49 protein-coding genes, 1 tRNA gene and 2 pseudogenes (1 of these 52 running past the window's edge) are annotated in these 57,671 nt (G+C 41.2%); 23 read left to right on the forward strand and 29 right to left on the reverse strand.

Annotated elements, in window-relative coordinates:
• Positions 1-133: 133 nt before the first annotated feature.
• Positions 134-1,111, reverse strand: coding sequence for an SDR family NAD(P)-dependent oxidoreductase (locus ABF638_RS10295; protein ID WP_435022524.1), 978 nt, complete (start codon positions 1,109-1,111; stop codon positions 134-136).
• A gap of 141 nt (positions 1,112-1,252) precedes the next feature.
• On the opposite strand from ABF638_RS10295, the gene ABF638_RS10300 reads away from it, so the two are divergent.
• Positions 1,253-1,873: a hypothetical protein gene (locus ABF638_RS10300; RefSeq protein ID WP_435022526.1), complete on the forward strand. Its 621-nt coding sequence runs from the start codon at positions 1,253-1,255 to the stop codon at positions 1,871-1,873.
• Between the two features lie 163 nt (positions 1,874-2,036).
• Positions 2,037-2,110 (forward strand) — tRNA-Val (locus ABF638_RS10305).
• A gap of 38 nt (positions 2,111-2,148) precedes the next feature.
• Here ABF638_RS10305 and ABF638_RS10310 read toward each other — a convergent pair.
• Positions 2,149-2,280 carry a hypothetical protein gene (locus tag ABF638_RS10310; protein ID WP_435022528.1) on the reverse strand — a complete coding sequence of 44 codons (132 nt, stop codon included), beginning with the start codon at positions 2,278-2,280 and terminating at the stop codon, positions 2,149-2,151.
• A gap of 682 nt (positions 2,281-2,962) precedes the next feature.
• On the opposite strand from ABF638_RS10310, the pseudogene ABF638_RS10315 reads away from it, so the two are divergent.
• From ABF638_RS10315 to ABF638_RS10340, 6 genes and pseudogenes are all read left to right on the forward strand, one after another.
• Positions 2,963-3,366, forward strand: a pseudogene (locus ABF638_RS10315) (fasciclin domain-containing protein).
• Positions 3,367-3,826: 460 nt separating this feature from the next.
• Positions 3,827-6,139, forward strand: a complete 2,313-nt coding sequence (locus ABF638_RS10320; protein ID WP_435022530.1) for an NACHT domain-containing protein — start codon at positions 3,827-3,829, stop codon at positions 6,137-6,139.
• Between the two features lie 505 nt (positions 6,140-6,644).
• The gene (locus tag ABF638_RS10325; RefSeq protein WP_435022531.1) at positions 6,645-7,100 is read left to right on the forward strand and encodes a response regulator; all 456 of its coding nucleotides are present in this window, start codon (positions 6,645-6,647) and stop codon (positions 7,098-7,100) included.
• Between the two features lie 129 nt (positions 7,101-7,229).
• On the forward strand, positions 7,230-7,871 hold the full coding sequence (locus ABF638_RS10330) for a Uma2 family endonuclease (RefSeq protein WP_435022532.1): 642 nt from the start codon (positions 7,230-7,232) through the stop codon (positions 7,869-7,871).
• Positions 7,872-8,227: 356 nt separating this feature from the next.
• Positions 8,228-9,697, forward strand: a complete 1,470-nt coding sequence (locus ABF638_RS10335) for an efflux RND transporter periplasmic adaptor subunit (protein ID WP_435022534.1) — start codon at positions 8,228-8,230, stop codon at positions 9,695-9,697.
• 18 nt (positions 9,698-9,715) lie between these two features.
• The gene (locus ABF638_RS10340) at positions 9,716-10,933 is read left to right on the forward strand and encodes an ABC transporter permease (protein WP_069074616.1); all 1,218 of its coding nucleotides are present in this window, start codon (positions 9,716-9,718) and stop codon (positions 10,931-10,933) included.
• Positions 10,934-11,143: 210 nt separating this feature from the next.
• Here ABF638_RS10340 and ABF638_RS10345 read toward each other — a convergent pair whose 3' ends face one another.
• From ABF638_RS10345 to ABF638_RS10450, 22 genes are all read right to left on the reverse strand, one after another.
• Entirely contained in the window at positions 11,144-12,277 is a 1,134-nt protein-coding gene (locus ABF638_RS10345) for a glycosyltransferase family 4 protein (RefSeq protein WP_435022537.1), read from the reverse strand.
• Positions 12,278-12,361: 84 nt separating this feature from the next.
• Complete coding sequence (locus tag ABF638_RS10350; RefSeq protein ID WP_435022539.1) at positions 12,362-13,804, reverse strand: O-antigen ligase domain-containing protein; 1,443 nt, start codon at positions 13,802-13,804, stop codon at positions 12,362-12,364.
• Between the two features lie 96 nt (positions 13,805-13,900).
• A complete protein-coding gene (locus tag ABF638_RS10355; protein WP_435022541.1) occupies positions 13,901-14,830 on the reverse strand; it encodes a glycosyltransferase family 2 protein in 930 nt (309 codons plus the stop codon).
• Entirely contained in the window at positions 14,748-15,950 is a 1,203-nt protein-coding gene (locus ABF638_RS10360) for a glycosyltransferase family 4 protein (RefSeq protein ID WP_435022543.1), read from the reverse strand. Before ABF638_RS10360 ends, ABF638_RS10355 begins: the two co-directional genes overlap by 83 nt.
• Before the next feature lie 222 nt (positions 15,951-16,172).
• Positions 16,173-17,165 (reverse strand): glycosyltransferase family 2 protein, encoded by a 993-nt coding sequence (locus ABF638_RS10365; protein WP_435022545.1) that lies wholly within the window; start codon positions 17,163-17,165, stop codon positions 16,173-16,175.
• A gap of 65 nt (positions 17,166-17,230) precedes the next feature.
• The gene (locus ABF638_RS10370; RefSeq protein ID WP_435022547.1) at positions 17,231-18,391 is read right to left on the reverse strand and encodes a glycosyltransferase family 4 protein; all 1,161 of its coding nucleotides are present in this window, start codon (positions 18,389-18,391) and stop codon (positions 17,231-17,233) included.
• 364 nt (positions 18,392-18,755) lie between these two features.
• Positions 18,756-20,606 carry a heterocyst formation ABC transporter subunit HepA gene (hepA, locus tag ABF638_RS10375; protein WP_435022549.1) on the reverse strand — a complete coding sequence of 617 codons (1,851 nt, stop codon included), beginning with the start codon at positions 20,604-20,606 and terminating at the stop codon, positions 18,756-18,758.
• Between the two features lie 114 nt (positions 20,607-20,720).
• Entirely contained in the window at positions 20,721-21,422 is a 702-nt protein-coding gene (hepC, locus tag ABF638_RS10380) for a heterocyst development glycosyltransferase HepC (protein ID WP_435022551.1), read from the reverse strand.
• 688 nt (positions 21,423-22,110) lie between these two features.
• Positions 22,111-24,339 carry a GumC family protein gene (locus tag ABF638_RS10385; protein ID WP_435022553.1) on the reverse strand — a complete coding sequence of 743 codons (2,229 nt, stop codon included), beginning with the start codon at positions 24,337-24,339 and terminating at the stop codon, positions 22,111-22,113.
• Positions 24,340-24,468: 129 nt separating this feature from the next.
• A complete protein-coding gene (locus ABF638_RS10390; RefSeq protein WP_435022555.1) occupies positions 24,469-25,569 on the reverse strand; it encodes a glycosyltransferase in 1,101 nt (366 codons plus the stop codon).
• A gap of 283 nt (positions 25,570-25,852) precedes the next feature.
• Entirely contained in the window at positions 25,853-27,166 is a 1,314-nt protein-coding gene (locus tag ABF638_RS10395; RefSeq protein WP_323201872.1) for an NAD(P)H-dependent oxidoreductase, read from the reverse strand.
• A 110-nt stretch (positions 27,167-27,276) separates the two neighbouring features.
• Positions 27,277-28,533 carry a glycosyltransferase gene (locus tag ABF638_RS10400; protein WP_435022557.1) on the reverse strand — a complete coding sequence of 419 codons (1,257 nt, stop codon included), beginning with the start codon at positions 28,531-28,533 and terminating at the stop codon, positions 27,277-27,279.
• A 56-nt stretch (positions 28,534-28,589) separates the two neighbouring features.
• Positions 28,590-29,138 (reverse strand): dTDP-4-dehydrorhamnose 3,5-epimerase, encoded by a 549-nt coding sequence (rfbC, locus tag ABF638_RS10405; RefSeq protein WP_435022559.1) that lies wholly within the window; start codon positions 29,136-29,138, stop codon positions 28,590-28,592.
• 76 nt (positions 29,139-29,214) lie between these two features.
• Positions 29,215-30,087, reverse strand: coding sequence for a phytanoyl-CoA dioxygenase (locus tag ABF638_RS10410; protein ID WP_435022561.1), 873 nt, complete (start codon positions 30,085-30,087; stop codon positions 29,215-29,217).
• A 50-nt stretch (positions 30,088-30,137) separates the two neighbouring features.
• Positions 30,138-31,145, reverse strand: coding sequence for a glycosyltransferase family 2 protein (locus ABF638_RS10415; protein ID WP_435022563.1), 1,008 nt, complete (start codon positions 31,143-31,145; stop codon positions 30,138-30,140).
• A gap of 175 nt (positions 31,146-31,320) precedes the next feature.
• Positions 31,321-32,595 carry a methyltransferase domain-containing protein gene (locus ABF638_RS10420; protein ID WP_435022565.1) on the reverse strand — a complete coding sequence of 425 codons (1,275 nt, stop codon included), beginning with the start codon at positions 32,593-32,595 and terminating at the stop codon, positions 31,321-31,323.
• 260 nt (positions 32,596-32,855) lie between these two features.
• Entirely contained in the window at positions 32,856-33,884 is a 1,029-nt protein-coding gene (locus ABF638_RS10425; protein ID WP_435022567.1) for an NAD-dependent epimerase/dehydratase family protein, read from the reverse strand.
• A 452-nt stretch (positions 33,885-34,336) separates the two neighbouring features.
• Complete coding sequence (gene lhgO, locus ABF638_RS10430; protein ID WP_435022569.1) at positions 34,337-35,551, reverse strand: L-2-hydroxyglutarate oxidase; 1,215 nt, start codon at positions 35,549-35,551, stop codon at positions 34,337-34,339.
• 110 nt (positions 35,552-35,661) lie between these two features.
• Positions 35,662-36,435 carry a glucose-1-phosphate cytidylyltransferase gene (rfbF, locus tag ABF638_RS10435; RefSeq protein WP_069071195.1) on the reverse strand — a complete coding sequence of 258 codons (774 nt, stop codon included), beginning with the start codon at positions 36,433-36,435 and terminating at the stop codon, positions 35,662-35,664.
• Between the two features lie 469 nt (positions 36,436-36,904).
• Positions 36,905-39,073, reverse strand: coding sequence for a tetratricopeptide repeat protein (locus tag ABF638_RS10440; protein ID WP_435022571.1), 2,169 nt, complete (start codon positions 39,071-39,073; stop codon positions 36,905-36,907).
• 57 nt (positions 39,074-39,130) lie between these two features.
• Positions 39,131-39,913, reverse strand: coding sequence for a PP2C family serine/threonine-protein phosphatase (locus ABF638_RS10445; RefSeq protein ID WP_435022573.1), 783 nt, complete (start codon positions 39,911-39,913; stop codon positions 39,131-39,133).
• 49 nt (positions 39,914-39,962) lie between these two features.
• Entirely contained in the window at positions 39,963-40,637 is a 675-nt protein-coding gene (locus tag ABF638_RS10450; RefSeq protein ID WP_069071187.1) for a vWA domain-containing protein, read from the reverse strand.
• 755 nt (positions 40,638-41,392) lie between these two features.
• Between ABF638_RS10450 and ABF638_RS10455 the strand changes: the two genes are divergently transcribed.
• From ABF638_RS10455 to ABF638_RS10465, 3 genes are all read left to right on the forward strand, one after another.
• Complete coding sequence (locus tag ABF638_RS10455; RefSeq protein WP_435022575.1) at positions 41,393-42,799, forward strand: response regulator; 1,407 nt, start codon at positions 41,393-41,395, stop codon at positions 42,797-42,799.
• Between the two features lie 55 nt (positions 42,800-42,854).
• Entirely contained in the window at positions 42,855-43,052 is a 198-nt protein-coding gene (locus ABF638_RS10460) for a type II toxin-antitoxin system VapB family antitoxin (RefSeq protein WP_435022577.1), read from the forward strand.
• Between the two features lie 116 nt (positions 43,053-43,168).
• A complete protein-coding gene (locus tag ABF638_RS10465) occupies positions 43,169-43,456 on the forward strand; it encodes a PIN domain nuclease (RefSeq protein WP_435022579.1) in 288 nt (95 codons plus the stop codon).
• Between the two features lie 49 nt (positions 43,457-43,505).
• Here ABF638_RS10465 and ABF638_RS10470 read toward each other — a convergent pair whose 3' ends face one another.
• Both ABF638_RS10470 and ABF638_RS10475 read right to left on the reverse strand, forming a co-directional pair.
• On the reverse strand, positions 43,506-43,688 hold the full coding sequence (locus ABF638_RS10470) for a DUF6887 family protein (RefSeq protein WP_181927574.1): 183 nt from the start codon (positions 43,686-43,688) through the stop codon (positions 43,506-43,508).
• Positions 43,685-43,861 (reverse strand): DUF6888 family protein, encoded by a 177-nt coding sequence (locus ABF638_RS10475; RefSeq protein WP_176727039.1) that lies wholly within the window; start codon positions 43,859-43,861, stop codon positions 43,685-43,687. Before ABF638_RS10475 ends, ABF638_RS10470 begins: the two co-directional genes overlap by 4 nt.
• A 223-nt stretch (positions 43,862-44,084) precedes the next feature.
• On the opposite strand from ABF638_RS10475, the gene pheT reads away from it, so the two are divergent.
• From pheT to ABF638_RS10505, 6 genes and pseudogenes are all read left to right on the forward strand, one after another.
• On the forward strand, positions 44,085-46,535 hold the full coding sequence (gene pheT / locus ABF638_RS10480) for a phenylalanine--tRNA ligase subunit beta (RefSeq protein WP_435022582.1): 2,451 nt from the start codon (positions 44,085-44,087) through the stop codon (positions 46,533-46,535).
• A gap of 72 nt (positions 46,536-46,607) precedes the next feature.
• On the forward strand, positions 46,608-46,907 hold the full coding sequence (locus ABF638_RS10485) for a hypothetical protein (protein WP_435022584.1): 300 nt from the start codon (positions 46,608-46,610) through the stop codon (positions 46,905-46,907).
• 364 nt (positions 46,908-47,271) lie between these two features.
• Positions 47,272-47,448, forward strand: coding sequence for a WD40 repeat domain-containing protein (locus ABF638_RS10490; RefSeq protein WP_435022615.1), 177 nt, complete (start codon positions 47,272-47,274; stop codon positions 47,446-47,448).
• Positions 47,436-47,597 (forward strand): annotated as a pseudogene (locus tag ABF638_RS10495) (WD40 repeat domain-containing protein); the annotation flags it as partial. The gene ABF638_RS10490 and the pseudogene ABF638_RS10495, both read left to right, overlap by 13 nt.
• A gap of 3 nt (positions 47,598-47,600) precedes the next feature.
• Complete coding sequence (locus ABF638_RS10500) at positions 47,601-48,752, forward strand: ATP-binding protein (RefSeq protein WP_435022586.1); 1,152 nt, start codon at positions 47,601-47,603, stop codon at positions 48,750-48,752.
• A 230-nt stretch (positions 48,753-48,982) separates the two neighbouring features.
• The gene (locus tag ABF638_RS10505; RefSeq protein ID WP_181927580.1) at positions 48,983-49,252 is read left to right on the forward strand and encodes a YciI family protein; all 270 of its coding nucleotides are present in this window, start codon (positions 48,983-48,985) and stop codon (positions 49,250-49,252) included.
• Positions 49,253-49,353: 101 nt separating this feature from the next.
• On the opposite strand, the gene ABF638_RS10510 is transcribed toward ABF638_RS10505, so the two are convergent.
• Positions 49,354-49,479, reverse strand: a complete 126-nt coding sequence (locus tag ABF638_RS10510) for a hypothetical protein (RefSeq protein WP_435022588.1) — start codon at positions 49,477-49,479, stop codon at positions 49,354-49,356.
• A 5-nt stretch (positions 49,480-49,484) separates the two neighbouring features.
• On the opposite strand from ABF638_RS10510, the gene ABF638_RS10515 reads away from it, so the two are divergent.
• The 4 genes from ABF638_RS10515 (at position 49,485) to ABF638_RS10530 (ending at position 53,687) form a co-directional block, all read left to right on the forward strand.
• Entirely contained in the window at positions 49,485-50,285 is an 801-nt protein-coding gene (locus ABF638_RS10515) for a Tab2/Atab2 family RNA-binding protein (protein WP_435022590.1), read from the forward strand.
• Between the two features lie 353 nt (positions 50,286-50,638).
• Positions 50,639-50,779 carry a hypothetical protein gene (locus ABF638_RS10520; protein ID WP_435022592.1) on the forward strand — a complete coding sequence of 47 codons (141 nt, stop codon included), beginning with the start codon at positions 50,639-50,641 and terminating at the stop codon, positions 50,777-50,779.
• 317 nt (positions 50,780-51,096) lie between these two features.
• Positions 51,097-52,905 carry an ABC transporter ATP-binding protein gene (locus tag ABF638_RS10525; protein ID WP_435022617.1) on the forward strand — a complete coding sequence of 603 codons (1,809 nt, stop codon included), beginning with the start codon at positions 51,097-51,099 and terminating at the stop codon, positions 52,903-52,905.
• Between the two features lie 164 nt (positions 52,906-53,069).
• A complete protein-coding gene (locus ABF638_RS10530; protein WP_435022594.1) occupies positions 53,070-53,687 on the forward strand; it encodes a Uma2 family endonuclease in 618 nt (205 codons plus the stop codon).
• Between the two features lie 28 nt (positions 53,688-53,715).
• On the opposite strand, the gene ABF638_RS10535 is transcribed toward ABF638_RS10530, so the two are convergent.
• Complete coding sequence (locus ABF638_RS10535; RefSeq protein ID WP_435022596.1) at positions 53,716-53,946, reverse strand: type II toxin-antitoxin system HicB family antitoxin; 231 nt, start codon at positions 53,944-53,946, stop codon at positions 53,716-53,718.
• Entirely contained in the window at positions 53,946-54,158 is a 213-nt protein-coding gene (locus tag ABF638_RS10540; RefSeq protein ID WP_435022598.1) for a type II toxin-antitoxin system HicA family toxin, read from the reverse strand. Before ABF638_RS10540 ends, ABF638_RS10535 begins: the two co-directional genes overlap by 1 nt.
• Positions 54,159-54,260: 102 nt before the next feature.
• On the opposite strand from ABF638_RS10540, the gene ABF638_RS10545 reads away from it, so the two are divergent.
• Positions 54,261-54,869 (forward strand): hypothetical protein, encoded by a 609-nt coding sequence (locus ABF638_RS10545; protein WP_435022600.1) that lies wholly within the window; start codon positions 54,261-54,263, stop codon positions 54,867-54,869.
• Positions 54,870-55,102: 233 nt separating this feature from the next.
• Positions 55,103-57,671 carry the 5' portion of a DUF3656 domain-containing U32 family peptidase gene (locus ABF638_RS10550; protein WP_435022602.1) on the forward strand. The gene runs 44 nt beyond the window's last position, so 2,569 of the gene's 2,613 nt are visible here — the first part of the coding sequence; it begins with the start codon at positions 55,103-55,105; the stop codon falls past the right edge of the window.

The raw sequence follows: 57,671 nt of genomic DNA on the forward strand, positions 1-57,671 counted from the left end.
CATTCACGAGGATTAAAGGTGGATGAATCCAGTTCAAAGACTCATTCACGAGGATCAAAGGTGGATTAATCCAGTTCAAAGACTCATTGTTGCATTATAAAATGTATGCCCAATGCCCCATGCTCAATACCAATTAAATTTTAGGCGAACCGAGAGCATTCAATAATAGCAGTGACCACGGCATTTTAATATCAGGTATGAGCCATGAGTATTGTCTTAGTACAGGCAATGCAGCTGGCAGTACAAAACGTAGAGAACGTAGCGATGCAGGCTGATCGCCATTCTCATCGACAATTCCATATTTCTTAGCTAGTTCAGCAACAATCTGCACACGTCCTGTACGGCTCATAACATTTGGCTCACAAGCAAGTGCAGCAATCACCCGTCCAGTTAATAAGGGAGTTTCCCAGTTATAGCGATCGCTAATTAATGAGTTTTTTGGGTCAGTAGCATTAGTTTGATTCATTTCCGAAGCAAAACGGGCAAAAAGCTCAGTACCAACAATACCTGGCCAAATTGAAACAGAAGCAACATTATAAGGCTTGAGTTCAACAGCCATATCAGCAGCTAGGCGATCGCAAGCGGCTTTACCAACACCATAAGCTGTATTAAAAATATAAGACATACTACCCCACGAGGAAATGGTGCAAATTAGTCCAGAATTACGCTTAGTCATCATTCGGGCTGCAAAAATACTCGCAACATAATGGCTACGAAGACCAACATTGTTACTAGCATCCCAAAGACTTGGTTCACAATCCCAAAAGGGCTGCCCATAAGCGTCTCTTAATGCTTGAACTCCTGAGTAAGCATTATTTACCAGTAGGTCGAGTTGTCCATCCTGCTCATCTTGAATGCGATCGAAAAGCAAACGTACCTGTTCATCGTCGCTGTGGTCTACTTGAACAGGAATGCATACACCACCGACTTCCTCAATAGCTAATTGAGTGTCACCAAGACTTCCTGAAACCGCATCACTGGAAGAGTTGTTGAGGCTGCGACCTGTAATGTATACAGTTGCACCTGCTTCACCAAGGCCAATCGCAATTCCCCTACCAATTCCCCGTGTAGCCCCTGTGACCAAAGCCACTTTACCTTCAAGGTGTTTCATGATTGCTCATTTGTCCCTAATCTTTTACAAGCTAGTGCGTAAGTCCTGTTTATAAAATACCTACAGATAGAAGGAAACAAAACAGATGAACGCTACAATCTATCAGGAAAGCAAAGAAATAGTTAAATCCAAAGTGCCTTCATGACGGCTAACTTGACATCTATAACGACATTTGACTTTGTGACTATGCTATCCCAGGCTGCGGCGGCCTATCGAGGAGAGAGAGGTACACGCCCTAGTGCTGAAATATTAGTAACTGCGTTGCTACAAGCAGAAAAAGCTGCCAAGCAGCAACGGTTGACTTATCCGTTTGAGTCTCTTGTCGGTAAATGGCAACTTTGCTTTGTTACTGGTACTAAAAAAGCGAGAAAGCGTGGGGGAATTTTATTAGGCAAGGGTTTGTATGTACCCAAGTTTATTGCAATCCATGTTTCCTTTGATGCCACTTTGCAACAGGATTCAAATCGAGGCGAAATTAGTAATCAGGTTGAATTTGGCCCAGTTTTATTGAAGCTCACGGGGCCAGTGCAATATTTAGGTAAGAAAAATTTATTGGCGTTTGACTTTAACCAGATGCTTATCAGTCTGTTTGGTCGTGTTGTTTACAACAGACCAATCCGTGCTGGTCAAATTCAAACAGAAGATTTCTACAACCAGCCCATAGCTAAATTACCCTTCTTTGGCTTCTTTTTAGTGACGGAAGATTTCATTGCAGCTCGTGGTCGTGGAGGAGGATTAGCATTTTGGATTCGAAAAGTTTAAAGACTTTTTCAGGAAATCAGGCAGTTTTACTGAAAGCGAGAGGGAAGAGGAGTTGACTTTTTTCTTTCATTCGTAGCGGGTGGTGCATGGAGTTCGCCTAATTTGGTCTTTTGTCTTGCCTTGTCAAAGAAGTATATGCTACTATTGATAATTGTGTGGTTAAGGACGTATAGCTCAGTTGGTTAGAGCGCTACGTTGACATCGTAGAGGTCACTGGTTCGAATCCAGTTACGTCCATTTTGTATTTGTACAGCTACAGATTAGTGTCGTTAGAACTAGTTGACTTGGCTGTTTGAGAATTTTATCCTTCGCTGAAGTTGGCGTTCGACGGCTTCTTTTGGGGTTTGGACTGAGATGTTGTAGTTGGTAAATTGTGCGATCGCATCATCGTATACTTTTTTTAGCAAGGTTAAGTCTCTCCAATCCTTGGCGTAGATAGGGTGTTTGCTTTCTCATTTCAGTAGATTCTGTAAGCAAAAAGCCATATTACTTTCTCAAAATGCTTGATTGCTTTCTCATTTCAGTAGATTCAGCAAGCAAAAAGCCATATTGCTTTCTCAAAATGCTTGATTGCTTTCTCATTTCGGTAGATTCAGCAAGCAAACTGGATTTTGCTTGCTCACTTCAGTAGATTCCGCAAGTAAACTGGAGTTTGCTTTCTCATTTCGCTAACAATATTTTTCCATTGACTCCATAACTTCTAAATTCTGTTGTATTTTAATCGAAACAGAATTCAGGAGTCAGGAACCAGAATTCAGTTGGGTATTTTGAACTTCATGGTGGATGAATCCAGGGCGTTTTTGCACTCTCACTAAATCTGCATTAGTGGTCAACAAGACAGTGGCGGGTCTGAATCCCTCACTGATAGCGTAGCGTTGAGTCCGCGTTCACTTTTAGCGTCTCGTAGAGAGCATCTTCATTCTGACTCCTGAATTCTGACTTCTGAATTCTTCTTCAATTAATTTTTTAATTTTTTTGCTCATATCATACAACTTATACGCTATTCAACCGTTTGCTCAAACATGATTTCTAACACTAAGATGTCATGCTAACAATAATTAACAAATTAAATAAAACCAAGTGAAATAAATGGCTAATACTGTTGATAATGCCGTTACCGCTGGTTCTTTTAGCAGCCTTGTCGATGCAATCAAGGCTGCTAATCTGATAGATACTCTCAAAGGTGTTGACTCGTTTATCGCCTCTGCATCCACAGATCAAGCTTTTGCAAAGCTTCCAGCAGATACTGTAGAAACATTGCTTAACAATATTAATAAGCTTCAGGAACTTCTGACCTATCATGTTGTTTCTGGCAAGATAATGCCCATAAAGCCGATTGGAGGTTCAAGTTTGAAAATTGATCCTTTCCATAATGTGAACGTAAATCATACCCCACAGTCTCAAAACCCAATGCTGTTGATGATAACGGTGTCATCCACATCATTGTTGATTCCTCAGGTAACAAATGTATAGATAACGAATCATGTGTGTGAGCTAGAAACTATTTATAGTAACTACTTCACAAGTGTCTAGATATATTTTAAGTAACTCAACCAAGTTAAATGTTATACCTCTCCCCAAACCTCTCTCCTAAGAGGAGAGAGGTTTGTTTTATATTTTGTCAGGTTGTTTCACTTAGTAAATACTTTAGACGGGGACATTATTTATCTTCAAATTTGCCCGATCAATAAAAACAACATCAGTTAAATTAATTTAACAATTTATGCTTTCAAAAAGAACCATTGTTTTAATTGAGGTATTGGCAACGCTTAAAGTGTATGAGATAAACGTATAACGTTTGAGTTTGTCACAAAAGTTTAAAAACTTGATAGTAACTCTGGAATTTTGTATAACTTTAAGCAAGTAAAATGTTATTATCACAACAACAGCTATAAAATTGCAGATATTTATAAAAGTTAAAGTTTATGATTTCAGGAGCAGGGTTTTTGTCCTATGGTCAAGCGATCGCTCCAAGCATCAATCATTGGAATCCAACAGGCTAAAAGAGCATTTACTCTCAAGGGGTGGACACAAGACAATCTAGCAGCAGAAGTCAACCTCAAGACTAGACAACCAATTTGGCGGTTTTTCAGTGGTCGTCCGGTTGAGCGTCATACCTTTATTGAGATTTGTTTGATTTTGGAACTGAATTGGCGGGAGATTGCTACCAATCCTCCGGCAGAATTCTTGGAACTAGAAGAATACGCCCAACCTCCTGTGCTAGATATTGATAGATTAGTGCAACAGGTGCGATCGCAACGCTTCGACAAAATTCAAGACCAGTGTGGTATTTTGCAGTTATTGGATATCAGCCGTCCTGTTGCGATCGATGACATATATATAGATGTGAATATTTTGGAGGAAATTGCCAGTCAACAGTGGTTAGAAATCACCGAACTGCAAAAACTTGATCCCAAAGAATTTGACCGTTTTGGCTTAGGTGAGATTGGCTTAAACCAGATACCTGGTAGACAGGCAGTTGAAACACACTCCAAGCTCAGGGTGCTAGGCAAACCAGGAGTAGGTAAAACCACCTTTTTGCAACATCTCGCCATTCAATGTAACCAAGGCGCATTTGCGGCAAATCATGTGCCGATATTTATCACACTGAGAAACTTTGCCCAAGAGTATAAGATTACCAACGACTTCAGCCTATTAAAGTACATCCGCCAGGAGTTTATCACATCCGGAATTTCAGATCCCTCAGTCATCGAAACCTTGTTTAGTGCAGGCAGAGTGTTATTGTTGCTTGATGGCATGGATGAAATTCTTAACCAACAAAGCAATGCTGTCTTAAGCGAAATTCGTAGATTTTCAGAGAAGTATCACAAAAATAAATTGGTAGCCACCTGTCGAACAGCATCTCAAAGACTTAGACTCCGAGGCTTTACCGATGTTGAAATTGCCCCATTTACCTCAGAACAAATCCAAGCCTTCGCTCAAAAATGGTTTGTTGCCTTTAGCAAGACCAATACTCAAGATGGTCAGGCACAGTCCAGTGAGTTTATTCAGAAGCTAGACTTAGCTGAAAACTGGCAATTTCGCCAACTCGTCGTCACACCCTTATTTCTGCATCTTGCCTGCTGGGTGTTTCACGGTCAAGAAAAATTTCCGACTAAGCGGACTGACTTTTATAAGCAAGGTTTAGACCTTCTATTGGGTAAATGGGATGAAGCTAAAGGCATTGAACGAGATAACATTTACCGAGGATTTTTGTTACCACAAAAGCTTAAATTATTGAGTCAGATTGCAGCCGCGACATTTGAGGAAGGTCAGTACTTTTTTGAGCAACGCATCGTTGAGCAATATATTGGTGACTATATTCAGAATTTGACCAACGTGCCAATGGATGCAGACGAACTGCAAATAGAAAGCGAAGCAGCCCTAAAAGCAATTGAGGCTCAACATGGGCTACTAGCAGAACGGGCGCGGGGAATTTTTTCTTTCTCCTATCTGGCCTTTCAAGAATACTTCACAGCCAGGAAAATCGTTGCCAGCCATAACCTAGAGGCATTTGGGCAAGCACTCGGAGGTCTGGTCAGTCATATCACCGACCCGCACTGGCGCGAAATCTTCTTATTAACCGCCACCATGCTTCGGAGTGCAGACTCTTTAGTACAGTTGATGAAGCAACAGATTGATGCACTAGTTGCCCAAGACGCTTATTTACAAGAGTTTTTAGCATGGGCTAGTCAAAAATCTCGCAGTATTCCCACCCAAGCAAAAGATGCGACAGTTCGAGCATTTTACCTGGCCTTAAGTCGGACTCCTCACGTAGCTCCTCACTTTGCTCTAGCTAGCAGCCTCGACCAAGGAATGTTTCTAGATGCCGCATTAGATGACCTGCTGCTGGAATGTGCAATTGATGGGAACCAGGACTTTGCCCACATTCACGCCTGTGGAGATGCTCTGTCAATCATTCTGGGCATTGTTCTGGATGTCGGACTCCATAAATCCCTGCAACAACTCTCTGACCAATTTCCAAATTCTCGTCAAAGTCAAGAACGGTTTCAGCTATGGTTGCAGACAAACTATTCAGCCTGGGCTGAACAGTTAAAAAAGACGATCATTAATTATCGCAACATTAACCACCAGTGGCAGTTTAGTACTGAACAACAGCAAGTGTTACAATATTACTACGATGCTAATCAGTTACTACTCGATTGCCTGCATAGCAATTGTGAAGTAACCGCCGCTATCAGGCAAGAAATTGAAGCCACCTTATTGTTGCCTCAGAAGGAACTTGAGGATAGGGAATGGCAATAGTTCCGTTGATTAACCCTTTAGAGAAAGTTAAATTACCCCCCTTAATCCCCCGATGCATTGGGGGAAAAAAGAAATCTAGTTCCCTCCCCTTTGCAAGGCTACGGTGTATACACATCTCTACACACGACTCAAAACGTCATGTGATCCTCCTAAATCCTCCTTAAAAAGGAGGACTTTGAGAGATTTTTGCCTGCCTTTTTAAGGGGGGTTGGGGGGGTCTAAAACGTTTTGCTACCGACTAGAGGACTTTTAAAACATCTTCTTACAGACAAAGCAGAGATTTTTGTAACTTGAAAAGTTTTCCTACGTTTTGTGTCGTAATTAATCAACTCATTTAGGAAATCAAACAACACTTGCTCATAGTATAAGAACATAACCTAGCAATTTTAAGCATTTAAGTGGTTTTCTGGTACTTTTTATTTGACCTATTCGGTTCTCTGCTCTCTTTAAGACTAAGGATTTTTCAGATCACTTTGCAATTAAAGCCTTAATCGCAGGTCTTATTATGAATTTCATCAATGACTATTGCTTGGCAGTTGGGATACTCAAAGGTGTACAAGTACTTGTTGTAGACAATGATCGCGATAGTAGAGATTTGTACGCATTTTTACTCAAAGACCTGAGCGCAAATGTGATTACCGCTGGTTCAGTAAAAGAAGCTTTAGAAACCCTGAGTTGGTTTACACCCAACATCCTTGTCTGTGAAATTAGGTTTTTAGGTGAAAGTATTTATACATTGCTCAATATATTGAGTGCTATGGAAGCAGACAATGGTAATCATATTCCAATCATTGTGACTTCGACATCTACCACAGGTACTCATGACCAAATTCCAGATGTAGAGTTTGAAGAATATTTACTTAAACCATTCGACCTGGACAAATTTATTTCCATAATTAGGAATCAAATACAGAAAAATATGGCGGAAAATATTCGCCACGATGTACTAGTTTTACAGTAGTAGATCAGTTTAAGCGTCTATGTTGCTTGCCCGCAGCATCATAAATTTCTGGACTGTATAGCTAAAGTCGTTTAGTGCTGGAAAATGAAACTTGTATGATCGTTGTTGAAGTTCCTCTTTCGCAATGTTATGAGCGAATTACAGACCCAACTAGCAACCGATACCTGGATAGCAGCAACTTGGGATGAATATATCCAAATAATTGAAAATCCTGCCTACCAAAAAGCCAAGGGCTACTACCACAATGGACACATGAGGATTGAAATGCCACCAGTCGGGAATGACCATGCCAGCGACCATACAATTATTCTCTTTGCTGTTAACTTGTTTGCCAGTATCAAAGGTATTGCTCTAAATGGTAAGGATAATTGTACATATCGGAAAGCAGGCTTTAAGGAAGCGCAACCTGATGTGTCTTACTATATTGGTGAAAATGCGGGTGTCATTCCTTATGGAACTTCAATCATTAATCTAGATATATATCCACCATCAGATTTAGTTATTGAAGTTGCGAATACTTCACTTGCTGATGATCAAGGTGAAAAACGGCTTTTGTACGAAGATTTAGGAGTGAAAGAATACTGGATTTTAAATGTCCAGAATGTCCAAGTTATGGCTTTTGCCATTGAGAACCAAGGTAGTAGGCGAATTACAGAATCTCAGGTATTACCAGGATTAGCAATTTCTTTATTAAACGATGCATTACGACAGACTCGCCAAATAAATCAAAGTCAAGTTGGTGCTTGGTTATTAACCCAATTTCAGCAATAAGTACAAACTGCCTTGGGGTAGGGAATGGGGAATGGGGAAAAAGATACAGAGCAACTAATGCCTGATTGCACCATAGCAATCCTATGAGATTTGTGAGAATTGCAAGTCATAGAATCTCACGAATGGTTCAGGATTGCACTAATACATTGTGGCTAAAGTCACCCATTCAGGTGAAGACATACAGAAATACTAATGCCTAGTATGAAGGAAGATTAAGCAACTATGAAGCACATTATGCGTCTAGTTGTTAATTGACTCATAAAAATTTAATCCTAAAGCTTTAACAACTCCGTATTTTCAACTTATCTCTAACTAAAAGCTACTCTTATATAGCAAGATTTACAGGCTTCTTTAATATGGCTACGCACATAGAAATTCCAGTTATTGGCAAAGTTAAGTATCCATTACGCTGGCTGATGGGGCTGATGGCAGGGGGTGCTTTGCTTGTGGGTACAGTTACAACCTACACCTTGGTAAAACAAGGGACAAACAAAGAAGATATTGCTCAATTAACTGTGCCAGTGGCAGCACAAAATGTGACATTGCGGATTACAGCTAGTGGGAAAGTCGTGCCAGTTCAGAGCGTCAATATTAGTCCGAAGAACCCCGGTGTGCTGTCGCAATTATACGTGGAACAAGGCGATCGCATTCAACAAGGGCAAATTCTCGCCCGGATGGATAGTGCCAGCATCGAAGCCCAAAGGAGCCAGTACCGTGCCAACTTAGCCCAAAGTCAAGCACAGCTAGCCCAAGCTGTTGCTGGTAGTCGTCCTCAAGAAATCGCTCAAGCTAGGGCGCGATTAGCACAAGCTCAAGCTCAACTAGCTGCGGCTAAGGCTGGTAATCGTCCTCAAGAGATTGCTCAATCTCAATCACAAGTGGATGCGGCTCAAGCAAGGGTGAATTACACCAGTGAACAGGTAAAGCGTTATCAATACTTATATAAAGAGGGAGCAGAGAGAAAACAATTACTCGATCAAGCCATCAGTGACGACAAAAGTGCTAGAGCTAGTTTAGAAGAAGCTAAAAAACGATTGTCGTTAGTCCAAAGTGGCACTCGGACTGAGGAAATCGACCAACGCCAAGCAGCTGTCAATGAAGCACGAGCAGCATTGGTACTCTTAGAAGATGGCACTCGTTCTGAAGAAATTGTCCAGCGTCAAGCAGCAGTTGCATCTGCTGAGGCTCAATTGAAGGGTGTGCAAGTGCAGTTAGATGAGACTATTATTCGCGCTCCTCTTTCGGGAATTGTTACTCAAAAGTATGCTGATCCAGGGGCGTTTGTTACACCCACAACTTCTGCTTCTGCTAGTGCGTCGGCAACTTCCAGTTCAATTGTGGCTGTAGCAAGGGGTTTAGAAGTATTAGCTCAAGTTCCCGAAGCCGATATTGGCAGAATTAAGCAGGGACAGCAAGTGGAAATTGTCGCCGACGCTTATCCCGATCAAGTTTTTAAAGGTAAAGTGCGCCTGATTGCTCCCGAAGCAGTGGTGGAACAAGGTGTAACATCCTTCCAGGTGCGGGTTGCTCTCGATACTGGGACAGATGAGCTGCGTTCTGGACTAAATGTGGATCTGACTTTCTTAGGCGATCGCGTTAATAATGCCTTAGTATTACCAACGGTGTCAATCGTCACCGAAAAGGGTCAAACTGGGGTACTCATACCAGATGCAAACAATAAACCCCAGTTCCGCGAAGTTACAATTGGGGCGCAAATCCAAAATCAAACTCAGATTTTAGGGGGAATTAAAGAAGGCGATCGCGTTTTTGTGAACCCACCTAAAGACTACAAAATTGAAAAAGCGAAAGAACAGAATAATTCGTAATTCGTAATTGTTTAAGATATGAATTTTTTAGAAAGTGTCCAAATGGCGGGGAAAACTCTGCTATCGAATAAGCTGCGTAGCGCCCTCACTATGTTGGGTATAGTTATTGGCAACGCCTCAGTGATTGCCATGATTGGGATTGGCGAAGGTGGGCAAAAGTTCGTTAATAAACAGCTGGAGTCACTAGGGCCAAATGTGCTATTTGTACTGCCAGGTAATCGAGAAACTCAGCGGATATCCTTTGAAGTGCCAAAAACTCTGGTGTTGCAAGATGCGGAAGCGATCGCTTCTCAAGTACCAACAGTAGTAGGAGTTGCGCCAGAGTTAAACAGAAGACAGGTAGTTACATACCGCAATAAAAACACCGATGTCAACATCATTGGCACAACTCCCAGCTTCCTATCAGTGCGGGATTTTGAAACTGCCAAAGGTAGGTTTTTCTCTGAGGTAGACATCAAGCGAAGTAACCAAGTTGTAGTGCTGGGTGGAGACTTGGCAGAAAAACTATTTGGCAGTAGTAACCCGATAGGACAGCAATTGCGAGTTGGAAATACCAGTTTTCAAGTGATTGGGACGCTAATAGCCAAAGGTTCCAGCGTGGGAGCAGATTATGATGATGCTGCTTTAATACCGATTACGACTTCAGCAAACCGACTTGTGGGAAAGAATTCTCCTTATGGTATTGCTTTAGATTATCTTGTTGCTGCCGCTAGTGATTCCGATAGCGTGGATGCAGCAGAATTTCAAATTACTAATTTGCTGCGTCTACGGCACAAAATTAATGGCGAAGATGACTTTACTATTCGCACCCAGAAAGATGCTTTGCAAACTGTCGGTCAAATTACAGGTGCATTGACAATTATGCTAGCTGCGATCGCAGGCATATCGTTATTTGTCGGCGGCATTGGCATCATGAATATTATGCTAGTTTCCGTTACCGAACGCACCCAAGAAATCGGATTGCGAAAAGCGATCGGGGCAACTGAGCAAGATATTTTGCTACAGTTCATCATTGAGGCAGTGATAGTTTCCGCAGCTGGCGGTTTAGTTGGGACTGCGGTTGGTATTAGTGGCATCCTATTAGTGGGAGCCTTGACACCTTTAGAAGCGAGTCTTTCTCCTGTAGCGATTACTATGGCAGTTGGTGTCTCTGGAGGTATTGGTTTATTTTTTGGCGTTGTTCCTGCACGTCGCGCCGCTAAACTCGACCCCATTGTGGCTTTGAGAAGTGCTTAGTAAGGAGTGCTGAGTAATGAGTGCTGAGTGCTGAGTAATAATACGCGATGTGCAACTTAATATTCTGACCTCTCTCCAAACCTCTCTCCTTTTAGGAGAGAGGCTTTGATTTTTGCTACCCAACGCTAGTAGGGAAGGGGTTGGGGGTTAGGTTTGAGATAAAGTCGCACATGGCGTTAATAATCGCACTCAGCACTGTTTACAAAAGGATTAAAACTTTTGCGATAGAGTGCTAGGCATTGCAGAACGAATTGCACTAATAAAATTTTGGGCATAATTCTGCGTTGAAAAATCGAGGGCGCGTTGTCTGGCGGCTACTCCCGCACTCCGGGCAAATTCTTGTTCGTCAAGATAGCGGAGAATTGCGATCGCTAATTTATCCGCATCGCCGTAAGGTGTTAATAGTCCATTCATCCCATCAGTAATAATCTCTGTCGGGCCGCCTGCATCTCCAGCAATCACAGGTTTACCCAACGCCATCGCCTCAATAATCACAATCCCAAACGGCTCTTTATCCGATGCATGAACGAATACATCCATCGCCTGTACCCACTCTGGGATATTACGCTGTAGCCCAGCCATAATTACTTGCTCTTTCAAGCCCAAAGTAGCGATTTCAGTTTTTAAGAAGTCCTCATAATCCGGCTCCAAATCATGCTTACCGCCAACCACAACACAATGGGCATCGGGATACTTCTGTAAAATTTTGGGCATTGCTTGCACCAGTACGTGCATTCCCTTCCATCGTTGCAATCGTCCAACAATTCCAATCAACGGCCCGTGTAAAGGTAAGCCCAGTTTCCGGCGTGCTTCTTCTGGAGTTGGTAAAGCATTAGGCTCAAATCGGTCTAATGCGACACCAGGATAAACCAAAGGTGTTGGTCTGTGGGGCCAAATCTCTGCCTGTGCTTGTTTACCATCTTGAGAAAGAGTGATAATTGCCCGCGCTGGGATTAAAGTAGCGAATCGCACTAACCAAGTCTTATCACTAGGTACTTCTAGTTGATACCATATAGCAGGTAAGCCCGCCAGCATTGCCGCCAAACCTCCAGATATATGCGTGATCCACATCCAATTGACAATTATATCTGCACGTTCGCGGCGTGCGATCGCAGCTATGCGAAAAACAGCGCCAACAAAACGGTGGATTTGGCGTAAACGTCCACTTTCCACAACTCGCGTATCAATACCAAGAGACTTTACTTGTTCGACCATCGGGCCGTCTTCTAAAAATATCACCAGCCACTCAACACCAGCATTACGTCCCTGCTGCACCAAATCCCAAAGCATCATTTCACCGCCACCTCGTTGTTCAGCTAGCGGCATTACAATAATTACTTTCATAATCTATATCATTCCTATTTAAGTTATAAGTTTCGTCTTTTAACAAAATCCAATGACTAATGACAAATGACCAATGACCAATGACTAATGACCACTTAACGAATTATTTTGATGTTGATAATATTTATGTCCCGCCATAGCCATAGCTAAAAATCCCCAAAGAATCATTCCTGCGACGCTTAACATGCCACTACCAATAACTAGCTGAGTAGCAGAACTAATACCAATGGCACGGGCAGCACTGATAAAACTATCAAAACGACCTTCACCATATTTGCTGACACTAATAATTAAAAAAATTAATCCACCCATATAAAAGATGGCTCCAAACCAACCAAGGGTGAAAAACATATCTAAAATACCGCTATCAATTACCACCACTTCAATTTGACCGGTTTTTTCGTTGACTTTCCAAATATTTCCTAACCCATTACCTAAACCATTAGAAAGGGCTAAACCAAGATTTTTGTCATAACTTCCCGATCTATCTTTAAAGCTGTTATCTTCTTCAAGATTGGAAAATGTTTCCAAACGCGCTGCAACAACGCCAGCAATTGGCTCGATAGTTGTCAATGGCACAACACAAATTGCCATCACCACAATTATGGTGATTAGGCGCATTTGAATCCGGGTTTTGACTGAACCCATAATCAAAATTATTCCTAATAACCAGCCCCCCCAATTAGTACGTGCTTGTGTCAGCAGAAAAGACAAGTAACCAACAGCTGAAGCAGGGAAAATTAAGTTTCCTGAACTGGTAAATAACAATAGCAATCCAGCTTGCATGACGGAACCAAAGGGGCCGACTGAGTGCAATGTACTCCAGACGCGCATCCCGAAAGGCACAGGGTTTCCAGAACTCATGAATAGTTTTGATTCTATGAGCCAATACCTGTCCCACTCTGGAGCTACAACGAATTGGTATACGCCATAAGCTCCTAAAATCAACACACACCATAGGAATGTTCGCTGAATGTTTTGGCGATAGCTGGGATAATCTCGCCAATTAGTAAATAAGTGAAAAGCGAAGATGATCGGACTGAGCCAATCTAGTAAACCGCGAGCTACAGGGATAGGTGGGTTATAAATCAGACCGATTAGAAACCCATAAAAGACTCCAATAAAAGCCAAAACAAAGGGTAATCCCCCTTGGCGAGAGGCGCGGGGAAAGTGTCGTAAAAAAGTTGCTATGGTGACAAACACCACCAAATAGGGTGCTATGAGCATTTGACGGCTAGCATCCCAGCCAACTCGATAGTCAACTAAGCGGGTAGCTAAGGGCGTAAGAAACCAGATCCACCAGGTAAAGCTAATGTAGAGAATGGGATGCCGCAAGTATAAAAACACGGCTACTACTAAAGCTGTCACTGGATAAATTAGGCGTAATGCAGCAGTAGCCCCAGCAAAATAGCAAACTACAGTCAGTAATAGAAAACCTGCGATCGCCATCCAACCCTGTAGCGATCGCTCTTGGGGAGAATAGTTTTCTTGTGAAAAACTATTAAAAAGTATCTGTCTAGAATTCATTCAATTTTATATTTTGGACTTACCAAAGGTTTGTAGTAAGCACTTTAGTGCTTAAAAAATAAGGACTAAAGTCCTTACTACGAACTTATTTTTTAATTACGAATTACGAATTACGAATTCTTTATATCCTTGCCAACGTCCACGCCAAGATGCTAGTAATTTTTTCCCCGCCAACTGCCCTTGGCTAGGTAAAAATCTCAACCATTGTACGAAGCCCAAGCTATCGCATGTACCCACGAATATTGCCCAGAATAAAAATACAATCCGGCGGATAAATGGCAAATGCTCTAATAAAACTAAGGTTTCATTATGGACTAAATTAATAAAGGCAACTTCATTAAAGTTATTGCGCTGATCTTCATCAAAACGTTGTGCTGGATAGTGATCTACAGCAACGTTAGGATCATAAATTATCTTCCAACCAGCCCGCTTTAATGCGAGAGTGAATGCCATTTCAAAGTGTACTTGCGCTCCAGTACCACGCATCCGCTCATCAAAGCGTAATTGTCCGATTGCCTCTTTACGAAAACTCATGTTTACGCCCTTGAGAATATCGACTTCGCGCGGTTCTCCCACTCCCAGATGATGGTTGCCAATCACTCGCCCAAACCACTGCAACTGTCCGACCACTGGACGGGATGCGTCTTCTAATTTGCTGCCGTGGTGTATCCAATCACGCCCTCCCAGACCGCCGAGGCGACTATCTGAGGTAAAGTAAGCGGCGATGCGCTCTAACCAATCTGGGTGAGGTGCGGCATCATCATCAGTAATGGAAACAATATCGCCTTCCACTGCTGCCAATCCGGCGTTAAGGGCTGCTACTACCCCCGGTTGTGTAACTTTCACAGTATGCAGTGGCAAGTTGGGCGCGTTTAATTGCGCCAGGAATTGCCAAGTTTCTGCATCCGTATCGCGGACAACCACTATCACCTGATCAACGGGTTTAATTTGCTCCTGTAGCGCCAAAAGGCAGCGTGAGAGGTCTTGTGGACGGCGATAAGTCGGTATCAGAACTGTGTTCCGCATTCTTGCTTAACTCCTCGAATAGATCCACATAAGTTTGTGCCATAGTAATCCAGCTATGTTGTTCTGCCACAGAACGAGCTACTTGACCCATTTGTTGCATCAATGGGACATCGCTCACCAAGGACATCAGCGCCACAGCTAAAGCATCAATATCATCTGAGTCGGGTAAGACGATGCCACATTCTGGTGTCACCAACTCTGCACCTCCGGTAGCTGTGGCAGTAATTACTGGTAGTCCTGAAGAAAGTGCTTCTAACAATACGAGGCTACAAGCTTCATATCGGGAAGGAAAAATAAATAAATCTACTGACCGCATAATTTCGGGGATATCACGACGATATCCGAGAAAATGCACGCGATCGCTTAACCCCAAGGAAGCTGCCAGTTGAGGGAAGGGACTACCTTCGATATGACCCACCACCGCCAAATGTAAATCGGGAACTTTCACCAAGGCGTGCAGTATGGTATCTAAGTTCTTTCTGGGTGTGCGGATGTCTCCAGCGAACAATGCTAGGGTGACATTTTCCGGTAAACCTAATTTTTGGCGATTGCTTTGTCCGGGGGCAAACTCTTCTAAATCAACGCCATTGACAATTACGCGAATCCGAGAACGAGGTACACCAATATTGACTAATTCATGACCGATTTTTTCCGATACAGCCACAACAACCTGCGCTTTTTGGAAAGCCTGTTTTTCCCAATGGGCATTAAAAGCCGTAAACAGCCATTGGTAGAAACCATATAAGTCTCGGCGGTTGCGGGAAATATGAACAGGCGATCGCAACCATGAACTGTGGACAAAATGTACAGCATTCACATCAGCCGCAGCCAGATTAATTGCTCCATTGACTTTAACTAAATCAATTTCAGAGCGATGTTGACGTAACCAATCTGCACTTTTTTGAGCAAATACAAAATTACGCAAAAATTCTGTGGGATAGCCTTTGACTGGAATTTTAATCCAATTAACTTGGCTATTATTTTCTAATTCTGGAGCAACTTCACTAGCTAATAATGTCAGGTGATGGCCACGACGAATTGCTTCATTAGCAACCTCATAGTTTACCCGCCCCTGACCATCACCTTTTTTGATTTTATGAGTAACAATACAAAGTTTCATACTCTATTTTCCTTAGTAATATCAACTCACACAAAGATACAAATATGTAAAAGAAGAGTTGAAAAGAATCTTCTTTTTATTCTCTCTTGCTCCTTTGCATCTCTGCGATAGCCTGTGGCAAGCAGGCTCTACATCTAAGTTAAAAACAACAACTTCTAAAGGTAAAATATGATTACTTTATGATTGCTGACTCCTGAATTCTGACTTCTGAATTCTTCTTCATTATTTTGGTATTTTCATTAACTTACTTGCCACAACTCGCGGCGTGAAACTAAGAGTAAGTGCCGCTATAGTTCGCACATCAAATTTTTGTTGATTCAGCACTTGCCAAAAATAAGGACGTGCTGCGGCTATTTGTTCACTTCGCAGCAAACCAATACCCAAAGTGGTATTAGCTTCTAACCATTTCCGTTGAAAATAAGTTTTAAAGTGCTGTAAGCGAGGGTCTTCCATAAAGACTTGATAACAAAACATTTCGCTTTTAGCTTTGCGAATTTTTGCCTGTACATCTCGACTACCACTGAGCATAGTATCAGTTTGCTCATGGGCGCGATATTGCGTCAATCTTTCGGGATAGTAATAAGCGCTACCACCAGATATACAGCAGAGATAAGTTAAATATAAATCCCACATTCCACCAACTTCTGAGGGAATAGTATCCCAATCAATAAAATTATTGCGAATTACACAAGATGCAGCAGTGGGTATGCTTTTATCTATCAATCCAATTTTATAAAAAGATTGATGAATTCCTTTTGCTAGTTTGTCCCGTTTGTAAGCGCGTGTATTTTCTTCAGTTCCAATTTTATTAATTTTCCCAGATGCATTTATAATATATTGGTCGCAAAAAGCGATAACTAACTCAGAATTTGCTTCAAGTAGTGGTATTAGCTTTGCTAAAAAATCTTCATTCCAGATATCATCATCATGGAGACTAGCAACATATTTACCTCGCGCCATCTTAAAGCCATGCTGCTGATTAGCAAGCATACCCACATTTTGCTGATGTCGCCAAAATCTGATGCGTGAATCACCAAAAGATTCGACAAGTGCTTGAGGATTTTCTGGGCTACAATTATCAGAAATAATAATTTCGATATTTTGATAAGTTTGATTTACAGCACTAGCGATCGCAAGCTTAAGATACTCTGAACGATTATAGGTGGGAATAATAACGCTAACTAAAGGTGCTTCGCATTCTTGCTGCAATGACATATTGTTCTCCCTTGATGTTTTCTAAGTAGAAGATTGCACTAATTGATATTTTTAGCAAACTCAGATTATTTAGCTTGAGGGATGCTATATAACTTTTTCGCCCTCGAAGGAAAGTTAGCTATTGTTTTTGCATAAATTGTTCGCAGATTATTTACATGAGCAGCCATTGTAAATTCTTTCATCAATAAAGCATGACCTTGTATGCCCATATATCGGCTTTTTGGATGATCAGTATACAATTCATGGATCGCATCAGCCAGTTTTTGAATATCATTACCTGGAACAAGAATACCTGTTTCTCCATCTCGTAAATGTTCTGGAATTCCTCCGACTGCACTACCAATTACAGGTCGATAACGAGAGTATGCTTCGAGAGTTACAAGACCAGCAGGTTCAGGCCAAACACTAGGAAAAACGACTGCAAAACACTGTTGATAAAGTTGATTTATTTTATCGCGATCGCACCAACCATGCCAAGTAATTCGGTTATTCAATCCGAGGGTCTTTGCTAACTTTTCTAAGCGGGGTCGTTCCCAGCCTTCACCCGCAATATCAAGTTGAATTTGTGGGTTTGTATGTATTAAGGTTTTGAGTAACCATTCCAGACCTTTATCAGAAACAATTCGTCCAGCAAACAAAATTCTATGATTTTGATGAACTTCTAAACTTAGGGGTGCAGTTTCTATTTTTGGTACAGATATACCACAGTGTAGCGTTACAGTTTGTTCAGGAGGTACACCATTTTGAATTAATTCTTGGCGCACATATTCGCTATTAGCAAGAAAAGTAATTTTTACCTTTTTTAATAAATCTAATAATTGATGAGTGTTTTGAAGTTCTCTAAGAGTTTTTAAGGGTCTACGGCTACCACATTTATCTATTAACTTACCCCAGGTACATCCTAAGTAAGAGAAATTGCGATCGCAGATTGTCCGCTGCTCCGCTAAATACTTTGTGCCACTAGGACAGTAGAATGAGTGATTATGAACGCTGAAAACTGCGGGACATTCGCCTGTAAGCTGCAATAGCAAATCTGGGCTGTGGATATGCAACAGTTTAAACTGGCTTTGATCTATATTCTTGAGCGATTTTATCACGCGATCGCTAACTTCGTGTGGTCGATGTTCAAATAGAGAAGCTAAATAAGTTTCAACTCCCCCGCCTTCACCTACATCAAAATTGGAGCATTGATAAATCAGGTTTGGGTCAATTATTTTCTGGTACATATTTTCTGATATTTTTTAGTATATTTAACCAAGTTTGATAGTTGCTAAAAACTTATTATCTTTGATAATAAGGCTTTAGAATAGTGGTTTTTGGCGATATAATTTCACCAAATTACTGATACAGATACATAGCTAAGTAGAGCGACATGAATAATTTAAGGTTTGTAGTGAGGGCTTCAGCCCTCATTTGAGGACTAAAGTCCTCTCTACGAGATGCTGCGCGAACACTACGAACTAATCTCAAGATTTTTACATTACTTAATCTATTTTGATTTATTCTCGACTACTTACTTAGGGGCATACGGCTGTAGAAATATACAGCCGATTTATAGGTTGTAAGTCTTTGGGTAATCGGATATTGCTTTTAATCCGATTGTCTTACTTCATACTGCATTTGATGATATTTCCAAAGCTTACCTTTGAGTTCCAAAAGTTCTTGATATTTACCTTGTTCTACTATCCGTCCCTGTTCTAAAACTACAACTTTATCTGCTTTAGAAATGGTAGAAAGACGGTGAGCGATCGCAATTACTGTTTTACCAACAGATAGCTTTTCTAATGAATCTTGAATTAAGCGCTCAGATAGCGAATCTAAAGCACTAGTTGCTTCATCCAAAATCAAAATTTCTGGGTTCCTTAGTAAAGCTCGTGCAATAGCAATTCGCTGTCTTTGTCCTCCAGATAATCTAACACCCCTATCTCCTAATTGAGTGTTAAAACCTTCGGGCATTTCTAAAATAAATTCTAGTGCATTCGCTAGTTTAGCCGCTTCTTGAATTTCCTCATTAGTCGCTTCTGGACTTCCGTAAGAAATATTCTCCCAAACATTAGTATTGAAGATAAAAGTATCTTGACTAACAACAGCTATTTTGCGACGTAGAGAGTTAATTTCAAACTGCTGGATATCAATTTCATCAATATACAGATATCCATCTGTAGCATTATAAAATCTTGGTATTAAATCCGCAAGAGTTGTTTTACCAGCACCAGATGCTCCGACTAATGCTGTCATTTTTCCCTTTTCTATAGTCAGGGTAATATTATGCAGCACTAGATTTTGATCATCATAACCAAAATCTACAGATACTAAATCTATTGATCTTTTTAAACCAGTAAACTGAACTTTGCCATTTTTAAAGTAATATTTTTCCTCCGTTGTCAACAGCTTTTTAACATTGTCTGCCGAACCATGTAAGGTACTGAGATATGCTCTCGTTCCATTGATATCTTGAACGAAGGGAATAAAGCGAAATAACACAAAGAAAAAGGTTAGCAAAGAAGCAACTTGTAGTGTTCCATTGGTAACAAGGCTAGTGAAAGCCAAAATAATCATTCCCACCAATACTGTAGTCGCTACCCCTTCGGCAATAGGCTTCACAAGTGTCCAAGTGAATACAACTTTTGTTGTAGAACTTATTACTTTGTCGCTAGCTTTGTAGTAACGTTGACGCTCAAATTCTTGAGTACCGCAGGTGTGAACAGTCCGAATACCATTAATAAATTCTATGGCTGTTGATGTAAAATTAGCATTAGCAGTTGTCATCCCAAAACTTGATTCTCTGACTCTAGCGTTCAGATTAGACAACCCCACACCTAAAAGTGTAAATAGTAATGCTGAAATTAGCGTCAGTTGCCATGATATCAAAAACATTGATATCAAGTAGACAATAGTTGTCAATCCTCTTGTTACTAAAAAAGCACCGCCACTGAAACCCTGTCTGATCTTTTCGATTTCTGTGGTAATTGTGTTAATTAGTTCACCAGAACGAGTTTTGGCAAAGTAACTCAGCGATAAAGATTGTAACTGTTCAAAAATTTGCTTACGTAAGCGGTCGGCAAGATGTAGTTGAGATAATTCAGTATAGACTTGAGAAAAATAATTGAAGGTGGCACGTAACCAAGTACTCAATAAAATCAGCAAAGATACGCGGTAGAGGCGATTAATTGCTGATGTCTTGGCTCCTAAAATCCAAATATCAAACCATTCTATTCCTGTTTGGACAGGTTGAGCATTAGGGCTGGTTAAACTTTGCAAAAATGAAAGTAAGAAACCAATACTCACACCTTCAAAAGTTGCCGCCAAAATCGAAAATATCAGAGCTAAAATTGCAATTTTGCGAAAATGTTTAAATTCTCGCAATATCAAATAGTTTTCTTGCCAAAAGCTGGTAGCTTTGAGCAGATTACGGAATTGTTGAGGAAGTTGGGAATGCATGAATTTTATAATAATAGTTTGGCAAAGTAGATAGACCGCTATAGATGCTACGCAACCAATTTTTGCTTTAGCCTCAGTGCGGTAGATGAAATCATCAATTACCGCACAGATAAATTACAGGGTTTGGCTATCCAGATGTAACAGGTGAGACTGTGCCTCTACTTCCCATGAAGTTGGTAGTTTATTTAGCTGTACTGCATCTTCTAAAGTCCAACAACGAGAGCCGGTTAAACTCATGTCACCCCGCAGCACGTTAAATAACTGTGGCAGATTATTGAGATTGTATTTGCCCATCCAACGCTCTAGTGGTGTGGTGTTGTACGTGCAAAAACTCATCGCTTGAAAGAGTTTACCCCGTTCTCCAACACGCCATTCATGACAAAAAAGTGATCCTGGTGAGTAAACCTGCATCAACACAATCAATCCCAGCATTACTGGACTCAGTAATAGCAGCAACCCTAAAGCAGCAATCCAATCAATTAGTCGCTGCAACTGTCTGAAGGGTAGTTTTTTGCCAGTGGGTATGCTGAGGAATATTGGCTTTTGAGCTTCTTCACATGCATCTGCCCAAAACCGGAGCGAAGCTTCACCCAGCTTTGGATCTATGCTTACCAAACTTACAGGAGAATGTTGTAAGCATTCTACTAGCGATCGCTTACTATCTAATGCAGGCAGATATGGTTGTTTAACTTTTCCAGGCACCTTCACCAACAGCTTCCCGCGCCGCCATTGGAGTGTGCAGTACCCACGATTATCTTGGTTTTCCTGGGTTACATCATATAAATTCTGTAGAGTTGGAATTATTGAAGTTGTCATAATGTCTTTGGGTTTATACAGGAGTGAATTACTGAGGCGTTATCAAAGGCTATCAATGCCAAAGACCCAAATCCGAATCTTGTTGTCAGTCCAAAAAGATTGAGGGCAAAAATATGCTATTGCTATTTGCCACTCAGCCAAGCACACATCATGCAGAATTCTGCTGGTGTAGAGGTGTACAAATCAACGTTACTATCAATATTCATGGGTAATTGGTATTTTTCCGGTAACTACTGAAAGTAGAAATGTGTAGAGGGAAATTACCCATAAATCTATATATACGTTTAATCGTACTGAGGTGTTTCTTGTGTCGATAGATTTACCAAAACCAGTCCACTCTTGTCTTCTAGCCTTTATGAAGGTGCTTTAATCTCTAGAATATAAGACTATGTAGAAATAGCGATCGCTCAAATAAATTCTTTATTTACTCTTTAAAGAGCCAGTGATTTCTCTGAAAACCCATAAAGATAGCATAAATATACTGAAATCTTCCTGATAGCAATAAAATTAAATTTTGGTCATAAAAATGTAGGGACAATTCATGAATTGCCCCTACCTAAATCAGTCTTTACCTCGTTCCCAGTCTCCGACTGGGAATGCCATCCTAGAGGCTCCGCCTCCCTTACTCGCGGCAGAGCCGCTTTTGAGCAGCATTTCCAGCCAGAGGCTAGAAACGAGAAATTACAAATTACTTTTCTACAGCTTGTCGCAGGGCTAATTGCTGTTGTTTAATATAAGGTACGTAATTACTGCTAGAGTTTGATACCCCATTAGCTACAACCCCAATCAGATTTAACTTACTCAGCATGGCTGTAGCTTGATTAAGCTGACTCCGCGTCACAATACCAATGCTTGCTACCATAACCACGCTACGACAAGATGAGGCGGTAAGCATAGCATCCACCAAGCCGAGAACTGGGGGAGCATCTATCAGTACCAAATCATAGTTTTCCTCAAATGCTGCCATTAGTTGCATCATCCGAGGGGAACTCAACAGATTAGCTGGGTCAGCAGGTTTGGGGCCGGCGGTCAAAATATCGATGTAGGCGGAACCTGAGTATTGCAGACTAATCTGGTTGGGTAGACTTGCATCACTCGCCAATAGAGTTGAAAGCCCCTGCTCATTAGGAAGATTCAGTTGGTGGTGTAGACTGGGATCGCGTAAATTGGCATCAATCAGTAACACCCTTTTGTGTAAACGGGCAGCACTCATCGCCAAACCCAACGCCAAAGCTGATTTACCCTCATCGGCTAAAGCCGAGGTGATCATCAAAGATTTTAAGCTAGTAACAGTATTTAAAAGTTCAATGTTTTTGTAAATCAGATCCAGCGATTCCCAACGCGGTGGAGATTGCAATACCTGAATCGTCCAGGGGGCAAGAACTTCTGGTTTGCCAAAAGGCAACTTGATCATTGATTCTCTGGGTTTGGCTGGCGGTAATTTGGGAGTTGTTCCCAACAACGGCATAGCCATTTGCTTCTCCAACTCAGCAGTGGTGTGAACTGCATCATCAGCCGATTCCCGAATAAAGGCAGCAATGCCTCCTAACATTAACCCAACCACAGCACCTAACAGCAAATTCTGCTGAAGATTGGGGCCTAATTGTGTTCCCTGTTGGGGATCTTCCACTACTTCCCAATTAAATCCACCCTTGGAAAGTTCTTGCCGCAATTGCTGTTCTGCCCTTAAAAGTTGTTCTAATCTTTCACGACTAAATTGCAACTGCGGTAGCATCCGATTGTAATAAGCCAACAGAGGCGGGAAACGTTTAATTTCCAAACGTAGTTCGTTTTCTTTCTGAACTAAAGTTTGATCGCGAGCAGTTAAGGCAACTATATTAGTCTGCGTTTCCACTAACTGACCGGCAAGGCTGAGATCAATTTCACCGAGTTGTCCTCGTTCGAGAAGAGAGTCTCCAGAAGTGAAAGCACCAGCAGACTTTCCGCCTAAAGTTCTTCCTACTTCTTGTTGTAATAATTCCTTCTGACCCTGAAGCTGTTCTTTGAGCTTTTGCACACTCGGAGTTTGATCTGTAAAACGTAAACGTTCCTGTGCTAGTGCTAGTTCAGTTTTTTGGATTTCGTTGAGTAAGCTTTGGTAGCGAGTAGACTGACTCAGACGAGAAGCAACTAGAGCATTTTGGGGAGAACGATTAAGTTGTTCTTCTAAAGATTTTTGGCGTGCTAAAGCTTCTCCATATTGGGCGCGAGTTGTCTGTCTTTCTTGGCCAATATTGTTCAAAGCTGTCTCAATAGCTTTCGCCTGTGACTCTGGATCAATTAAGTTCTGATTTCTACGAAACCTTTGTAAATTTGTTTCAGCCGCGTTTACTTCTTCACTCGCTTTACTTAACTGTTCCCTGATGATTTGCAAACCTTTTTGCAAACGCGAACTCTGTTGCTGTTTGTTATATTCCACATAAACTTGTCGAATAGCACCCAGAACTTTTTGTGTTTTTTCTGGATCTCCAGCGGTGTATTCAACTTGAAAGATTTTAGTAGCAATATTATCTTCTTTGCTTCTTAATTGAGTTAAGACCAAAGAAGCTTTAATCTCAGCTGCACTTATATCTGGATAGTCAGACTGAAGTTTATCAACTGCTTTTTGGATGAGTCCCGAACTCTGCATCAAGTTAAGCTGTGTAGCAGTATCTATGAACACATTTGAGTCAGTAAACTGGTTGTCTAAACCTGCACCTTCTTTCTTACCTTGATAGTTAGGTTCTACTAGCAATTGCATTGAGCTTTTATAAGTAGGTTTGGTTTTTAAAGTTACCATACTTGCAATAGCAATAGAAGCAATAAATACTGCTAAGAACCAAGGAAATCTCCGCATAAATACGGCAAACATTTGTCCGTAACTTGGTTCAGTTTCAGAAGCTGGACTTATTTGAGGATTTAGACTAGTTTGAACCACTTTTATTATCCTTGTCTTCAAGACTTACGCTAAGAGATTCTCCGAAGAATACCTATTTTTTTTAATAACCCGCAAAGGAGGAGAGAGAAAAATCAATAGGTAATCTTATAGTGGAAAGAGATTCAGAAATCAAATGAATATTTGATGCACACCACAAGCTTGGTTAATAATTTGCTCAACTTTACTAAAGAATGCATTCTCTGAAAAGTTTGCTACTGCATGATTACGGATGCGATCGTAATCCCAAGAAATGCCATTAGCTTCTAGTAATGCAATTTGTAGAGATTCGGGTGTTTGTCTTTTGAAAAAGACTCCTGTTTCACCTGGAATTTGAGTATCTAATACTCCACCTGCTCCATAAGCAATGACTGGCGTGCCGCTAGCATTAGCCTCTACTGGAACTAATCCATAATCTTCTAGGGCTGCGACAATAATAGACTTGGCTTTGGAAAACAAGTCTTTGCGGGTTCTATCACTTACGTGTCCTAAGAACACAATATTTTGTAATGCTTTGGATTTTAACCGTGCTTGTTCTGGGCCATCACCAGATATTAATAACCGCCACCCCAACCAATTAAAAGCTTCGACTATTATATCAAGTCGCTTATAACTGATCATCCGAGCGGAGGCCAGATAATATTCATCTTTTATATCTGAAAAAAGAAATTTACTAGTATCAATTGGATAGTTTACCATCATTGCCTTTTTGCCATAAATATTTTCAATACGGCGGGCAACAACACTAGAATTAGCAATGTAAAGATCAGGCTCCTGGGCATATTTCAGGTCTACCTTTCTCATTACTTGAAATACTTGTTCTATTAAAGGAGCAAAATATCTATAGTCTCCGTACTCTCTTAAATAAGTTGCTGTATCCCATAAGAAACGGGTGACGTTATGGCAAAAGCAAATGTGGCGGGCATTGGGATTTTTTCGCACGGCTTTGGCGAAGCTGGTGCTACTACTAATAATTAGATCGTAGTCTTGTAGATCCAAGGCACGAAAGGCAGGAAAATATAAAGGAGCCATCGACCTAAAATATTTTGCTGCACCAGGAATCTTTTGCAAGAAAGTTGTGTTGACTACGCGATCGCCTAGATCGATAGTTTTTTGTGGATCGTACAGAGATGTGAAAATATCTGCTTCAGGATAGCGCTTACAAAGCAGTTCAAACACACGCTCTGCCCCACCTCGCTGGGTTAAATAATCGTGGACTAGAGCAATTTTCATGAATTTAACCTAAAGTTTCGATCAGGTTTGTTTCAACGCTCCCCAGCAAATTATTATCAACAACTTTAATGTTCAGCAGTATAACTTCTTATCCTCTTCACGAAATTCTGGCGACAAATACATACGTTGGTAGGGGCCTCGGAGATCCCCCCAACCCCCCTTAAAAGGGGGGCTTTTTTAATTTTCACCCCCTTTTTAAGGGGGTCGCCGCAGGCGGGGGGATCTTTCCGAAACGTAAGGGGCGTACAGCTGTACGCCCCTACAGCCAATTCATTTGTCGCTATTACCCAACTGCTACCAAGATTTTTTCTGAGGCGAAATAGTTGTTTTGCTCAGTTCGTAGTTGGTCGCAAAGTCTACCTTCAGGTAATTCTACATCCTCGTAAGTGAGGACTTGATCCTTAGAAATATCCCGTTTTAGGCGACATCCTTCGGCTAAACCGATTGGTAGGAGATTTTGCTGTTGGACGATATTGGAATTCTCACATTGTCCGTAGGTCATGTAGTAACCGATGCCATCCAGGGTTTCTCCTGCTTTCAGGTCGATTTTGGCGGTGGTGACAACATCTACTAGCGGGCCTGCTAGTGGAGACATAACGGCATCACCGAATAGGACAGCACGCGCTACGGACAGGGGAACTTCAAAATGACAGAGGTGATAAGGAGTATAGAAGCTGTAAAGAGGGCCTTCGCCTAATTTGTATAAGTTGAGATAGTGCTGTTGCTTGGGGTCGTCGTGAGTGGCAAATACATATACGCCTGGGCCTGGTTTTGCTCCAACTACATAATCGACAATGCCGCCTAGTTCTTTGAGTTGTTCAACATCATATAACTGGGTCATTTCATCGACATGACCGCTGAAGTCATATCCCAACATTCCCCGTTTGGCGACTTTCATCCCTGTGGCATTGGCTACGATCGCTTGCTCGAAGGAAATTTTGGTTCCGTCGGCGAAGCTAGCCACCATGTGGGGCTTTTGACCCCAACGTTTAGCAAATCCTTCCTGGGTGGTGGGATTGCGATAGGGGTCTTGGAGTCCTTTAATGTTACCGCACAATAAGGGAGTTAAACCAATGCTTTTGACAAAGCGGTAAAGGTTCATTTGCACCCCTGGCTGATCGCCATCACAAGCGCTGAGAATGACGCCAGCTTTGTCGGCATACACTTTCAGGATGGGGCCAATGGTGCCGTCGAGTTCGGCATTCATCATGATCACATGTTTGCAATGGGCGATCGCTTCCATAACGATCTGAGCGCCAAATTCCACTGCACCTGTGACTTCGATTAATGCATCGATGCCCTCAGCCCGACACAGTAATTTTGCGTCTTCTGTGACTGCATACTTACCGTTAGCGATCGCATCTTCTAATTCGCTGACAGTTGCAACAACTTGAATATCTTCAATTCCTGCTTCCGAATAAGCTTGTTTGGCTGCGTCAATCTTGCGATTGGAGATAGCAACTAACTCCATTCCTGGCACTGAATTGACAATTTGGTTGGCAATTCCTCGACCCATGAAACCAGCACCGATCATTCCTACTTTGATAGGATTTCCTGCTGCTGCACGGGCTTGTAAGGCGCGATCGATAATAATCATGAACTAAACTCCTTTTTGGAACTGTTGGTTGTGATACAAATCCTCTATAAACTTGCACTCAATAATTCGTTACAACTAAATATTAAGTACATTTTCATAGTTAATTGGTGTTAGCGTAGGCGTAGCCCGCCGGAGGCATCGCTACTAACCAGTTGTTTGCTAGATGTCTGCTTTTTCTGGCTGTGGTTTTCGATAATTTGCTCTATAGTATTTCGGTATACTTGGGCAAAGTTCTCTTTAGTATGATTTGCTCTTACATATTCCCACGCCTTTCGAGACATACTTTTCAGGTCTTCTATAGGCAAATTAGAAATTCTTCTAACTGCCGCTTGAATTTCTGCGATCGAAGAATTATTTAATAGGACACCGTAATTCTCATGGACATTAACGCTAGTTTCGTAATTGACTATCGGGATTAATCCTGTATGCATACAAGTGATAACGCTGCCGGCTCCACCTTCTGCTGCTGAAACTAACACAGTACCAATACAACTATTGGTAACTTCTATAAACTCAGGGCTAGTAACATCAATCCAACCATAAGTATGGATGTTTGGTGTTTCGTAAAGCTCTTGATAGAAAGCTTGCTCAAATTCTGGTTCCTGCTTAATTGGCCCACAAACTGTTAAATGAAAGTCTGGCATTTGTGCAAATGCTTCTAAAACTAAATCCAGACCTTTATGAACAAACCCGTGACTAGCAAACCATAAAAAATGCTTTCTTACGGCTTCAAAATCTTTTTGTTCTGGCCAAGGATAGACAGTAGGATTAGAAAGCGGTACACGATAAATCGGTTTATTCGCGTATTTGAAGGTATTGATGGTAAATTCATTACCTAAAACTATGCCATAGTCGGCATATTCAATTCCCAAATTAGGCACTTCATATCGCTGTGGACAGAGAGTAATCCCTCGCCGTTGTTGTAGTTCTAAATGTCTATGACATTCAGCCGCATTACGAAACACCATATTAGCAATATCAACGTGGAAAATTTTCACACAATCTTTATTGAGTTTTGGTGCTAGTTCTTGCATCCGATGACGGACATCAATGAAAAATGAATAATGTTTTTCAGGAACGAATTCATCATTGTAGAACTGAATAACATCAACGTTATAACCAAGATCCAAAAATGTTTGCACCATCCGCCAAACCTCCCAGTACCAAGTGTGGTCGTGGGGTATGGGCTGACCAGCTTTTAACAAGAATGGCTCAATCCGGTAAGAAAAAAGTACATTCCCTCTGGAAGGCTGGTTTGGTTTGAGTGAAACAATCTTTAAGCCTTTGATGTAATTAATGCGATTTACTACTTTTTTTAACAACGAATTGATAGAAGTAGTCAGATGGGATAGAGTATTATTTGGCATTTGATACCTCTTGTAATTGTGAAGTTAAACAAAGAGTATTTGCAACTTTCAAACAGCTATTTTGCTCCAACAGTCATCATTCTCAACAGAGGCCAATTTAAATCTTTTTCGGAAATTTCAGTTACATCTAGAGGCCAATTAATCTCAAAGAATGGGTCATCATAACGTAAACCTTTTTCATACCCTGGCGTGTAAAATTCACCCACTTGATATACAACCTCGGTTTCATCTGTGAGTGCTTGATAGCCGTGAGCAAACATTTCTGGAACATACAAGGCGCGGCGATTTTCTGGAGTTAGTTCTACACCGATGTGTGATAAAAAAGTAGGAGATTCAGGACGCATATCAATAATTACGTCATAGATTGCGCCTTTCGTACAGCGAATTAATTTTGTTTCGGCTGCTGGCAGGATTTGATAGTGCATTCCCCGAATAGTGCCTTTTTTGTAGTTAAAAGATAGGTTGCATTGGGCAACTGTTGGCTTTAATCCGTGTGCCTCAAATTCTTGAGCGCAGAAAGATCGAGCAAAAAAACCACGGTGGTCTGGTTTTTCTTCTAAATCAATAATAAATGCGTCTTTAAGTGCAGTTTCGGTGAAAATCATGTGATTCCTCTATGATGAATGTTTAGTACAGAAAATAACAGTAATGAAGGTGGATTGAGTAACCTAAAAAAGGATACTAATTCGGAACTTGAACTACATCTGATGAAGATCGTAATTCTGCTCTGGGATATGTATCATCCCAATATTGGGTACAAAGGTCTGGTCGTTCGGGGGGATTAGCGGTGTAACAAAAGAATAGTGTTGACCTGTCTTCTATGCGAATTGTGCCGTGATGCAAAACATTTTTCGTATCTACAATAATGACTGTACCTGCTGGGCCGGGACAGGATTTCCAAGCTGATTTGGGGATGACTGCTTTTACTTCTTCGTCATCGATACCCATATATCTTGACTTATAAAGCTTGTAGTAAAGTTGAAAATATTTCCAGCTAAATAAGGGAGTTAAAGAGCGGGGAATATATTCAAAAGGCCCAGTTTTTTCTTCTACGTCATTTAAGTAAATAAAGATTTTGATAATGCGGCGGTCTTCTGCATCACTATGCCATAGGAGCGTTCCAAACTGATGTTTACTTTTAAAATCTTTGCGTAAATGTACACCATGAAAAGCTATCGGAAGACCGATATAATTTTCGATTATGTTGACCAGTCTTTTCTCGATTCCCCAAGCATAAAATTCTGGTAAACCTGTAACTGTGTAAATTTGTGGTAACCTTTCGTCTAGATGGTCGTTGTTGGGATTTTCCATCTGAGACAATTGATGGTAAGCAGCTTTGAGCAGTTCGGAGGTAGAGTTTAACCCTAAATCTGCCAGTGTTGTGACGTAAACACCATCTTTTTTGAGAGCATTAAGGATGTTGCGTAGGCGTAGCCCGTCGTAGACATCGCTTCCTTCTAATGCTGGCAGATTTCTGCTATGCTTCCAACGGGCTACGTAGTATTTAAAGTCAGAAGACAGTGTAGATATTTTGCGTTTAATTGCACTAAACATGACGTAAATTCCTTCTAGCTCAGATGTATTTTTATCAGTTTTTTAATAGCTTATGGCTTATAACCCCGTATTTCTTGAGTAGAGATTTCGCTTGATTCTGCTAACCCAAACTCTTTAAAAACCATCACATCCAAAGCACATAAGCTAACTAAAGCTAAGAATGGAACTACTGTCTTAATCGCGGACATTGGCCATCTTCTTAAAGCACCCAAGAAAACTTTCAAGTTAACTTCTTTACCGTTTTGCAACAGCATCCGTCTGCAAAACTGCTTAGAATATCCATTCTCTTCCAGTTTCAAAATCACTTCGGGTATGTGTTTGTATTGCATTAAAAGAGCAGATTTTGGTTCTTTCTGCCAATAACTCACACCAACAACACATTCCAAATAAGTCTCTTTAGTGACAATTACACTACCATTAGCAGCACAATATCCGGCTAAATATGCTAAAGATATCCAGTTATTCTCAGCACCTGGCCAATTTTGGAGAGCGCGTTTCACTAAATCAGTGCGGTAGATTGTAGCAGTCAGAAAAATGACTGCACCAACACTTTTTGAAAAACAATGCTCAAATATAGCTTTACCATCACCTTTACCATCTTCACTATCTACATCAAACCAACGATTACCAATAATTTTTGGAGGATGAACTGGTTCACCAGTAATTTGGTTCCGGCCAGAAAAGTTGAGAAACAATAATGATAAATCTTCATGTTGTCTGAGTTTGCTAATTACATAAGCAATGGCTCTGTCTTGAATTGGGTCATCATCACCAATTGTCCAAACATATTTTGTCGTTGTAGAATTTAGGCAATACATAATATTTTTGACAACGCCTAAATTTTTAGGATTTTTATTAGAATTAAATGTGATGTTGCTAAGTGTTGATTGCCATTTTTGGATTACCTCCTGAGTATTGTCTGTTGAACAATTATCAGAAACTAAAATTTCACAATCATTTTCAAAACCTTTGATAGCTTGAGCTAGCCATGCTAACTGTTTATTAAGTAATTCAGCACGATTGAATGTAGGAATGGCGATGGTAAGTAATTTGTTCATATTAAATTAAAAGATGTAGTTAATAAAAATCGCTATTTACAGCAGCTTGATCTAATTATTTGTGGTTTGGCAGCCAGATTTTTAAAAGATATACGCCTTTTAATTGCTTTTTAAAAACTATCTATTTTGAAGACAATTAAATAATTAGTAATAAAAGGCATTTTCGTGCTTCTTTTTAGTAATTACGAGCTATTAAAAGGCTATCCGGAACAGGAGATGGATAAATTTTGACTTCAGGAATTGGCACTACAAACTGTCCACCCCATTCACCAATAAATGCCATTTGTTCCATAATTTCCTCCTTGAGATTCCAAGGTAAAATTAGGAGATAATCTGGTTGAGTTTCGCGGATTTTATCTGGTTCAAATATGGGAATATGAGTTCCAGGTAAAAATAGACCTTGCTTATAGGGGCTACAATCTACTGTGTAATCGATAAAATCTTTCCCAATTCCACAGTAATTGAGCAATGTATTACCTTTAGCTGGTGCGCCATAACCAGCGATTGATTTACCTTCGGCTTTAGCCTTCAAGAGAAAATTTAATAGCTTGTGCTTTGTTTGTTTGACTTTTTCAGCAAATGTAATGTAAGTCTCTATGCGATGTAGTCCAGTGGCAAGTTCTTTTGCTTTTAAATGGCTAACTCGGTCGCTGATGCTAGGATTCTTAGCGTGGTCATGTTTGGCATAAATTCTGAGTGAACCTCCATGAGTTGATAATTCTTCTACATCAAAAAGCTGTAAGTTGTGTGCGGCAAAAATCTTTTCGATAGTGAGGAATGAGAAGTAAGAAAAATGCTCATGATAAATGGTATCAAACTGATTTTCTTGAATGAGTTGTAAAATATGAGGAAATTCCATCGTCAATATCCCATTGGGTTTGAGGATGAGTTTCATCCCAGCGATAAAATCGTTTAAATCTGGTACATGAGCTAAAACATTATTACCGATTAAAAGGTCAGCTACTTTTCCTTGTATCACTAGTTCTCTGGCCGTTTCAACTCCAAAAAACTTGTTGATACAAGGAATGCCTCTACCTTCAGCAACTTTGGCTATATTCGCTGCTGGTTCTATTCCTAAAACGGGGATTCCCTTCTCTAAAAAATATTGCAGTAGGTAGCCGTCGTTACTGGCAATTTCAATAACTTGATTATGATGATTAAAGCCAAACTTTTCTACCATCATATTGGTGTAAGCCTTAGCATGATTTAGCCAACTTAATGAGTAGGAAGAAAAGTAAGCATAGTCACTAAAAATATGATCTGGAGTTTCAAATTGTTCTAATTGAACTAAGAGAGTGTCTTCAGAAATATAAGCGTGGAGAGGATAAAACTTTTCGGCATTATTTAGCTGTTCTGCTCTAAGATAAGCATTGGCTAAAGGTGACATTCCTAGATCAATAAAGGTTTGGTGCAGAGGTTGACCACTAAAACGACATTTTGCGATCGCCATAAATTTCAACTCACTGATTGCAAATAATTTAAGAGATGGGATGCTCCCGAATCAATCCTATTTGATTCGGAAACTTATACCAATTTAATGTGAAATTGCACATATCTTGATCCCCCTAAATCCCCCTTAAAAAGGGGGACTTTGATAGATGTTTTTCCGGTTCCCCCTTTATTAAGGGGGGCTAGGGGGGATCGAATTCTATGCAGCTTCATAAAAAATTGGTATTAGGTTATTTGTTCACTGTTACTAGAGGACTCTAGCTACTTTTTATTCCAGAAGAAATCTTGGTCAATTTGCTCAGTGCGAATCAGATACTCTAGCTGTTTTAAGCGAGTAAATCCTCTAAACAAAAAGGTATCTTCAGCCATGTGTATTTGACTGAATAAATCAAATAGTTGCTGGGCACCAAGTCGGGCATTCCAATCACACTTAAATCCGGGTAAGATTGTGTTAATTTTCTCGAAGGATACCCGATAGCTGCGGTTATCTGAACCGTTATCACCAAAAGATAATTTACAATCTGGGAAAACATCAGCAATAATTTCCGCGATTTCTTTAACGCGATAGTTGTTTGCTGTATCCCCCACGTTGAAGATTTGGTTATGTACAATGTCCCGTGGTGCTTCTAAGGTGCAGACTATTGCTTTGCAAATATCCAGTGCGTGGACTAATGGCCGCCAAGGTGTACCATCACTGGTCATTTTGATTTGTTTGCTAGTCCATGCCAACCCTGCTAAGTTGTTTAAAACAATATCAAAGCGCATTCTGGGAGAAGCACCAAAGGCTGTTGCATTCCGCATAAAGGTGGGAGAGAAGTCATCATCAGCGAGTGGTTTGACATCTCGTTCTACGAGAGTTTTGCACTCTGCGTAGGCTGTTTGAGGATTAATTGGGGATTCTTCTGTAACATCACCTGCGGTAGCAACACCGTAAACACTGCACGAAGACATATATACGAAGCGACGCACACCCATAGCCTTAGCCAGACTAGCTAGGCGAACTGAACCTACATGATTAATTTCGTAGGTAATATTAGGTGCCAATTGTCCGGCTGGGTCGTTGGAGAGTTCCGCCATGTGAACTATTGCTTCAACCCCTTCCAAATCATCAGGGGTGATGTTGCGGATATCTTTGTTGAGGGTTTTTGGTGTCACCCCATTAGCGTTGTATAGCCAACCAACTTTATAAAAACCGGTATCTAGACCAATAACTTCATGTCCCCGTTCAATTAACAGAGGTGGTAATAATGAACCTAGATAGCCTTCTGTGCCAGTTACTAATATTTTCATTGTGGTTAATGCCTTTGTATTGATGAGTTAAATTTTTCGTTTATTTGGGGCGCACAGATATGTGCCCTACAGCGTGTAGCATCTAGAAGGGAACCGCTATATTTTTCGTTTGTATGCAATAACTTGACCTCTCTCCAAACCTCTCTCCTCTTAGGAGAGAGGCTTTGAATCTGACTCCCCTTCCCTTATAGGGAAGGGGTTGGGGGTTAGGTCATTTCAACCCAGAAGCGCTATATATGACTCGGCTAACAGTTATTACGTAGTTACTAAAACCTTTGCAGGCTTACCCATTGGGTAGCAGCACTCTATAGCGGTTCTTAATTGATGCACTACACTTTTTTCTTGTGGGATGAGTATCTTACCCGTCCCTTGTATTTCCAGGCAGACAAAGATGCCTACTATACAAGATTCATGCCTTAATTCAGCAGTCCCGGAAAGAACAACTATGATATCTATGCAGTGACTACACTATCTAGATGCGAAAGTTGCGGAATTTCTGCCACAAGCGCTTTGCCAATTTCTAGAGAAGATGTGGCAGCAGGAGAAGGAGCATTGCAAACATGAATGGAGTTTTGACCGGAAACAATCAAAAAGTCGTCTACAAGCTTGCCATCGTTCATTAAGGCTTGAGCGCGAACTCCTGCATGAGTGGGAACTAAGTCTTCTGCTTGGACTTCGGGAATTAGTTTTTGCAAACTTCTGGTGAAGGCAGCTTTACTAAAGGAACGAATGATTTCTTGGATGCCTTCATCAGCGTGTTTAGCTGCCAATTTCCAGAAACCAGGATAGGTGATGACTTCCAGAAAATCCCGTAAGTCAAAGTCGGTTTTTTTGTAACCTTCGCGTTTGAGAGAGAGAACCGCGTTTGGCCCTGCATGGACGCTACCATCAATCATCCGGGTAAAGTGGACACCCAGGAAGGGAAAATCTGGATTGGGTACTGGATAAATTAGTGTCTTGACCAGATAGCGTTTTTCTGGAGTGAGTTCGTAGTATTCTCCCCGAAATGGGACAATTTTTGCTTGGGGTTCAACTTGACCTAGTTTGGCGGTGCGATCGCTATGCAATCCAGTACAATTAATTACAAACCGTGTTTCAAAGCTACCCTTGTTTGTTTGCAATACCTGATTTTTACCACTTGGGGAGATTTTCAGAACTTTTGTATTCAGGTGTAAATCTCCACCCTGCTGTTGAATTAGCTGGGCGTATTTCAAACAAACTTGCTTGTAATTAACAATACCAGTTGAAAATACCCGAATTCCACCTACACATTTTACGTGAGGTTCAATTTCCTTAACTTCTTCGGGGCTGATTCTCTGGACTTCTATGCCATTGTCTAAGCCACGTTGGTAGAGATTTTCTAAGCGTGGTAGTTCTTGTTCTTCAGTTGCGACAATTACCTTACCACAAACTTCATGGTCAATTCCATGCTCTTGGCAGAATTCTACCATTGAACGAGAACCATCACGACAAAATTTAGCTTTGAAACTACCTGGCTTGTAGTAAATACCAGAATGAATCACCCCGCTATTATTGCCGGTTTGGTGAAATGCCCATTGACTCTCTTTTTCTACTACTAAAATACGCGCATTGGGATAGCGTTTTCCTAGAGCTAACGCTGTAGAGAGTCCAACTATTCCCCCACCTATAATCGCAAAATCATACATTAGTATTATCGCACTTCAAGTTACAGTAAATTTATTTGTCATTTGTCATTTGTCATTGGTCATTTGTCATTGGTCATTTAACTTCTGACTCCTGACTTCTGACTTTCTTTCTACCATACCTTCCAAGGAGCTTGGTTGTTTTTCCATAGCCCTTCGAGATAGTTTTTATCACGTAAAGTATCCATTGGTTGCCAAAACCCATCGTGTTTAAAAGCAGATAGCTGTTCCATATCAGCTAGCTTTTCTAATGGCTCTTGTTCCCACACTGTAGAGTCATCGGCTATTAAGTTAATTACTTCTGGTTCTAACACAAAATAACCGCCATTAATCCAGGCTCCATCACCTTCAGGTTTCTCCCGAAAGCTGGTGATTTTAGTTTGCTCATATCCTAAAGAAATAGCACCAAAACGTCCAGCTGGTTGAACGGCTGTGAGTGTTCCTAAGCTATTTTGTTCTTTGTGAAATTTAACTAGCTCGGTGATATTAATATTACTTACACCATCACCATAAGTAAAGCAAAAAGTCTCATTACCAAGATGTTCACTGATTCGCTTTAAGCGTCCGCCTGTCATTGTATTATCACCCGTATTTACTAAGGTGACACGCCAGGGTTCAGCATACCCAGAATGCACGTTCATCTGGTTAAAGCGCATATCAAAGGTTACATCTGACATGTGTAAAAAGTAGTTAGCAAAATACTCTTTAATTATGTAACCTTTGTAACCACAACAAATGATGAAATCATTAATGCCGTGGGCTGAGTAAGTTTTCATTATGTGCCAGAGAATTGGCTTACCACCAATTTCAACCATCGGCTTGGGTCTGATACTAGTTTCTTCACTGAGGCGTGTACCAAGTCCTCCAGCCAAAATCACCGCTTTCATGCAATTACCTCGGAGATTTATAGGGATATGATTATTTGACCATGCCAATTTTTGATTTTTGATTTGCAATTTGGGATTAGTCATCGAACGTCACGAGCCTATGAGTAGATTTGTTATGCCCAGTTTCATCGTGGGGTATGTAACAAAAAACTCTTTTAATCCAAAATCCAAAATCGGTTGACTTTATCGACATGAAGAGGATGCACTTAGGTGGAGAAAAATTTATTTCTGATTTCTCTTTCTCCGTCAATAATCTAACTGTAATTTCCGGCAAAATTATAAAGGGAATATAAATTAAAATCTTTTCTATATAAAAGCTGTATGAATATCTATAAAGATAAAAATAAATGGCTCAATTAAATAAAAATGTTACCTACAAAATAACTAGGGTTAGCATCCACTAACCCTAGTCAGGCTTGATTTTCTCAATCAAAACCGATAATTTCCTAGTAATAAAACTTACTTGTTTCTAGTTAGTTTTTTCACTATTACTTGAGCCTTGGAATAAAGGGTCACATTTGTTTTCTACAACTACGCACATGTTACTGAGTGCTTGTTGATAATTATCCATATCATCTTGCTCAAGAAAGATTTTGGCAGATGACTGTATATCTTCGACAGCTTTTGCCTGATTTTTGTTAGATTCACTACCGCCATATTGTGCCAGTTCATAACGAACCATACCTCGTTTAAGATATGCTTTTGCTAGTTTTGGGCTGATAGTTAAGGCTTGGTTAAAGTCAGCGATCGCTTGATTGTATTCTTGCTCATAATTGCTGCTATATTGAGCAATTTGATAAAAGACAACACCCCGCTGAAAGTAAGCTTCTGCTTTGGATACGTTAAGTTTTATTGCCTGAGTAAAATCTTTGATCGCTCTTTTGTACTCTTGTTGAGATTCACCGCTGTATTTAGCCATTTGGGCGCGGACAATTCCCCGTCTGATATAAGCTTCAATTTCATTATTATCCAGACCGATGGCCCGATTATAGTCTGCGATCGCTAGGTTATATTCTAGATCGGGATCGTTACTATATTCGGCGAGCATATAACGGGCATTGCCCCGATTCACCAAAGCTTTGATTTGATTGGGCTGGATCGTAAGAGCTTGGCTATAATCTTTAACTGCTCCTTCGTAGTCTTTCAAGTTATAGCGGGCATTGCCACGATTTACAACCGCTCTGGCATGTTTAGGTTCTTGTTCAATTGCTGCGGTAAAGCTGGCAATTGCTTTGTCATAGTCTCGCTCTTTGTAAGCTGTATAACCTTGCTGATAGGAATCAGCGAAGCTGAGTTTGTTATTTGTCTGGCGAGACTTCAATGTTTGTTGAGTGTAAGCATTTTGGGAAACCAACGGCTGAGTAAATTTAATCATTACGTCCGCATATCCCAATAAACCAAAACCCATCAAACAAAAAATAATCGGGTACAGTTTTGACTTCTTGGAACGTTTATAAGATGAACTGCTGGGAGTCATTACTGGCTGCCAGTAATTAGTTAGGTGGGGCGACATGGCCCGCTGTGGAAAACGCGGTGTCTGGGTGTAATGCTTTCTCGGTTTAATTCGTGGTTGAAGATGTTCTCTAGCTTCGATAGCCCGATGTGATGGGAAGGGGTCGCGTCCACCTAATCGCACGGTACGTTCACACCACGGACAGCTACGCATGTGGTTGTTGTAGCGATGCTGGGGATTTGTCGTGCAGGTAATCAGAGAATCTTCGGCTTCAGCGATTGCTGAGAGCCAAGTCTGGGCACTGGGACGTAGTTGTGGGTTGTTGTGACCCTCTTCAAAACAACGGACAAATAGTTCTTGTAGGCTGGGATGAAGAATTTCCCAAGGGGGTGCAATGGGTGTCGGTAGGTAGGGTACGTAACGCTTTTGGCTGTAAGTGAAATGACCCGATGCAATCCGGGCTTCGTAAGGTGGTGGCTCAATAGCACCTTGAAAAATCCCCGAAAATGGGTGAGTGCCTTCCATTAAGAGTTGGAATACTAGCACCGCTAACCCAAATAAATCGTGAGAGATTTCGCGATCGTGCTGGGCAAAAGTTTTATTCTGTAGTTCTGGTGGGGTAAACTCTGGTTTACCCACTGGGCAGCGATAAACAACATTATTGCTTGGGTCGGTTACTTGGAAAGAGTCTGTGTCTATCAAAGTCACCAGTGCGGTGTCACTGACGAGGATATTCGACTCGTTCACATCACCAATACAATATCCACTAGCGTGCAAAGCGGCAAAAGCCGCCGCCAGGTTACGAGCCGTGCGGAGCAGGTACTGATAGTTGAATAGGGGGCAGTGTTGGCGACGGGTTCTAGGGTTGTAAAAGTCGATGATTGGACGCATCCCCTCAATGCGTGGCATCAAAAAGCCCAGGATGCTATTTTTGCCATCTGCTGCCCGTAATAAATCCTCTGGCCAAGCGATAGAGATATGCCCCAAACTAGCTGTAGGGTTTTCTGGCGGGTTGGCCAGCATCGCCTGGAGTTTCTCTGCATGGGCTTTGGTTGGCTTGTGGTAAATCTTTGCCACCAAGTTGCTATCGGATGGCACTGTGTAAACACAAGCTTCACCGCCACGCCCCAAACTGACATTGAGGCTGAGGATTTCTTTTCTAGGGGAACAACGTAGTACCTGCATAATGAAATTACCGCTAACGGGAGTTATTGTAAGATGTTAAACCTGTATATTTATCGCTCATGAGTCGTTGAATGCAGCTATGATGAGTGTCAAATCATCATCAGTGCGTTGCGTAATCCGCTCTGAGTGTAAAAATTTTACCAATTGTTCCTTGGCTACTGTCTTGTCTTCGGTATTGGCTACGAATTCAAACAGCGGAAAAAAGAAGGGTTTGTGAGGTTCGCCAACAACCATATTCAAAGCCAGCATTTGTAGTCCGTCAGTAATTATACCAACATTTACTATGTCTGTGCGCCACAATCTCATCTGCGCGGTATCTAAAGCACTAGGCGAAGTTAAGAAGGTGGTTTCGTTGATATATTCACCACTGTCAGGCATAGTCAATGCCAGCAAATTACCCATACGATCTTTTGCCACTGCCAAACCATCACCTATCTGTACCACAGCGACAACTTCTGGTGTGGCGACTAGCATAATTAAGGTAGTTGCTAAGTCTTGAGGCTGTTTGTCACAATTAGCCGCTTCAGTCTCCACAGCTTTTTTCGCCGCTAGTATGGCATCATTTAAAAGCGATCGCACCAAAGCATCATCAGTCAAACTTTTTCGGGTCAGTCCTTTAGTGGAAATGTTTTCTATTGCTGTCTCCACAGCAATCATCGCTCCCACTTTCCCAAGGCTAGCAGAACCCGCGCCATCTGCTGCGGCCGCCACTAAAACATTATCTGACAATATTTGCCAGTGATGAGCATCCTGACATAATTGATTGTTTTTTAAGTGACTTGTACCACATACAGAAGCAGCCACAATCCGCCATTGAGCAATCTGTTTTGATATGTTCATAAATTTTTTCCAGCAGCTAGCTGTGTAAACATCAAGCTGCAATTTTTAATTAAACAGTCCCCCAACCAATTGGCGGTAGTGCTACCTGTTCATCCACCTGTGAATGAGAAACAGCTGACATACTAGTTGATAGCCAGACAAACATCTCAATAAAATTTAAGCCTTTGAGCTTCAGGGGTGTACGCACGGTTATTTGATTTAAACGTGTCATATTCGCATTTTCGACACCCACTGTAAAAAATGCTACCCGCTTATTCGCTTCATCTCCCTGTAACCGCTGGGATGCTTGCTCTACCACATGATCTAACTCACCTTGCGGTTCCCCATCAGTAATCATAAATACCCAAGGACGATAGTAAGCAATCCCATTGGCACGATACTGAGATTTCCGCTCTTGAATTATGTCCAAAGCTTTATGAATTCCTGCACCCATAGTAGTCAAGCCCTGTGCTGTCAAAATAGGTGGGTTGAATTGATCAGCAGTCACAAAGTCTTGTACTACATTGATATTACTATCAAACGTGACGATCGCCACTTCCACCCGTCTTGCGGCTAAGGAATTTTTGACTAATTCATCCTTCAAACTAAGTAAACCCTGATTTAAAGCCTCAATCGGATCTCCTTGCATCGACCCAGATGTGTCTAGTAAAAGTACACAAGGACAACGTGGTTCTGGGTTCTCAGCAAATTCTACTACTTCATCAAGTCTTAATGTATCATGCATAACTTTTTGTGTTATGTTAAAATTCAACGTTTTATTTTCCTTTGTTCAAAGTATATAATTCTCAGTCGCCGACGCGACTACAGAATATAGTATCTAGTGGTAGATGCTCTAATCTTTATTAAACAAATTATTTTCATGAAGTTCTCTATATATTTAAGATGAACTTGAACACAGCTTAGTTTAGCAAAAAAGAGTTTATCAAAACCCAGCATTACCTGTTGTAATGTATCTACCAAAAATTTATATCCATTAAACCTACAGTACAATAAATACGTAAACTTTCCTAGGTAACTTCTTAAAGATTTTATGTAGAAGAATCGTTTCTTTATCGAAAAATAATTAACCATAATTAAAATCATTAACTTTAGAAGTATACCAGTGTAACTGCGCGAACTTGGAATAACATTTACCTGCTTTTGGTAAGTGGGCATCAATAAACGTGATGATTAAGGTCTTCACTCAAGAGTTGTTAGTAGTGAGTAAAGCCTAGAAGCAACAATATCTACTGTTAGTCATAGCTATGACAAGTGTTTACTTTTATTCATACCTACCTACTTATTTTTTGAGATAAATTAAGTAGTACGTACAAAATGTAACAGATAGGTTGCAAAACTTATATTTTTTAATATATATACATATTTTAAAAGGAATAAGCTGTGCATAAAGACATATTACAAAGAAGAAAATACTTCATAGCTCATATTTTCAATCTACAAATGTTCAGTTGTTGATTCCGCAAAAAAAACTTGAAAAATATGAATAACTCAGGTACATTCACCAAACTACGTCCTCTAAGTTTGTTAAGACAGTTATCCAATTGCTCCGACAGTACTTGTTTACAAGCATTGAGTAACTCAGTTATTTGGTCTATTTACTTAGAACAGGGCAAAATAACTTACGCTACCCATTCCGTAGAACCCTTTGATCGACTAGAACGCCATTTGCGTCGTCTCAGCCACCAAATTCCACTCCTTACTAATGAGGTTCGTGTTCAAGTAAGGTTGATGTTTGAACCTGATTCACACAGTCAGTTAATCGAAGATGACAGCAATTCGAGAAGCTATCCTCCTGAATATCAGGCTATATCCTGGCTTATTAGTCAACAACATTTACATTCTACACAAGCAGCAGTGCTGATTCAGGAATTAGTTAAAGAGGTGATTGAATCATTTGTGCTTATCAAAGATGGTACTTATGAATTAGCAGAACCACTTAATCGAATGCCAAAAATTTGCAGGCTAGATGTAGAAAAAATTCTAGCCCGTTGCCAAATAAGATTACACAATTGGCAGGCTTTTGTTCCCCAAATTTCTTCTCCATATCAACGTCCATATCTGTTGATTAACAGTAAACTTGAGAACCAAGACTTACCAAAACTTCAGCCAGATTTAATTAACTGGATGAAGGGTTTTAGCCTGTGTCATCTGGCTGCAATTTTGAATCAAGATGAAATCCAACTGGCTCGCAATTTATACCCTTACATCCTTCAGGGTGCGATTATCCTACATGAACCCGATCCACCATTTGATAAATTACCAAAGATTTTTGAAGAGCAATGTCTACGACGGGCTACGCCTACGCTTTTCTCAAAATTAATTCCAGAGTTAGTTGACACCAAAGAAAAACTAAGTACCAGCGTCAACTCTTACCCAAATATTTCTGAAGAGAATATAGCTCCTGTTCAGCAATTACCACAGATATCTACTCCTCCAAAAGAGAACTTTCAGGAACCAACAATATCAAATAACATAAATTCTGCTTCCCAAAGAGTAACGGCTGCTACTGTAACAGCACAAAAAATCCACAAAATCGTTTCTGTTGATGATAGCCCCACAATTCTTAAAGAAATTAGTTATTTCTTAGAAAATGAAAATTTTTCTGTAGTGACTATTAACGATCCAGTAAAAGCCGTTTTGTCAATTATAAGGCACAAACCAGACTTAATTTTATTGGATTTAAACATGCTAGGAATCGATGGTTATGAATTGTGCCGAATTATACGAAATAATTCCATATTTCAGAAGACTCCCATTATTTTTGTTACTGGGAATAAAGGAATTGTAGACAAAGTAAAAGCGAAATTAGTAGGGGCATCTGGCTATCTAACTAAACCGTTTACCCGCGCCGAATTACTGAAAATAGTCTTTATGCATTTGACTTAAATTAACTACTCCAATGAGTTTTTTTCTACACATTACTTTGTGCAATAATCTACACATGACTACTAATCTAGAAATTGACGAAAACTTAATTAAGGAAGCTCTCGAACTTGGTGGTCATCCAACTAAGGACGCGGTTGTTGAAGAGGCATTACGAGAGTATGTACAGCGTCGAAAGCAACTGAAAATTCTGGAGCTATTTGGCATGATTGAATATGACGATGATTATGACTACAAGCAACAGCGTCGGAGTTGATGAAAGTCATTGTTGATACTTCAGTCTGGTCTTTAGCTCTCAGACGTAATTATAAAGTTGATGAATCACCCTATATTGCAGTGTTGCGAGAATAAATTATCGATGGTCGAGTTGCTTTGCTTGGCGCTGTTCGGCAAGAGATACTCTCAGGGATTCGTGATGCCAACCAATACAATCGGCTGAAAAATTATCTCCGTGCATTTCCCAATCTGGAATTAGATATGGAAGACTATGAACTTGCTTCTGAGTTTTATAACACTTGCCGCAGCAATGGTATTCAAGGTGCAAACACTCATTTTCTCATTTGTTCCGCAGCCGTTCGGAGAAATTACACAATAGTAACCACAGATAAAGATTTTGATAATTTCAGTCAGCATATTCCCATAACATTGTTTCAATGCTAGGTCTACGCTACTTAACCCTACACTCAAGTTAGAGGATAAAGGGTTTTGCTCATAATGCCAGTCTTTTCCTTAACTCAGCCTCCAACTGTTCACCTGTGCTAACTACAACCCTATTTGGTCTAGCTCTAACAATCATTAAATAGTGTTGAAAAGCTTCTTCATCCTGGGGATGATGCTTTACATATTCCCGTAATTCCGCTTCAGTTAATTGCTGATAATCTAAATTACTCATTGGATGATTTCCTCTCCGTTACTCAAAATTTCTACTTGAATTGTTTGGCCTATTAGCACTACTATTCTTTGCGATCGCTTGTCGTACCTGGTTAGCTCAATTGTTTGTAGTAGGTTACTTACTCGCACACATAAATCGTAGAAAGCTTTTAACTGTTCAATCGTGGGTTCCATTTGTATAGATTAGCTACTGAATCTCTCGTAGCAAACATCTAACTCACATTGACTGACACAAGTCAAGACGAAAAGAAAAGATTAGCATGAGAGATTGTTCTGCCAGTCTAACGTAGTAGGATTGTTCAAGTGAAAGGGTACGCTTTGAGAGACGAGTAGCCATCGAGCGCTTCTTGCACCCTAAAATAAGAGCAAAAGACGATTCTTAAAACAAGCACACTCCATGCGTATTTCTCTAAATTGGCTGCGCGAACTAGTAGAGATAAAACTTAGTCCGGAAGAATTAGCCGAAACCCTGACAATGGCAGGGTTTGAGGTAGAAGATATTGAAGACCGCCGCACTTGGGCAAATGGCGTGGTGATCGGGAAAGTGCTTGAGCGTCAACCCCATCCCAACGCCGATAAATTGAGTGTTTGCCAAGTGGATATCGGTGCAGATGAGATTTTAAATATTGTCTGTGGCGCTGCCAATGTGAAGGCAGATATCTATGTCCCAGTGGCAACTACGGGTACTTACTTACCCAACATCGATTTAAAAATTAAACCTGCAAAACTCCGTGGTGTCCCATCTCAGGGCATGATTTGTTCTTTAAAGGAACTCGGTTTGCCCACCGATGTAGACGGAATTCATATTTTTACCCAGGAAAATTTACCATTGGGTAGTGATGTGCGGCCGTTGTTGGGTTTAGATGATGTAATTTTAGACCTTACCGCAACTGCCAACCGCGCTGATGCTCTAAGTATGGTAGGCGTAGCACGGGAAGTAGCAGCTTTAACTGGTGGAAAATTGAGTATTCCTGAACCTGGTGAAGTCTCTATTAGCAAAACTACCGGAAATTTAGCTTTAAAAATTGCCGATACCCAAGCTTGTCCTGCATACATTGGTACGGTAATTGAACAGGTCAAAATTGCTCCATCTCCCGAATGGCTGCAACAGCGTTTGCGGGCGGCTGGTGTACGTCCCATAAGTAATGTGGTGGACATTACTAACTACGTTTTGTTGGAATGGGGACAACCACTGCACGCCTTTGACTGCGATCGCATAAAATCTGTTGCAAGTAGCGAAAATTTAACCATCGGCGTTCGTTTCGCCAATAATGGAGAATTCCTCAAAACCTTGGATGGACAAACTCGCACCCTAGCATCCCAAAATTTGTTAATTACCGCTAACGACAGACCCGTTGCACTGGCGGGAGTTATGGGTGGAGAAGAAACGGAAGTCCATGAAGGAACTCAAAATATAGTTTTAGAAGCAGCATTATTTGATTCCGTAGCAATTCGCCGTTCTTCCCGCAGTGCAGGCTTAAGAAGTGAGGCTTCTGGTAGATATGAACGGGGAGTTAACCGCGCTGAGTTGGAAATAGCTAATCGCCGCGCCTTATCTTTAATTAGCGAATTAGCGAGTGGAATTCTTGTCCAGCAGGAAATTGCCGACACCCGCCCCGATCCGTCTACCTGGAGTCGTTCTATCGCCCTGCGTTTAGACCGAGTTAATCAGATATTGGGGCCAATCGAATTGGAAGAGGACACAGGTGAACTCCAAGAACAAGATGTTGAGCGCATCCTGACTGCATTGGGATGTAAGTTAACTCCTTCAGGAGAAGATAGCAGCCATCAACCCACATGGTCTGTCTCTGTTCCACCTTATCGTTACCGCGACTTAGAGCGAGAAATTGATTTAATTGAAGAAATTGCCCGTCTCTATGGCTACAACAAATTCTGCGACACATTACCAGAAAAAGCGGAAGCTGGCTATCTGCCTTTAGATCAAGAACTAGTTCGCAAGTTACGAGCTTTCCTGCGGGCTGAAGGGTTGACAGAATTAATCCACTATTCTTTAGTCAAACCAGGAGAAGACAGAAATATAGTCCTGTCAAACCCCTTATTTGTCGAATATTCAGCGCTGCGAACCGATTTGTTATCTGGGTTAATTGATGCCTTCCAATACAATTTAGAGCAGGGTAATGGTGCCCTTAACGGCTTTGAAATCGGGCAAATATTCTGGCGAGAAGAAGACGGTTTGCAAGAGACAGAAGCCCTTGCAGGGATTGTGGGAGGGGATACTTCCCTTGGCAAATGGTCAAAAAGTGGACGCGAAGAACCCATCACCTGGTTTGAAGCCAAAGGCATTTTAGAAAGTGTATTTCGGCAACTTGCCTTGGAGGTAGAATTTCAGCCCGATCGCCGCGACGATCGCTTACATCCAGGACGCACCGCTTCTCTGTGGATTCGGGGTAACAGGCTGGGTATTTTTGGGCAACTTCATCCCCAACTGCGGCGAGAAAAAGGTTTACCAGATTCCGTCTACGTTTTCCAGTTGGATCTAGATGTACTTTTAGATTCGCTAGGACAAGATGAAGTTCTCGTTCCTACATTCCAGCCCTATTCTACCTATCCAGCTAGCGATCGCGACATCGCTTTTTTCGCACCTGTGAAAATCTCAGTTTCCGATATTCAAAAAGTAATTACCAAAGCGGGTAAAGATTTGCTCGACTCGGTGGAATTATTTGATGAATATCGCGGCGAAAATGTCCCCGAAGGACAAAGAAGTTTGGCATTCCGTCTAATTTATCGGGCTAGCGATCGCACTCTGACTGAGGCAGAAGTGGAACCAGTACACAATAAAGTCCGCGAAGCTTTGGTGGAAAAATTCGGCGTGAATTTGAGAAGTTAGAAGTTATATAAAGTTGGTGCCCAGATCCCCGACTTCTTCAAGAAGTCGGGGATCTAAATCCCGCTTAAGTAAGTGCCATTCGCCAGTAAGGTGCGTTATGGACACGCCGAATTAACAAATGAGTTCGCCGAAATAGCAAATGCGATCGCCGAATTAACAAATGAGTTCGCCGAAATAGCAAATGAGTTCGCCGAAATAACAAATGAGTTCGCCGAAATAGCAAATGGGTTCGCCGAATCAACAAATGAGTTCGCCGAAATAGCAAATGGACACGCCGAATCAACTCGGTTAAGGTTTTTTGATGAAAATTTTAGATCACAAAGATGCGATAAATCATCACAAAGACGCGATAAATCGCCGTCTCTACAATAATCATTCTTTTGTAGAGACGGTGATTCATCGCGTCTCTTGCCTTAACCTAATCCCACTTGCTTGAATAAAGCAGTGTTACATCTATACTACTACTCAACAGTAATTACTGTATAATTTGCTCTGATGCTACTCGTAAAAAATAATTTTTCGGGAATAAACATGATAGAGTTTGCCGCAATTACTTCAGCGATTACTCCCATAATTAAAAAATATGCTCCTCAAGCTGGTCAATTAATCATTAAACAAGGCACAAAGTAAAAGTAAAATTCCTCGCTTCCGTCCCATTACAGCCAGCTTAACCACTCCAGGCGGAAACCTACTGCGTACTCTGACTGGTCATAACAACTCGGTAAGAGCAGTAGCGATCGCCCCAGATGGAAAAACAGCCGTTTCTGGTTCATCTGACAAGACCCTGAAAGTGTGGGATTTGCAGACCGGAAAGGAAATCTCTACCCTGACTGGTCATAACAACTCGGTAAGAGCAGTAGCGATCGCCCCAGATGGAAAACAGCCGTTTCTGGTTCAGGTGACAACACCCTGAAAGTGTGGGATTTGCAGACCGGAAAGGAAATCTCTACTTTTATTGGTGATAGTCCTATAAATTGCTGTGCAGTTTCCCCAGATGGATTGACAATTGTAGCAGGAGAATCGTCAGGGCGTGTTCATTTCCTCCGTTTAGAAGGGGGTTAAAAAATGAAACCGATCACTGAAAATCCTATCAATATCCCCAGATATCCCCTAGAATTTCAGCAAATAATTACTGCTAAAAATCAAAACTTTGTCGGTCGTGAATTTGTCTTTTCTGCTATCAACAAATTTCTCAATCAATCTGACCGGGGCTACTTTACTATTATCGGCGATCCTGGTGTTGGTAAAAGTGCCATTCTTGCCCATTATGTCAGCCAAAATCCGGGAGTTGTTTATTACAATGTCGAAATTACAGGTAAAAACCGCGTTGAGGAATTTCTGACGACGATTTGCACTCAATTAATAGAAATCGCCCAAAATCAAGGTATTAAAACTAGTGTTGAGCGGAGTCGAAACAATCTCACCGCAAACTTTTCTGACTCTACCACAGAAGACAGTGGTTTTTTATCGTTTTTACTGCAACAAATCAGCAATAGATTGCAACCAAAACAACGTTTAATTATTACTATAGATGGCTGCGATAGAATTGATATCAACAATCAACCACGCGGCTCAAACATATTTTATTTACCCCGTTATCTGCCCGAAAAAGTTTATTTTATCCTTAGCCGTCGTCCTTTTTTGGCAGATAAATCAGGTTTATTAATTGAAACACCAGCCCAATCTTTAGATTTATCAAATTACCCTGAACAAAATCGCGCTGATATCCAGGAATATATTAAAACTTATTTAAATAAATCATCTCATTCTGTAGACGCTTCTGCGGTTTACCGCAGGATGCGTAGCCTGAGCGAAGGGAAGAATCCTGGAGATGTTTCGCTCAATATAACAGAGCAAGGTTTTGATGATGAAACGAATTTTATGTATGTTAAAGAAATTTTAGCAGATATTAATGAGGATATTTACCCCCAAAATTTACAGATATATTACCAAAATCATTTAGAAAAAATGAATTTAGCCACCAGTAAACAGCAACCAATGGCTTTGCAGGTGTTAAATATCTTAGTTCAAGAGCAATCAATATCAATAGAAGCGATCGCAGAAAGATTAGATGTAGATGAATATGAAATCAAGGTAATTTTAGACAAGTGGCGAGAGTTTTTACATTTAGAATCAATAGCAGCAGAAATGCATTATAGTATTTATCATGCTAGTTTTCGTGATTGGTTGAGGCAACAAATTGAGTCTAAATTTTGAGTTAAAAGGGCGCTTATAGGATGTTTGAAAAGTCTTCTTGTTGGTAGAAAAAGTTTTAGATCCCCCTAAATCCCCCTTTTTAAGGGGGACTTTGATTCCGGTTCCCCCCTTTTTAAGGGGGGTTAGGGGGGATCTCAAGGTGCCTAAAGTCATAGGAAAACACTTTTCAAGCAACCTCTTAGAAACCGCTAGAGTAATATCTTATTAACCAGTAGGAGTAACAAGCAATTATGACTAAATATGTACTCTGGGGAACTTACTGCGAAGACGTTCTCGAAAAACGTGTCCCTCACCGTCAAGCTCATTTAGACGGATTAGCAAAACAGAAAGAATCCGGTGTGCTGATTACCATCGGCCCCACCAAGGATGTTACAAAAGTTTTTGGAATTTACGAAGCCGAAGACGAAGCCACTGTGCGCCAGTTGATTGAAAACGATCCTTACTGGAAAAATGGCATCTGGACTGAATATTCTGTCAAAGAATGGATTCAAGCTTTTTAAATTTATTGTGGGGCATGGGGCATAAGGCATTGGTTATTAATTCTTCTCCCTCGCTCCCTCATCTCCTCATAGGGTTCGGTTAGGGTTTTTTGATGAAAATTCTAAATCACAAAGACGCGATAAATCGCCGTCTCTACAATAATCAATCCTTCGTCTTGACGGCGATTTATCGCGTCTATTGGCTTAACCGAACCTATTGCCTCATCTCCCTCATCCCCACTCCGCACATAATATGAAAATTTGGCAAGTTGATTTTTATCGTCGTCCCTCACAAGATGCTTCTGGACAAATTTTATGGGAGTTGTTGATTTGTGACGCAACTCGCAGCTTTGAATATGAAGCCACCTGTCTCCAGTCAGCAGCGAATTCTAGTTGGGTGGCTGCTCAACTTGAGTTAGCCGCAGGTGAAAAATTGCCAGATGTAATTCAAGTATTTCGTCCTCAGTCTCTAAGTTTAATTGAGGCTGCTGGACGCAATTTAAGTATTAATGTCGAACCTACCCGCTACACCTTGGCGTTAAAGCAGTGGTTACAAGAAAAGCAGTATCCCTCAGCGCTAGATAAACCACCCCCAGCACCATTACCAGAAAACCTCTGGGGAGAACAATGGCGTTTTGCAAGTCTAGCTGCTAGTGATGTAGAAACGAGATTTAGCGATCGCCCCATTCCCATTTTGCACATCCCAGAACATCTCAAACCGATCAATTTAGGTTTGGCATCAACAGTCCCCGTTCCTGGTGTGGTAATTTATGGTGGACGGCAATCAATGCGCCTAGCACGGTGGTTGCAGCAAGCCCGTTCTGTGGCATTAAACTATATTTCTGGCGCACCAGACGGCTTAATCTTAGAAGCTGGCTTGGTGGATAGATGGATTGTTGCCACATTTGAAGATCCAGAAGTTACAACAGCAGCCCAAGCATTTGAACAACGGAAACAGCAAAGCCGAGGATTGCATTTTTTGTTAGTGCAACCTGATGATTCTGGGATGACTTATAGCGGCTTTTGGTTATTGCGGTCAGAAAATGGATATTAATTGCCAAAAATATTATTCTCTTTATTGAGTGAATTTTGAATTGCTTGTGACTCTTAGCCAATTATATGAATGAATAAAATCATACTAAATAGTAATACTTAAAATTCATACAGATGCTCAAAGTCACAATTAGTTTAGAAGAAGACATCCTGCAATTTGTGGATCAGTATGCACAAGGGAATCGTAGTGCATACATTAACCCGCATTTCTCACAAGCTTCAGGCGTTTGATGGAGCAGAGGGGCGGAGGGGCAGAGGGGCAGAGGGGAAAGAACTTGGTATTTGAACTCTCCCTTGCTCCCCTGCACAAGCGCAGGCTTTGAGAGGTGTGGTGAGAAATCCGGGATTAATAGATTGCTGGCAGAACACCACCGCCAAATTTTAGCAGCAGAAATGATTGCAGCCCTCAAGCAGGATGCTGAAGATCCAGAGTATCAAGCTGAAATTGCTACTTGGGATAGCGTTACTGGAGATGGCATAAATGCCAGGAAGTAATTTAACTTATCGGTGAGGAGAAATACGTTGGGTGAATCTTGATCCAACAGTGGGGGCTGAAGCAAAAAAATCCGCGCTTGTTTGATTGTGCAAAATGACATCATGAATCAGTATGGTTGAACACCTAAAATGGTACAAAATTAACACCCTAGTGCGTTAGTCTACGGAATAACAACTAGTTTTTAGGTTTCAACTTCGGGGTTTTCAGCCAACATTCTGATAAAAATGTAAAATTAATAAAGATTTAATAGAGTTAGGAAGATCCGCCCAAGCTGGGGTATCTCGCCAAAAAAGATGAAAATTAAAAAAAAAGAAATATCCTACGCCAATCACTGACGGTTTTCCGCTACAGTGGACGGGCTGTAAGCTTAGTATGGACTACTAGCCGATCGCTTACTATTTTTTTGGCGAGTTTAACAATAGTTGCTGGTCTTTTACCGGCGGCGATATCTTACATAAGCAAGTTAATTGTTGATGCAGTGGTATTTGCATCTCAAGTTAACTCAGACAGCAATGCTTCTGTCAATATCTATCCTTCTCTATTTTATGTAGGGTTGGAAGCGATCGCTGTAATTCTACTAGCAGGTAGTCAAAGGGGAATCCTCATTTGTCAGTCGTTATTGCGGGCGCTAATGGGCCAACGAGTAAATGTACTCATCTTAGAAAAGGCGCTGACACTGGATTTGAGGCAGTTTGAAGACTCAGAATTTTATGATAAATTGACCAATGCCCGACGAGAAGCATCGGTTCGTCCCCTTTCCTTAGTAAGCCGCACCTTTGGGTTAGTACAAAATGCCCTTTCCCTGATTACCTACGGGATTTTGCTAGTAAATTTCTCAGTTTGGGCGGTAGTAGTACTGGTTTTGGCAGCTATGCCCGTATTTATTGCCGAAACGAAATTTGCCGGAGAAGCCTTTCGTTTGTTTAGTTGGCGTGCAGCAGAAACCCGCCAACAGCATTACTTAGAAAATCTCATAGCAAGAGAAGATTTTGTCACAGAAGTCAAACTCTACCAGCTGGGAGAGATGTTGCTAGGACGTTATCGCAGCCTATTTGAACAACTCTATGGCGAAGACCGTGATTTAACTCTGCGGCGAGGATTGTGGGGATATCTCTTGAGTTTAGTTAGCACTGGTGCTTTTTACCTAGCTTATGCTTGGATTGTGCTAGAAACAGTGCTAGGTAGGATTTCCTTGGGAGATATGACCATGTATCTCACTGTGTTTCGCCAAGGACAGTCTACTTTCTCCAATGCCCTCACTTCTATTGGAGGAATGTATGAAGACAACCTATATCTATCAAATCTCTATGATTTCCTCGAAGAGGAAGTACCAAAATCTTGGGGTAAGGCAACCATTGGTTTAAATCCTCAAGATGGTATCCGTTTTGAGAACGTATCATTTACTTATCCAGGAAGTTCTAAACCAGCGTTGACAAACATTTCGCTGCACTTAAAACCCAGAGAGAAACTGGCAATTGTCGGTGAAAACGGTTCCGGTAAAACTACCTTAATCAAACTACTTACCCGACTCTACACCCCTGATTCTGGGCGAATTTTCTTAGATGGCTTGGACTTGCAAGAATGGGATGTGGATGTGTTGCGGCGTCGCATTGGGGTAATTTTTCAGAACTTTGTCCGCTATCAATTTACTGTGGGTGAGAATATTGGTGTGGGCGATGTAGAACATCTCGAAAACAAAACCCGTTGGCAAACTGCTGCTGAAAAAGGCATGTCCCAATCTTTTATCGACCAATTACCCCAAAGCTTTCAGACTCAACTTGGTCGTTGGTTTAAGGGAGGACAGGAACTTTCTGGGGGACAGTGGCAGAAAATTGCCTTGTCTCGTGCGTTTATGCGATCACAAGCAGATATCTTGGTGTTAGATGAACCAACATCAGCAATAGATGCCCAAGCTGAGTTTGAGATTTTCAATCATTTTCGCGCTATTACTCAAAATCAGATGGTACTTTTGATTTCCCATCGCTTCTCAACGGTAAGAATGGCTGACAAAATCGTAGTTATAGAAAACGGCGAAGTTATAGAACAGGGAACTCACGAAGAGTTGTTACAGCTAGGAGGACGTTATGCCAAGTTGTTTCTGTTGCAAGCAGCCGGTTATCAATAGGATGTGAGCTATTTTGTGGATTTAGATAGCGATGCCTACGGTGGGCTGCGCCTACGCTCACTGTGTAGAAAGCACATAACATCTCTATCTAACCACGTTAAACTGTTCAGTAAACATGGGTCACTAGACACTCCGTATCGTTAAACATTGCTACCTGATAAATTATGCAAATAACAAAACAGCGATACTATACCCCAGAGGAATATTTAGAGTTAGAAGAAGCTGCTGACTACAAAAGTGAATACATTGACGGACAAATAATTCCTATGGCGGGTGGAACAATAAATCATAATCAAATAGCACTCAACTTAAGTACTGAGTTTAATTTTGCCTTTAAAAAGCAGAACTACCGAGTTTTCATGGGTGATGTTCGTCTGTGGATACCCCAAAAGCTTACCTACACCTATCCAGATGTGATGATTCTGGCAGGTGAACCAGAGTTTTTTAACAACCGAAAGGATATAATTATTAATCCACAGATTATTGTTGAGGTTTTATCAAAATCTACCAAAGGGTACGATCGCGAAGATAAATTTCAGGCTTACCGAACGATTTCCACTTTCCAAGAATATCTATTAATTGACCAAACTCGGATTCATGTAGAGCAATTTTCCAAAATTGGGAAAAAGCAATGGACGCTTCGTGAATATGATGAAGAAGATGAAGCGATCGCACTTGTAACAGTACCATTTGAGATTTCTTTACAAGATTTATACAACAAGGTGAAGTTTGAGCCTGTTGAGTTGGAAGGGGAAAGTGCTGATGTTGAGGAATTGGCGTAAGGTGCGATGCCCTGTATCTTAAAAATGTTTAAGCCACTTTTAACGATTTTTGAGGGAAAGTAATTGGCTCTGGCAAAGGTTTTCCTTGCTCTTTATACCATTCAATCAGAGATTCAATTACCTCTTGCCCGTGTTTAGCAGCTTCTTCATAACTCTTACCATGAGTGTGGAATTGCTGCCAAGGGAATTCCGGTAAGTGTACTAAGTAGCAATTGTCTTCATCTGACCATTGAATTACCATACTGTAGCGATCGTTCATTATTCTTCCTCTACTTCTCCTAGTTGCTTTAAAACACGATTGACTTGCTTTTCCAAGTATCGGGGTGCATCGTCTCCATCTTTTCCCGCAATGGTAATTGGTTCGTCAAGTATCAATGGGTGAGTCCAGAAGGTATGACTACCTTTTGCAGGACGGTAGACAAACCCAGCCTTTAACAAAATAGCTTTTAACTCTCTAATTTTCTTGGGCATCTACCCTAAATTTAAATAACTGTGTTATTATCTTTTTGGTGCAAATGTACTATAAAAAATCTAAATTACTCAAATTTTCACTAAATATCGTTGAGGTTAAACTTGTCTTTAGCAGAAGCTATCAAGCTTAAAATTTATGAAATTGTAGAGAAAACTCCAGATTGGTTTCCAATATGCTTTAGTTTTTACAAAAATGCAAGTAATTACTTAATTGATGAAGGGCATCCCAGTCAAATCTCTTATAAAGACTTGTTTCTCCAAGAATATGCAAGTGGAGATACCTTAACTTCTGGTTATATTATAGGTCAATTTCATGCCCTCATAGTGTCTCAAAAGGCAGCATTTATTGCTATTGCAGTTCCCGACGAACCTTTAGCAAATTCGCAGAGGGAACATAACAATTATATTTTGAAAGGAATAGCTCAACCGTTTCAAGCAGAGTTTGATGGTACATCATGGGGTGAAGACGGAACCATTGAATGGGATGCTCAAGATCCTCTTGCACCAAATCATCCAGAGCTTGCGTTAAATAGGGATGTTTGGAGATTTCCTCTAGAAGTAGGTACGTGTTCACCAATAACTCTATGGGTTCGCTTTATGGATTGGGGTGGTTGGGCGAGATGGCCTTATCATTCTCAATATATCTATTTATTTGCAGCCCCCAAGCAGCTTATGATAATGAAAAACTCTCTACATAAATTTGAGTGGTAGTAAAAGTTTGGTTAATAAGTAGCATTTATTGTTAATTTTTTACTTAAAAATAGTAAATTTATAAATACAAAGTTTAGATGTTTTGTTATTCTAATTTTTGCTGCTCAGAAGAGATTACTCGTTAAGGAAAAGAATAATTGCTCTAGGTTTAGAAAGGATAAACGTCCACCATCGCCCACCATCCCCCACCAACTTAGATAAAATCACTATGGTGCTACTTAACCCTAAGTCTAATGAAAAGCGATCGCTCCCCTTTCCAACTCTCCCTTCAACGTCCTGAACTACTCGCGCCAGCAGGTAACTGGGACTGTGCTAAAGCTGCTGTGGAAAATGGGGCAGATGCGATTTATTTCGGTTTGGATCGCTTCAACGCCAGAATGCGGGCAGAAAATTTTACTGAGGCGGACTTACCTCAATTGATGACATTTCTGCATCAGCGCGGCGTAAAAGGTTATGTCACTGTCAACACACTAATATTTCCCAAAGAACTAGCAGAAGCACAGCAATATCTCCGCACAATTATTGCAGCAGGTGTGGATGCGGTGATTGTCCAAGATATTGGTATATGCCGTCTCATCCGTCACCTTTCCCCTGATTTTCCTATTCATGCTTCCACGCAAATGACCATCACCAGTGCGGCTGGGGTGGAATTTGCCAAGTCCCTCGGCTGTCAATTAGTGGTGCTGGCGCGTGAATGTTCTCTTCAGGAAATCAATAAGATTCAGCAGCAGATTGCCCAACAGGAAACTTCGCTGCCTTTGGAAGTCTTTGTTCACGGTGCTTTGTGTGTGGCATATTCCGGTCAGTGTTTGACTAGTGAGGCTTTAGGCGGACGTTCTGCAAATCGAGGTGAATGTGCCCAAGCTTGTCGGATGCCCTACGATTTAATCGCTGATGGGGAAGTTGTAAATTTAAAAGAACGCAAATATTTACTCAGTCCTCAAGACCTAGCAGGGTTGGATGTTTTGCCAGATTTGGTTAAGTCAAGAGTAACTTGTCTCAAGATTGAAGGTCGTTTGAAAGCTCCAGAGTATGTTGCCAATGTCACCCGTGTTTATCGCCAAGCTTTGGATCGGGTGATGGAGGAATTGGAAAGACCTAACCCCCTAACCCCCTTACCTGGTAGGGAAGGGGGAATAAAGACTCCCCTCTCCGTTTCGGAGAGGGGTTGGGGGAGAGGTCAATCAGATCAAGAACACTACAACCTAGAGATGGCATTTTCTCGCGGACTCTACACGGGTTGGTTTGGCGGGATTAATAATCAGGAACTAGTTCACGCCCGGTTTGGTAAAAAACGTGGGGTTTATTTAGGTGAAGTCAGCCGCATTCACAACGAACAGGTAACAGTCAAACTGGAAGCGCCTGTCAAACCGGGCGATGGAATTGTGTTTGACTGCGGTCATCCAGAGGCGAAGGAAGAAGGTGGCCGGGTTTATGCTGTGGTATCCAAAGGTAATGAAACCATGCTGTCCTTTGGTCGAAATGACTTGAATCTGCGTCGAGTGCATATAGGCGATCGCATTTGGAAAACCAATGATCCAGAATTAGATAAGCAACTACGTCAAAGTTTTGCTGGCGATAACCCACAATTTCAGCGTCCGATTGACTTGGAGGTTTATGGAGAAGTTGGTCAGGCGTTGATTGCGATCGCTCGTGATCAACTCGGTAATATTGTACAAGTTGAGTCTGCAATTTCTCTGGTGGAGGCGCACACCAAACCACTAGATACAGACCGTTTACAAGAACAATTCGGTCGTCTCGGTAACACACCTTTCTGTTTGGGACAGCTAACCAACCACCTCAGTGGTACTTTCATGCTACCCGTAAGTGAGTTAAACCGGATGCGGCGGGAAATCGTAGCACAGTTGGAAGAATTGCGAAGTCAACCCAGACGCTGGCAATTACATTCTGATGTCTCTTTCCAAGACCTACTTCCCTCCTCATCTCCCCTATCCCCCACCCTGCGGGAAGCTAAAGCTACATCTCCCTCACTCATTGTCCTAGTACGAAACCTCAAGCAACTCCAAGCCGCCCTCAAAGCTGGTGTTGAAACACTGTACTGTGAATTTGAAGACCCCCGTGCCTACCGAGAGGCAGTACAGCTAGTACGTCAAGCAAGACAACAATACCCAATCCCCAGCATCTGGGTTGCACCTCCCCGAATTACTAAACCGGGCGAAAATTGGATTTTGCAGCAGGTACGCGCCTGTGAGGCAGATGGCTATCTGGTGCGGAACTATGACCAATTGCAATTCTTTGCAGCAGACCGTTGCATTGGAGATTTTTCGCTCAACGTTGCTAATCCCTTAACAGCAGACTACTTTCAGCAACGCTTTGGTTTAGAACGGCTGACGGCATCCTATGACCTGAATATTACCCAACTGCAAGACCTACTTACCAGTTGTCCACCCCAGTGGTTTGAGGTGACAATCCATCAACACATGCCCATGTTCCACATGGAACATTGTGTTTTTTGTGCCTTTCTATCAACGGGTACTGACTATACAAACTGTGGACGACCCTGTGAAAAGCAGGAAGTGAAATTAAAAGACCGTGTAGGTAGCGAACACGTTCTCAAAGCAGATGTAGGCTGTCGTAATACTGTATTTAACGGCACTGCTCAAACTGGAGCCGAGTACGTACAGCGTCTTATAGAACTGGGGTTACGTCACTTTCGTATCGAGTTTGTGAATGAAACGCCAGAGCAAGTGAGTAAAACAATACATTGCTATAGTCAATTATTGCGAGGTGAGATTACAGGTTCCCAACTATGGCGAGAGTTGAAGTTGCAAAATCAATTAG

Source organism: Nostoc sp. CALU 1950 (assembly GCF_051172895.1).
In the GTDB taxonomy this organism is placed as follows: Bacteria; Cyanobacteriota; Cyanobacteriia; order Cyanobacteriales; family Nostocaceae; genus Nostoc; species Nostoc edaphicum_A.

Bases quoted from the DNA above. Each gene is read 5' to 3' on its own strand.
- ABF638_RS10450 (WP_069071187.1), bottom strand. From the start codon at position 40,637: ATGCATGATACATTAAGACTTGATGAAGTAGTAGAATTTGCTGAGAAC.
- ABF638_RS10530 (WP_435022594.1), top strand. From the start codon at position 53,070: ATGCAAATAACAAAACAGCGATACTATACCCCAGAGGAATATTTAGAG.
- ABF638_RS10515 (WP_435022590.1), top strand. From the start codon at position 49,485: ATGAAAATTTGGCAAGTTGATTTTTATCGTCGTCCCTCACAAGATGCT.
- pheT (WP_435022582.1), top strand. From the start codon at position 44,085: ATGCGTATTTCTCTAAATTGGCTGCGCGAACTAGTAGAGATAAAACTT.
- ABF638_RS10320 (WP_435022530.1), top strand. From the start codon at position 3,827: ATGGTCAAGCGATCGCTCCAAGCATCAATCATTGGAATCCAACAGGCT.
- ABF638_RS10330 (WP_435022532.1), top strand. From the start codon at position 7,230: ATGAGCGAATTACAGACCCAACTAGCAACCGATACCTGGATAGCAGCA.
- ABF638_RS10505 (WP_181927580.1), top strand. From the start codon at position 48,983: ATGACTAAATATGTACTCTGGGGAACTTACTGCGAAGACGTTCTCGAA.
- ABF638_RS10475 (WP_176727039.1), bottom strand. From the start codon at position 43,861: ATGGAACCCACGATTGAACAGTTAAAAGCTTTCTACGATTTATGTGTG.
- ABF638_RS10395 (WP_323201872.1), bottom strand. From the start codon at position 27,166: ATGATTATTATCGATCGCGCCTTACAAGCCCGTGCAGCAGCAGGAAAT.
- ABF638_RS10445 (WP_435022573.1), bottom strand. From the start codon at position 39,913: ATGAACATATCAAAACAGATTGCTCAATGGCGGATTGTGGCTGCTTCT.
- ABF638_RS10470 (WP_181927574.1), bottom strand. From the start codon at position 43,688: ATGAGTAATTTAGATTATCAGCAATTAACTGAAGCGGAATTACGGGAA.
- hepA (WP_435022549.1), bottom strand. From the start codon at position 20,606: ATGCATTCCCAACTTCCTCAACAATTCCGTAATCTGCTCAAAGCTACC.
- rfbC (WP_435022559.1), bottom strand. From the start codon at position 29,138: ATGATTTTCACCGAAACTGCACTTAAAGACGCATTTATTATTGATTTA.
- ABF638_RS10325 (WP_435022531.1), top strand. From the start codon at position 6,645: ATGAATTTCATCAATGACTATTGCTTGGCAGTTGGGATACTCAAAGGT.
- ABF638_RS10500 (WP_435022586.1), top strand. From the start codon at position 47,601: ATGAAACCGATCACTGAAAATCCTATCAATATCCCCAGATATCCCCTA.
- ABF638_RS10415 (WP_435022563.1), bottom strand. From the start codon at position 31,145: ATGAACAAATTACTTACCATCGCCATTCCTACATTCAATCGTGCTGAA.
- ABF638_RS10410 (WP_435022561.1), bottom strand. From the start codon at position 30,087: ATGTTTAGTGCAATTAAACGCAAAATATCTACACTGTCTTCTGACTTT.
- ABF638_RS10540 (WP_435022598.1), bottom strand. From the start codon at position 54,158: ATGCCCAAGAAAATTAGAGAGTTAAAAGCTATTTTGTTAAAGGCTGGG.
- ABF638_RS10350 (WP_435022539.1), bottom strand. From the start codon at position 13,804: ATGAATTCTAGACAGATACTTTTTAATAGTTTTTCACAAGAAAACTAT.
- ABF638_RS10420 (WP_435022565.1), bottom strand. From the start codon at position 32,595: ATGGCGATCGCAAAATGTCGTTTTAGTGGTCAACCTCTGCACCAAACC.
- ABF638_RS10355 (WP_435022541.1), bottom strand. From the start codon at position 14,830: ATGCGGAACACAGTTCTGATACCGACTTATCGCCGTCCACAAGACCTC.
- lhgO (WP_435022569.1), bottom strand. From the start codon at position 35,551: ATGTATGATTTTGCGATTATAGGTGGGGGAATAGTTGGACTCTCTACA.
- ABF638_RS10340 (WP_069074616.1), top strand. From the start codon at position 9,716: ATGAATTTTTTAGAAAGTGTCCAAATGGCGGGGAAAACTCTGCTATCG.
- rfbF (WP_069071195.1), bottom strand. From the start codon at position 36,435: ATGAAAGCGGTGATTTTGGCTGGAGGACTTGGTACACGCCTCAGTGAA.
- ABF638_RS10365 (WP_435022545.1), bottom strand. From the start codon at position 17,165: ATGTCATTGCAGCAAGAATGCGAAGCACCTTTAGTTAGCGTTATTATT.
- ABF638_RS10460 (WP_435022577.1), top strand. From the start codon at position 42,855: ATGACTACTAATCTAGAAATTGACGAAAACTTAATTAAGGAAGCTCTC.
- ABF638_RS10455 (WP_435022575.1), top strand. From the start codon at position 41,393: ATGAATAACTCAGGTACATTCACCAAACTACGTCCTCTAAGTTTGTTA.
- ABF638_RS10425 (WP_435022567.1), bottom strand. From the start codon at position 33,884: ATGAAAATATTAGTAACTGGCACAGAAGGCTATCTAGGTTCATTATTA.
- ABF638_RS10360 (WP_435022543.1), bottom strand. From the start codon at position 15,950: ATGAAACTTTGTATTGTTACTCATAAAATCAAAAAAGGTGATGGTCAG.
- ABF638_RS10300 (WP_435022526.1), top strand. From the start codon at position 1,253: ATGACGGCTAACTTGACATCTATAACGACATTTGACTTTGTGACTATG.
- ABF638_RS10335 (WP_435022534.1), top strand. From the start codon at position 8,228: ATGGCTACGCACATAGAAATTCCAGTTATTGGCAAAGTTAAGTATCCA.
- ABF638_RS10440 (WP_435022571.1), bottom strand. From the start codon at position 39,073: ATGCAGGTACTACGTTGTTCCCCTAGAAAAGAAATCCTCAGCCTCAAT.
- ABF638_RS10390 (WP_435022555.1), bottom strand. From the start codon at position 25,569: ATGAAAATTGCTCTAGTCCACGATTATTTAACCCAGCGAGGTGGGGCA.
- ABF638_RS10345 (WP_435022537.1), bottom strand. From the start codon at position 12,277: ATGAAAGTAATTATTGTAATGCCGCTAGCTGAACAACGAGGTGGCGGT.
- ABF638_RS10535 (WP_435022596.1), bottom strand. From the start codon at position 53,946: ATGAACGATCGCTACAGTATGGTAATTCAATGGTCAGATGAAGACAAT.
- ABF638_RS10295 (WP_435022524.1), bottom strand. From the start codon at position 1,111: ATGAAACACCTTGAAGGTAAAGTGGCTTTGGTCACAGGGGCTACACGG.
- hepC (WP_435022551.1), bottom strand. From the start codon at position 21,422: ATGACAACTTCAATAATTCCAACTCTACAGAATTTATATGATGTAACC.
- ABF638_RS10400 (WP_435022557.1), bottom strand. From the start codon at position 28,533: ATGCCAAATAATACTCTATCCCATCTGACTACTTCTATCAATTCGTTG.
- ABF638_RS10370 (WP_435022547.1), bottom strand. From the start codon at position 18,391: ATGTACCAGAAAATAATTGACCCAAACCTGATTTATCAATGCTCCAAT.